We start from the raw sequence: 57,671 nt of genomic DNA, 5'->3' as shown, positions 1-57,671 counted from the left end.
TTCATACCTAGTTTTGCCATTTGCTCTTCGCCAATGGTAGTCACGGTTAAGTTGTCATGCACTTCGCCGATTTGACGAGCTTGAGATGCTAAATATGCTGGGTTACAGATATTTGGTGGCATGTTCGCAACATCACGACATAAGTCCATACCGGCAGCAACAGCCATACCGTGTTCAATTGCACGTTCGCCAATGGTTAATTCACGACGAGTTGGTACATTGAATACCATTTTACGTAACGGACGACGCGTCTCGCCTTTACGGGTTTTTAAAGTATCGAAGCTATATAAACTGTTATAAGTTGTTTCAACAGCTTGGCGTACTTTCCAATAAGTGTCGCGACCTTTAACGTGTAGTTCAGTTAAAAAGCACACTGCTTCCATTGAACCTGTTTCGTTTAAAGTGTTAATCGTTTTGGTGATGATTTGTTTGTATTGGCGTTCATCAAGTTCACGCTCTTTGCCACAACCGACTAACAAAACGCGCTCACTGAGTACGTTAGGTACATGATGCAACAAAAGCATCTGTCCTGGTTTGCCTTCTAAATCACCACGTCGAAGTAGGTTACTGATGTAACCTTCACTGATTTTATCCAATTGCTCCGCGATACCAGACAAACGACGAGGTTCGTATACACCGACAACGATACAAGCTGAACGTTGTTTCTCGGGGCTGCCGCTCTTTACGCTAAACTCCATGAGCACTCCTAGATTATTAAAGACAAATTTTTATATTTATTAGATAATGTTTTAATTAGGCCTGTTTGGCCATATTTACAAACCTTTAAGGAAATAAATCCTTGGTAATTTCCTGCTATGCAGCTAAATGAATTACACTTAAGGAAGCTCACGAGCTGGTCAGAAAACTATCAATAACTGCTAAAAGCAGACATTTTATAGTGAACTTACTCTGATACCAGCAAAAAGACAAGTTTAGACAGTGGATCCTACCTGTGATTGTATTTAGATACTTGATCGTTGAAGTTTTAAAAGCCCAATTTGCGATACTTTTGGTGCTGTTAACTATTTTTATTAGCCAGCAATTTGTGCGTGTATTAGGGGATGCCTCAAATGGTGAATTTCCTGCAACGTTAGTACTGACATTGTTAGGCCTGAATTTACCGCAACTGACGGTGTTAGTACTGCCGCTGAGTTTTTTCTTAGCGATATTGCTGGCGCACGGGCGAATGTATGCCGAAAACGAAATGGTGGTTCTCCATGGCGTTGGGATCAGTGAATGGTATGTGACTCGGGTGACTTTGCTTATTGCTGTGGCAAACCTAGTGTTTACCGGTATTTTGTCACTCTATGTTGGCCCGTGGGCCGAAGAGAAACAAAACCAAGTACTTGAGCAAGCCCAGTCTGAAGCAGGCTTAGCTGCGATTGTCCAAGGGCGCTTTCAAGCAAGCCCTAATGGCCGCGCCGTATTATTTGTCGAAAAAATTTCTAAATCCAATGAGTTACAAAATGTATTTGTAGCGCAACTCCCCGATCCGGAAGATGAAGAAGGCCTAACCAATGTGGTGGTCTCCGAGCAAGGTCGTGTTGTTGAGGACCGCTTTGGTAGCCAACAATTGCAACTGGATAATGGCGTCCGATATCAAGGTAGTGCTCATCATCTTGATTACCAAATGATTGAATTTGGTGGTTACCGGATGGAAATTAAAGAGCAAGAAGTGGATGAAAGGCGACGTAAACTGTCCGCATTACCAGTCAATGAGCTTTTAACAACCCCTGGGCCTGAAGCTGTGGCTGAATTCCAGTGGCGATTAGCACTGCCTCTTGCGATCCCTTTAATGACATTGATTGCAGTACCACTTGCTCGAGTTAATGTGAGACAAGGTAAATTTGCCAAGATGTTCCCTGCTATTTTATTGTATCTGGGTTATTTCGGCTTAATGGTTGCTGGACGTAAAGCCCTAGAGGACGAAGTGATTCCATTAGCCTTGGGTATGTGGTGGATCCATGGCTCGGCGCTGGTGATGGGCTTGTTCTTGCTCGGTAAAGAGCGTCCAAACGGTGCGAAAATATTGCAGGTATTTAAACGTAAGCATAAGCAGGAGGCAGTATGAAAATATTAGATCTCTATATTGCACGCGTTATCATCAGTACATCAGCTTTGTGTCTACTTATCTTGACAGGTTTGTCGGGCATTATTAAATGGGTTGACCAATTGCGTGTTGTTGGCCGCGGTGCATATACCATGCTGGATGCGGTCATTTATGTCATCTTTCTTATCCCACGTGATATTGAAATGTTCTTTCCTATTGCAGTGCTGTTAGGTGCGTTAATCGGCATGGGCATGTTAGCGTCCAATTCAGAACTTGTGGTGATGCAAGCATCAGGCATGTCGCGTTTACAAATTACTATTTCAGCGATGAAAACCGCTATTCCGCTGATGATCATCGTGATGGCATTGGGCGAGTGGGGCGCACCCGTTGCAGAGCGGAGCGCTAAAGAGTTGCAAGCCACTAAAGTCTCTGGCGGTAGTTTAATTAAATCTCACCGAGGGGTGTGGGCTCGGGACGGTGACTTATTCGTTAATATTGGTGAAGTAGAAACCATCAATACCCTCAATAACATCACCTTTTACGAGTTTGGTGACGATTTAAAGCTGAAAACCATGACCCAAGCAATGCGGGCGCATTTTGCTAATGGTGTTTGGCGTTTAATGGATGTAAAAAACACTCATATTACTGAAGACCAAATCACCTTAGAGTACCAGGAAGAGCGGGTTTGGAATTCAACGTTAACGCCTGATAAGTTAAGTGTGGTGTCGGTGAAACCTGAAGCATTAAGTATTCAAGGTTTGATTGGTTATTTAGAATATTTAAAAGTGAACCAGCAAGATCCCAGTCGTTACGAACTCGCACTTTGGCGTAAGGTTATGCAGCCGATTACCGTAGCTGTGATGATATTAGTTGCATTGTCATTCGTATTCGGCCCATTAAGAACGGTAACAATGGGCGCCCGAGTATTATTGGGTGTGGTTGCTGGATTTAGCTTTTATATCTGTAGCGAAATATTCGGCCCGTTGAGTATTGTGTACGGACTACCTGCTTATATTAGTGCCAGTATGCCTGCAGTATTGTTTAGCGCGGGGGCGTTATACTTCATTAGGAAGTAATTATCTGATTTTACTTTAAATATTAAAACCAGCCTGAGCATATTTATGAGTCAATGGCTAGTTTTTTTGTGTCTACTATTTATTTTTCTTATTGTTCATACCTAATACTCAGACATATTATTGATAGCTATTAGCCATTGAATGCTAATGACTCATTTAACGTTTGTGAGAGACTGCATAAAGGGAATTGAGGCTGTTAGCTCAGACTTCTAGTTATATATAGCTAGAAGCCTGAGCTAAGGTTATAGCTAAAGTGAGTGTGTAATTTTAACAGGCCATTTTGGGGTAAACACAGTTTCTACCGCCTTCTTTAGCTTGATATAGATGCTCATCAGCGCGGGTAATTGCTGAATCTACAGTGTGGTCTTTATCAGCGCTGCCAATGCCAATACTGACCGTGATAGGAATGGTGGTATTTTCGTACTCAATTGGATGGTTTTTAATGGTTAGGCGAACTTTTTCAGCAACTGCATAAGCATCATTAAGAGGAGTGAGAGGTAACAAGATTAAAAACTCTTCTCCGCCCCAGCGTGAAATCATGTCCTGTTTTCGTAACGTGCCTTCAAATAGCTTTGCTAATTTAACCAATACTTCATCACCATATTTGTGGCCGTATTGGTCATTCACATGTTTAAAATAGTCTACATCAATCAATAATATGCTCATCGTGTTGTTGTTTCTAACTACTCGAGCGTATTCATAACTGAGCTGTTCCATCATCGCACGACGATTGGGAATATTGGTTAAATGATCTCGGCGTGCCTGTTGTTCAAACTTTTCGCTGAGCTGCTTTACATGTAAAAAAGATTGGTGACGGGAGTACTCATAATATCCTGCCAAAAACGTCAGTGTCATCAGGGAATACAGCACACGCGTTTTGAATTCATAGGAATAACTGGCTTGCAGCAATTGATCGTCAGGGTAAAACATTATCACGCAGTAACAGAGTATAAAGCCTAAGGTATTTCTTAATCCGCCTTTTAATCCCCCAAAAAACATCATTACAGGCGGGACTAGGAATACCCATAACGGCCCAGTGTTATTCGAACCACCGCTATAGACTAGATATAACATTAAGGTGATTAAGCTTAACTGAATTAGGGTGCTAGACGTTTCAAAACGATATTGTTTTAGGAACAGCCAATGATTTTGTAACGAGAGGAAAAATAAAATACTCGACAGTAATAGCGTGATTGCCAGAGAGATATTGTTTTCTAGGTAAGCATTGATGCCCAATATGAAGGTAATAGAAAAGCCAACGGTGCCGAACCAATTGATAATTAGAATTTTATGACGTTTTTCAGGATCATCATAAAGCTCTGTACCACGGTTCAGATAACTTAAAAGTAATTGTTTCATCGCAATGAGGCTATTCAAAGTCTTATGTTCATCCCTTTACGCCCAAAATGTTCCTTTTATAAGCTTAAATGAAATCGCGCAATACTACTCATTGATACGCTGTATCTATTAATCTCATTATCTTCTTAAGATACTCCAGTAAATCGATTACGCCAAGTAACATTCGTATGCTAATCAATAGTCTGTTTAATGGACTAAGTAATGAAACATGTTATTGGTTATCGATAAGGCTCAAACTGGGACAGATATAACAGTAAAGGTAGAGTTTTAGGTAATAAAAAAGCCAACTGAATGAGCAATTGGCTTTATGGATATGATTAATTGCTTCATTTTTAATGAAGCGAACAATACTGACTTTAACCTTGATTAAGCACCGCGCCAGTTACGCATTTGATTCGCTTCAAGGGATAATACTACGACTTCCGAGCGAGTCATTTTATCCTGCAGGGCTAATTTGTCAGGGTTGATAAGAATAAATAAGTTACCAATACCTGCAAAAGACCAAACAACACGAGCAATAGCAGTAATGAAACTTAAGTTTTGCCCATTAGGATGCTGCACTTTTAAGCGCCATGCTCTCATTCCCAGAGTTTGACCACCGCGACTCCAAAATATGGCATAAAATCCAGCAACACATATGACTAACCAAAGCTGATAGAAACCTTGATAAAGTGGGGTTTTATTAAGCAAGTCAGAAACGTGTTCATGGCCATTCATGCCAATCACACCTGTGCTGGTTAATCCAAAAAAGAGTCCAAATCCAATCACACCAGCAACCATATATACGGCTACGGCAAGTAAAGCATCATAAATCATTGCGCCGCAACGCTTTATAAAACTAGCTCTGGGAAAGTTAGCGTGTTCTGAATTAATCATGTAAACCCTTTGAATTAGCTGGCAGGTGTGTCTTCGTCTTCTTCTCGGACAAATTTGATACTGGTAAACCCGAATCGAGCAAACTCAGTCTTACGGAATTCCTTTTCAGCTTTCGCGCCTTTTTTTGACGTCATTGCCACTTGCTGTTCCATTGCTAAAAAGCCAGTTAAATCGATGCCTTCAGCTTCGGCTGCTGCTTCATATAAATCGTGATGAACGTCATAGCTAAATGGGATAACTTTGGTTTTACCTTTAAAGGTATAAATGACTTGGCGGGCCATGGAAACTCCTAAAATCGCAAACAGTAGTATGAGTGGAAATAAACTCATACGGCTAAAAATACCTGCAACATTTCAGATGCTGACATATGGGCATTTTTTTGGCTATTATAACGAAAGCTTTAGGTGCAAGATAGCTCAGAACTTGCGTGACAATAATAATCATCATTAAAAAGGAAAATGAATGTCTAGATTGATAACGTTAGCCGCCTTGTTACTTTGTTGTTTGGGGTTAAATAGCTTTTCAACTTCTGCTTATGCAGGTATGGAAGCATTTAAAGATGGCACCGCGATAAAAGGTTACGGTCAAATTGCTGCAATCGATTCACAGCTTGTTATCCCAAAGGATATGCAATTCAAAGTCGCGTTTGATATGAGTAAAGCCGCTAAACCTAATGAGGTTAATCGCAATTTAAACACCTTAGCCAGATTTATCAATATGCATGAAGCTGTGGGGGTTAAAGCTGAGAATATACAGTTAGCTATGGTCGTACACGGTGCTTCAGTTGCCGATTTAGCAAATGATAGTTTTTATCAAAGTCAGCATTCAAGTAATAAAGAACTGACTAACGCCAACAAAGCATTAGTGAATCAATTGGTGAAATATGGTGTAAAAATTTATATTTGTGGTCAAAGCGCTGCGTATTATGGTTTAGACAAGGATGCATTACTGCCAGGTGTGGATATGGCTTTATCGGCAATGACAGCTCATGCAATATTAGCGCAACAAGGTTATAGCTTAAATCCGTTTTAAGTCTGAAAATGCTGACTGTCGATAAGGAGCAGTTTGCTTTGTTAGGGCTCTGCTTACTTTCATTTGGGCTCTGCTTACTGAGTTAGAAATACTGCTTGCTTGAGTTAGCCTTTTTTAATTTAATCCTCGCTAGGATTGAGCGCTTCTTTTATCTCATCACTGCCAAAGCCTTTGCGCATTAAGTAAGCATAGGCTTTTGATTTACCTTTATAGTCTGATAAATCATAGCGTTTTCTAGCCAACTGCTCGCGGCAGCTCTTATAAAAGTCTATATCTTCGCTAAGGCTTAGTTGGTAAATAATATTCTCAAACTCGCTGACATCAATCAGTCTTTGTTTGAGCTCTTGTAGGATAAGAGTTTCGCCTTTGCCTTTATTATATAACTTGATAATTTCAGTGGTTAAATCGACTTTGTCAGCTTTTACCGCTAATTTGCTACGCAGGGTGGCTTGCTGAGGATGCTCTGATAGGGCGTGATCTATTTCCGCTCTAGAGAAGCCTTTAGTGGTCATCTGTGAGTAAACTTTCTCTTTGGTCGTGCCATGAAAATGTTCAAATTTATTCAGCAGTCTTGATGTTGCCATAGCAAAGCTATCGACCTGCAGAGCATCCATGACTTGCTCAAGGGCTAATTCAATTTCAGCAGCTAAAATACCACGTAGTTGCAGCTTACGTTTAATCGCGCCTTTGCCAATATCATCGCTAAAAGCCAACTCGCAATAACGCACAGCAAAATGATGATTGTCTTTCAAGTAACCATTTTCAATTAATGTGGTCAGTACCGTCTCAATCCATTGCTGATTGTCAGTTTTCCGCTCAAGCTTAGTGCGGATTTCACTAATCGTGAAATCCTGCTGGCTAAGATGCCAATAAGCACTATTGAAAACATTATCAATTGTTTTAGCTTGCCGAAGCGGTTGGCGTTGCATAGCGCTTTACTTAATTAACAAGCACAGTTGCTTAAGTTGATTGTTTGGTGCAATCAAATAAGTCTTATGATGTTTGATTAAGCTAGTTTTCTTATTACCTTGGCTGACTAATAAGCCTTTCGCTAAAGCTCTTTCAGCAAAATGATTTTCATCACCACGGACATAAATCGGTAATGACTTAACCAGCTTGTCGTCTTCAAAGTGGCTTTCCAGTTGAAGCTCACATACCACTAAGCTGGATTGGCCATTGCCTGCTAATTTGAGTTTGGTGCCACTATCATCAGAGAAAGCACTGTCAGAAATAACAAACCAATCATCACTTTCAAGTTCAGTAAGTAGCTGCCCAATAGCTTGCTGCTGAGTTAACTCTGGTTTTTCAACTGCGCGGTATTGTTTGGCAATACGCTCAAATAATTGCGGCAACATGGCGCCAGCACCTTGGCTACGTGCCATTCTTATCCAAGCTGATAGATCATCGGCAACCAATTTAGAAAAGCGTTTTACGCGAAAAGATTCAACTAACCATGCACATAAAAAGTGGCTTTCTTGAGCGGGAGTTCGCTTCGCTTTTTGTTTTTCAGCAGACTCTTGTAAAGCTTGGATACCAGCTTCAGCGACATCTAAAATGGCTTGATTGTATGTTTGGGTTTGCACTATTTTTACACCGTTTAATTAATAATTTCATCACAGAAGCTTCATCTGTAATGTGGCGTTGCGACTAGACAACTTGCATAAGCTGTATTGTAGCAGAGGTACTTAAATTGCTGCTACAAACTTGGCTTGGAAGTCTTACTCAAGGCTAACATTGTATAAAAGGTGGGCTGATTTACTGAATCGTCGTTTATTCTCATTCTATTTATTAGTTTTGTTTATCCGTTTTATAAATCAGTTCTGTTCGTCACTTTTGTTCGTCACTTTTACTCAGGTGTAATAAATCCCATTTGTTGCCATATAGGTCTTGGAACACCACAACAGTGCCATATTCTTCGACGCGCGGAGTTTCATTGAAGGTGACGCCTTTTGACTTCATAAGCTCATAGTCACGCCAAAAATCATTCGTTTGTAAAAATAAAAAGACTCGACCGCCGCTTTGATTGCCAACAGCTTGCAGCTGCTGATCATTACTGGCTTGAGCTAACAGTAGATTAGTACCATTTGAGTTAGGCGGACTAATCAATACCCAGCGTTTGCCACCACCGAGATCAGTATCTTCCACTAAAGTGAATTGCAGTTTTTGAGTATAAAAAGCAATTGCATCATCGTAATTTTCAACCACGAGCGCAATATTAGCGATTTGCTGCTGTACTGTTTGCGTCATATGCCTTTCACCATTTTTCATTCAGTTAATCATTATTATGCTACTTGATATTCAAGCGACTTGAATCGGGAACCAATTGTAGCAAAAAATTTAATTACATCGATTAAATCTACAGCAGATAAACTATCGCCTGAGCTGCTAGGGTAATCCAAGAGAGGGAGCTGTATAACGCTTTGCGATCCAGTTTGGGCGAAACGCTACGACGTTGATGTGTACCTGATTCGATATTTTATTAGAAAGAATAACTTAACTTGTTTTACAGTAGTCTGGAAAAACAAAAAGGCGATAGTGATAACTATCGCCTTTAAGTAAAAAAATTACTGGTTCTGTAACAATTCAGCCGCAGCTAAAATTAACTCTGGTGCAGGACGCACTTTGTAGTTTGGATTAATGTATTGAAAATGCACTAAGCCTGCTTTATCCGCTACGTAAACAGCAGGAACTGGCAATACTAAACGTTTATCACCTTCTGGTGTTGTCCAAAGCGTGTTATCAACGCTTAACTTTGCTTGATACATCGAAGTGACTTTTTCACTGGTGTAAAATGCGATGCCAAATGCTTGTGAAGCAGCCATTTTTTCATCTGACAACAACAAGTAATCTAATTCATTGTCGTTAATTGATGCTTTTAATTTAGCGGGTGAATCAGGTGAGATACCGACTAATTGGAATCCCATTTCAATCAGTTTAGGCTCAATGGCTTTTAATTGACCCATTTGAATATTACAAAAAGGACACCAACCACCACGGTAAAAGAAGAATATGGTGGGCTTTTTAGCGGTTAGCTCTTCTAAGTTAACCTTATTGCCATCAACATCATGCAAGTCAACACTAGGAATTTGCTGACCATTCATCAATGGCATTACGTGGTATTCATCACTGGCAATGGGTTTAGCCATTGAAGGTAAACTAAATAAGGCCACTGCGGCGACTAACATCAAATTTTTTAACATGCTGAAATCCATATTCAATTAAAAGGGTCTATGTTGCGTGCTCTTCGAGGCATTTATTGCGCTCTAGTGCTCAATGTTGTTACTGATCCTTATCAATGTGCCTTATCAATCTGCTTTATCAAACTAATTTGACAAGCCAGTTTATCAAGCCAGCTTATCAAATAAGTAAGGCAATCGATGAATTTTCACAGTAACGACTAATACTAGACCTGAGCATATCATTTTTTATTTCACTCGATTGAATAAAAGTGAATTTAGATTTACTTATTCTGTTTAACGTCTTTACTAGTTAGTTTGTTCGAGGCAATAAAAAAGGCGCTATCAGCGCCTTTAATCATACTCAACTTAGGTTATTACTTTAGCAATTACTTCAGTTTTTTGTATTTAACTGTACTGCTTGATTTACCTACAGTCACGCGGCGACCTTGCATGTTACGCTCTGCCACAACTTGCTCGCCAGCATTGTCAGAACGTTGTTGTTTCTTAGCGAAACTACGACGCTTTTGAATTTGCTTAAGCAGCATTTCACGGCTGCCGACTTCATAGCCTGCAACTGTAATACGGCGAATTGGTTGACCGATTAACTTTTCGATATCCGCTAAGGTACGTTCTTCTTCACGACTTACAAATGAAATTGCAGTACCTGATTTACCTGCACGGCCTGTACGACCAATACGGTGAACATAATCTTCTGCAAGAAATGGTAAGTCATAGTTTACGACGTAACCTAGATTTTGAATATCTAAACCACGTGCTGCGACTTCAGTTGCAACCAGTACGCGCACTTTGCCTTCAACAAACTCACGTAAAGCGCGGCGGCGGCTACCTTGAGCTTTTTCACCATGTACAACCGCTGATGGAATACCATCAAGGTTTAATTCTTTTACTAGCACATCTGCTGCATCACGAGTTGCGGTAAACACCAATACTTGTTGCCAATTTTTAGTGCCAATTAACTCTGATAAAAGTTCACGTTTGCGACGCTGCTCAACGGGGTATACCACTTGGCTGACGGTTGCTGCTGTGGTGTTTTGCTTGTCAGCGGTAATCACCTTTGGTTTCTCTAGCATTTCATTAGCCAATTTTTTAACTGACGTAGAAAAGGTTGCTGAGAATAATAAGTTTTGACGTTGCTTATTAACCGCTTGAAGAATTTTTTGAATATCAGTGCTAAAACCCATGTCTAACATACGGTCAGCTTCATCGAGTACTAAAAATTCAACGTTTGATAAGCTTAAGTTACAAGCAAGAAGGTGCTCTAATAAACGACCTGGTGTGGCAACAATAATGTCAGCACCACGTTTAAGCTTTTGCGCTTGGGTTGCGACTTTAACACCACCGTAAATGGTCAACACTTCGATGTTAATATTTTTACTGTAGTCGTTAATGTTTTCAGCGACTTGAGCTGCAAGTTCGCGGGTCGGTGTTAAAATCAATGCACGTGTATTTGAATGCTGTAATTCACGTGGATTTTCAAACATTTTTTGAAGCATTGGTAATGCAAATGCTGCCGTTTTACCTGTACCAGTCTGAGCACTCGCTAGGACATCTTCACCACGGCGAATAGCTGGAATAGCTTGCTGTTGAACAGGTGTCATAGTTTTATAACCACAATCAGCGATCGCACTTAATATTTCTGGGGCGAAGCTAAAAGATTCAAATTTCATCGGTGTATATTCCTATGGTAATCACGTTATTCAACAGTTTAAATGTTTGCCGATTGTAGATAGAAGTATAACGGCTATAACAAGCGGCGGCGGAGTATAACAAAAAAAATTGATTATTTCTTTCCTAAATTATCTATTAAGCTGAAGTTGGCATTTTCGGTAAACCTATTACTTGCATCGCATAGAATTCTTACTGCTTAGTAAATATCAGCAATGTGCTAGCTGTAGGCGTTAAGGCTAAAACTAGTATCAACAAAAATGCCAAGCTCAGATTGAGCTTGGCATTATCAGTTTAAGCAAAATTACTACAGTTAGCTTTTGGTTTGATTATGTTAAAGCACTTTTTATAAGTGCTTTTATAAACGCTTTCTTAAACGCTTTCTTAAACGCTAATTGTAAGCAGTAAATTAAATTGCTTGAGTCACTTCAGTTAACCACGTTAAGTCATCACCTTGCATCATAGGTGAAATTTTAGCGAAGACTAATTCATGGTATTGATTAAACCAGTTTACTTCCGCTTCGCTCAGTAATGATTTATCAACCAGTCTTTTATCCATTGGAATAAGGGTTAATGCATCAAACTCCATCATTTCTCTTTCAGGATTTGCAAGTTTCGATGGCACGATAGCCACTAGATTTTCAATACGGATACCAAATTCATCTGCGCGGTAATAACCTGGCTCATTTGACAGCACCATACCTGGAACCAATGCCACATTATTCACATTTTTACCAATACGTTGCGGGCCTTCGTGAACACTTAGGAAGTGACCAACACCATGACCTGTACCGTGGTCGTAATCACAGCCATGCTGCCATAAGTACTGACGTGCGAAGCCATCGAGCTGTTGACCTGATGTGCCTTTCGGGAATTTAGCTTGATCAAGGGCGATATGTCCTTTTAATACTAAAGTGAACATTTTTTGCTGTTCGGCGGTGACATCGCCAATAGCGATAGTACGAGTAACATCCGTTGTGCCATCGATATATTGCGCGCCAGAATCTACTAAATAAATGCTGTTCATGGTCATCTGACTTGGTGTGCCGTCAAGGTGGTTGTAGTGGCACATTGCGCCGTTACCGCCAGTAGCAGAAATAGTATCAAAACTCGGTTCACGATATAGCGGATCAGTTAAGCGGAATGATTCAAGTTTATCAGCAAGTTCAGCTTCATCATGCATGATATTAGCTGCGACTTTTCGGTCAAGCCAAGCAAGGAAACGACTGACTGCAACGCCGTCTCTCAGGTGACTTTCACGCATGCCATTAAGCTCGGCAGCATTTTTTTGTGCTTTTGGGAGTGCCACAGGATCAGAACCTGCGATGAGTACTGCACCAGCATTTTTAGCGGTGAGTTGGCTCCAAGCGTTTGCCGTATTAGGGTCAGCCAGTAACTTCACACCATTCAATTGTGATAATGCATCAGCCAGTAAAGATTCATCTTTAAACTCAACGCCACTACCTACATGCTCGCTAAAACCTGCTGGCAGTTTATTGCTATCTGCAAATAAGGTCATATCGCCATTGGTAGAAAGTAATGCACAACCTAAAGTCACAGGCAGTCTTGGAACGTCGCTGCCACGAATATTCAATAACCAGCAAAATGAATCTAATGCTGAAATTAGCGCCATGTCAGCGCCTTGTTTTGCGACCAGTTCACCAATTTGCTGACGTTTTTCAATGCTGTTTCGGCCTGCGCCTTCGTGGCTGAACAAGCTAATGAGCTCGCTTGACAGTGCTGGGCGATCTTGCCAATGAACATCAATCGGGTTTTCATCAACGCTTACTAGACTTAAATTTGCTTTAACCAGTTTTTGCTCAGCTTGTTGGTACCAAGCTAATGTGTGTAAACGGCTATCAATGCCTACGCGCGCTCCTGCGCCTAGTTGTTCAATCAACCATTCTACTTGAGGCGTGTCGTACAAGCTTTCATAACTAAATAACTCAGCACTTACTTGCTGCTTCACTTGAACGGTGTAACGACCATCAATGAAAATAGCGGCGCTGTCTTTTAATACAATAGCCATACCTGCAGAGCCTGTAAAATCAGTCGCCCATAATAGGCGCTCGTTGCGCTCAGGGACATATTCCCCAAGGTATTCATCAGCTCTAGGAATAATGAATGCATCTAGATTGTGTTTGGTAAGTTCCTGACGAATAGCGTCAAGCCGCTGATTGATTTTCTCTGACATGATAGCTCCATTGGAGGTTGCTGATTGACTCAGTCTTATTGAGGAATGGCGATTATCGCAATTGCGTTAGGTTATTTGCAAGTAAAGAAGTTACCAGCGTAATAGTTGCATCATTGATAAGCGGTTAAATATAATTTGTAACTTTATATTGTATACATTTTAAATTAGCAGTTTACACTATGGCAAATATCTCATCATCAGTTAACTTTTTATGGAGTCATTTATGACTATTGGTGTCGGCACCCAAACACAAGAACAAGCATTCTCTAGCTTATCTGATATGACTACTGATGTAGCCCATATAGAATTAGCTGAATTCGAACAACGTATTGCCAAAGCGCAAAGCTTAATGCAGCAACAAGGCATTGAAGCCATTTATATCAATGCCGGCACAAACCTATATTACTTTACTGGTACCAAATGGTACGCCAGTGAGCGAGTGGTGGGTGCGATTATTCCTGCTGTAGGTAATGTTGAATATATTGCGCCTGCCTTTGAGCTAGATACCCTTGAAGGCTATATGGCGATTAAAGGCAAAGTGAATACTTGGCAAGAGGATGAAAGCCCTTATGCCTTATTTGCACAAATGCTCGACAATATGGGGATTCATAGCGGTAAAGTGGGTATTGATGAATCAACAGCATTCTTCATTTTCGATGGAATGCGCCTTGCCAACGACAAGCTGAACTATATCAATGCAAAAAGTATTACAGCTGGCTGCAGAATGATTAAGTCAGCAGCTGAACTCGGCTTACTGCAACGCGCAAAAGATATGACACTTGCTGTGCATGTGGCCACTGCAAGTATTTTACATGAAGGGATAACCACAGCTGAGGTTGAAGCTTTTATCCATGAAGCGCATAAACGTGTTGGCGCTCCAGCGGGTTCTTATTTTTGCATCGTGTTATTTGGTGAAGATACAGCGTATCCACATGGGGTTAAATCACCTAAAACTCTTGAGCAAAATGATACGGTATTGATTGATACAGGTTGTCAGCTTGGCGGTTATAACTCTGACATAACCCGTACTTATGTGTTCGGTGAAGCCAATGAGCGACAACGTAGTTTGTGGGATCTTGAACAGCAAGCCCAGCTTGCGGCATTCGCAGCAGCCCAAATTGGTGAAACTTGTGCCAATGTTGATAGAGCTGCCAGAGCGGTGATTGTCGATGCTGGTTTTGGTCCAGGGTATGATGTGCCAGGATTGCCACACCGTACAGGTCATGGGGTTGGTTTAGATATTCATGAATGGCCATATTTAGTGTTAAATGATCAAACGCCACTAGAAGCTGGTATGTGTTTTAGTAATGAACCAATGCTGTGTGTACCAGGAGAGTTTGGTGTACGTCATGAAGACCATTTTTATATGACGGATGCTGGCCCTGTTTGGTTTACTACACCGGCTAAGTCTATTGACGACCCGTTTGATTTAGCTAAGTAAGTTTAAGCGCTAAAACCAGACTGAGAGCCAGAGTGAGAACCAGAGTAAGAACTAGAGCAAGAACTCGTTGTTAATAAGTACAACCAACGCTAATGCAGAATAAAAAATGCCCTATTGGTGATTAAACCAATAGGGCATTTTTATGATTCAGATGAGTTAACTGTCTTATTCTTAGCTTCGTCTTAGTTAATCGCTAATAACTCAACTTCAAAAATCAGTACCGAACCACCTTCAATTTTACCTGCAGCGCGGTTGCCGTAAGCTAATGTGCTCGGAACAAAGAACTTAAATTTATCACCAACATTCATCAACTGAACACCTTCTGTCCAGCCTGGAATTACACGGTTAAGTGGAAAATCAATACTTTCACCACGGTCAACCGAGCTATCGAAAATCGTCCCATCAATTAATGTGCCGTGATAATGCACTGTAACCGTATCAGTCGCTTTTGGGTGTTCTGTGCCATCGCCTTTGTGCATAACTAAATACTGTAGGCCAGAAAGTGTTGTTACTACGCCTTCTTTTGCTTGGTTCTCAAGTAAGAAAGCATTGCCTTTCGTTATATTTTCTTGGGCAGCTTTTTTATTATTTGATTGAGTGAAAAAGTAAAAGATGAGTCCTGCGATGACGCATACAGCCAAAACGACTTTCATAGTATTAATCCCGATGTATTTTTTAGTAAGTTTTTTAGCTGAAACGGTATCGTTTCAACCTCGAGTAACTTTTACGTTAATAAGCCTGTTATTTAATAGGTAAGTAACAAGGAAGTTATGCGCAAGTCAGTCGATAAAAATTCTGATTGAGAACCTGATATGCATGGTACTGATAGAAATAAGCGGGGTAAAGCGAAAGCGTCATTTGTTGTACCTAGGCTTTATTGACTCACTGGTTTAGGAGCAAGATGTGACATTATTGAGCAAAAAAAGTGATATAAGCCATTAAAGAAGCAAAAGAAAAGTTAACTAATATCATTAAGCGATAAATCCACTTAAACGGCGTTTTCTGGGTTTTATGTCTGAACACCTCTTGCGCAATAATACCGGCGGGCCAGCCACCTATAAGTGCAAAACCATGCAGTGTTTGCTCTTGAATGCGCCACTTCTGTTTACTTGCCGCGCGTTTATCTCGCCATGTGATAAAGCCACTGATCAGATTGACTGCCAACAAGTAATAGCCAAGGTTCATCGATATCATAAAGCCGATGACTAACATGGTAGCTAAACTTATCAGGCCGAAAATCTTCATCATTGACTCGCTTTTTTATTTTAAAAATTCAGCATAAATTTCTAATTCAATCTTATCGCCAACAATCGGTATATAACTACTCATGCCAAAATCAGAGCGTTTTATTTGGCCTACAGCACTAAAACCGACAGTGTACTTGCCTGTCATCCAGTTATCTGCGCCGCCATGAAAAGTCGCCGTGAAGGTCACGGGTTTCGTCACGCCGCGTAAGGTTAAATCACCACTGAAATTAAAGCTGGTGTCATTAATGGGGGTAACGGTATGACTTACAAATGCAGCTTGAGGGAATTGGGCACTGTGAAACCAAGTATCTTCTTGCAAGGTGTCGCTTAAGTCAGGGTTATTGATGTCAATCGAGCTTATATCAACTACGGCGCTGAGCGTCGCAGCTGCCATATCGTTAGGATCAAAATTAAGTTTAGCGTCAAACTGATTAAAGCGGCCAACATAAGTTGATAAGCCCAAATGCTGAATTTTAAAAATTAGCGCGGCATGGTTTTCATCCAGTTGATATTCACCTGGTTGCAGCTCAAGCAGATCTGACTCAACATTGGGCGCTACCCAGCTGACACAGCTACTTAATAATAACAGCGCTATACCCGCAAATAATGCTTTGAGATATTGACTCATAGGCCTTCCTGGTTTGCCGTTCACGTGTTGGACTTTGTCATAACAAGTTTGCGCCACAGGGCTTCTAACGGGCCTTGGTTAAAAAATCGTAGATAGACTGGCGCTAACACTAACTGTAACAGGGTTATGATGATTGCGATAAGGAAATAGTCTACTCGATTCAAGCTCATGTATAAGTCACTTGCATAATGGCTTATAGCGTAACGAAAAATGCTGACACCAATCAGAGATTGAAAAATATAGCAGCTAAATGCAAGTTTACCGACAGCTTGAAATGGCGCTAAAACCCGTTGACTGTTTTGGCAAATTTTGACTATAAGATGCACATAAACTAACGCCATTGCTATTGCGCTCACCATCATCATGCTTGTCGATAATTCAACTAAAACGGGGTTGGATGAAAAGCTTAGAATTGAGTCAATGGTTGAAAATAATATCGCCACAATAATACATTGAAGCAGTGCTTTTCTATCCAAGCCATGTTCGAATACGCCTTGCTTATACAGGACCATGCCCCACATCATTAACCCGCCTGCATACCACATGATAGTGAGCGGGATGAGCATTAGCATAAAGCCCACTTGCATTAATTGTAGCAAAACGACATTAATATAAGCTGCAGACCAAACTAAAAGCTGCTGCTGATGCAGTTCTGAGCCTCTAAAATAATGTTCTTCTTCAATGGCAAGAGAGAATAAAGCCACAAGTACTAGTGCAGCAAAAATAAATTGATTGGCACGCTTTTTAATGGTTTCAATATCTGCGTTAACGTAATTAAGTGCTAGAAAAGCACTAATGCCATAAGTCAGTAGAATATCACCACCCCAAATGAAAATGCCGTGAATCAGACCGAAAACAATGAGCCATTTAAGGCGTTTTTTAATGAACGGATAAGCGGGTAAGTTATTGGCTTCGAAGCGTTGATACTGAATCAGTAATCCTGCGCCAAATAAAATAGACAACAGGCTTAAAAAGCGCCCTTCTAGAAAGAAGTTACTGAACACTTCTAAAATTCTATCTGATGCTATTTGTGGTAAATGCGCTGCGTAACCATAAAAACTGTCATTCATAAAAAAGATATTCATGAATAAAATGCCCAATATGGCTATGCCTCTAAGTGCATCCATATTGCTATTACGGTTGCCGTGGCTTTCGTTAATGGTATTTGGGCGTTTGTTTGAGCTGGCGTTGGCACTTGATGAGTTCGAACGACTTATTACAGTATTTGCTGCGGTACTTGCTGAATTGGGTGAGGTACCAATATGAGCTGCAGAATCCTTTTTGCTATTCATATCTTTATTTTTGTTGTGTTTTCTAATGATAAAAGTGCTGAAAGCGTAACAGCCTGTGATCGAAAAAGATACAGGGTTAAGCTTTCAACCTTATGATATCAATTACTTTTGCGGCTTTTCAGAAATCCATAATTTAATCGTGCCTTTAACCACAACATTTCCATCAGTATCGTAGGCGTTAACGGGGACGAGTAAATCTCCGACTTGCCATTGTTCTGGGGTGACTTCAGCAACGCACACAATGTCACTACCCGCTTTGGCGGTATAATCGACAGACATGCCTTTTGGGATCCAACGAAGGTGTTTAGGCACTGATGCTTCTGCCATCACTCCCATTGCCATTTCTAAACCGTTACAAATGGCGATGACATGAACGGTTTTAATATGATTATGAACCGCATTACGTTTTTTAATTAATACTGAGCATCGGTTAACAGTAAGATCGGTAACCAGTGGTTTTACCGTGGCAAAATATGGCGCCATTCTTGATACCATAATAGAGAAAATTTTATGTCCAAAAGGGTACTTAGTTACCTTGTTATATAAAGCTAATACATGGTTGGGTTTTGAGCTGCTCATATCAATCCTTGTCTTATTAGAATTATTTTTACATCTGGTCTGATGAGTTGGTTTGCAGTGAGTTTAACATCCTTGTAACCACTTGCACATAACCTATGTAAATTGAAAAAGATTAATTAGTCTCTTGCGCCGTTGCAGGTATAATTCGGTTTGGTATTTTCACTTTGTTATTGGCTAAATGGCAAAGTGCTAAATCTCAGTCTTTATCTCAGTCTTAATTTGGGGCTTTATCACGACCTTTATCGCAAATAGGGTTAGATAAATTTAGATTTCAGGTGTTTTACTAAGGATTAGCTTTGCAGCAACTATTAAATTATTTCAAAGGAATGGCGATGGGCGCCGCAGATGTGGTTCCTGGTGTCTCGGGTGGCACGATTGCATTTATTACTGGGATTTTAGAGCCATTATTAGACGGGATTAAAAAGATTAACCCTTCATTATTAGGCGTGATAAAACAGCAAGGCATTAAAGCTGCATTCATGCACATTAATGGCCCTTTTTTAGTGGCTGTTTTTGGCGGTATTCTCACCAGTATATTCAGCCTCGCTAAGCTGATTTCATGGTTATTGACCAACCATCCTGTACCAGTTTGGTCATTTTTCTTTGGTTTAATTCTGTTTTCAGTGGTGCACATGCTAAGGCAAGTGAGCAGCATCAACCTGTTGCGCTGCGTGTTGTTTGTATTCGGTGTAGCCTTTGCTTGGTTTATTACTGTATTAAATCCCATTGAATTAGATGCCGGATATTTGAACTTTTTCTTTGCCGGATGTATTGCGATTTGCGCGATGATTTTACCGGGTATTTCAGGTAGCTTCATTTTGTTGTTATTAGGGCTATATCCTGCAGTATTGGCCGCAGCAAAGGGGTTTGATGTTCTATTATTGGCATGTTTTGCAATGGGATGCGTCGTTGGGCTATTAAGCTTTAGTCATGTGTTATCTGCCATGTTACGTAAATTCCATGATGAGACATTACTATTTCTAACAGGGTTAATGCTCGGCACCTTAGGAAAAATTTGGCCCTGGAAAGAAGTATTAACCTGGCGCGAAAATTCAAAAGGCGAACAAGTACCGCTTACCGAGCAAAACTTATCACCGATGCAGTTTGAGCAACTAACAGGTGAGTCATCACAGCTTGCCGCAGCCGTTATTTGTCTGCTGGTGGGTATTGGACTCGTCTGGGGCTTAGAGATATTTGGACAACGCCACGCAGAAAAGGCCGATAGCTAATCTATTCATAGGCTTTCTAGCGTCGTTTATACTCTTACTCATGTGATGCTTGTTTTTTAAACATCACATGAGTTATAGGTTGGAACAGTAAACCTCCGATTTCATCTCTATCAAGATAAAAATTTACTTTTTATTATAATTTAATGGGTTAAAGGCTAATATCAATACAGGCAAGTGATCTAAACGCCATTACACAACGTAATGGTCTTTAAGCCACAAGGAGTCGTATCGTGAATAGAGAAACCTTTAATCCTGAAAAAATACAAATTGGTATCAGCAGCTGCTTATTAGGTCAAAAAGTGCGGTTTGATGGCGGCCATAAAAACTCAAATTACTGCAATATCGACCTCGCTCCATTTTTCGACTACATCAGTGTTTGCCCAGAGATGGCAATAGGTATGGGCGCGCCTCGCAAAACTATCCGTCAAGAGCTCGACGGCGATAAAATTTATTTAAAAAGTGCTGATGGCAGTATTGATGTAACAGATAAACTTGAAGAGTACAGTCAAAAACGTGTTGGTGAACTCGACTTTATTGGTGGTTACATTCTTTGCGCTAAATCGCCAACCTGTGGCATGGAAAGAGTCATTGAGTATAAGTACGGCACCAATAACGGTACCAAAAGCGGCGTGGGTGTATTTGCAAAAAAATTGATGGATACCTACCCAGAGTTACCTGTGGAAGAAGAGGGGCGCTTGCATGATCCAGTGATTAAAGAAAACTTTATCACTCGAGTATATGCGTATCATGAGTGGCATACCTTGCAAGCTGAAGGCTGGACCAAGCATAAACTAATGCAGTTTCACGCCCGTTATAAATACCTTCTAATGGCTCATAGCCCTCAATGGTATCGTGATTTAGGGCCGATTTTAGCGAACATTGATGATCTTGATGCTGCTGCGCAAAGCTATTTTGTAGGTTTTATGACGGCGTTAAAGATTAAAGCAACTCGTAAAAACCACACCAGTACCTTGCAGCATATTCAGGGCTATTTTAAGAAGCATCTTTCTAAAGAGCAAAAACAAGAATTAACTGAATCAATCATGAAATACCGTGAAGGACTGTTACCTTTACTAGTACCTATTACATTGATTAATCACTATCTGCGTGAGTATCCAACACCATACATTGAAGGTCAGGTTTATTTAAACCCTCACCCTGAAGCATTAAGACTACGATACGCTTATTAAACTTAAACATTAAAATACAGGCCAATAATTTTTGGCCTGTATTTGTTCAGTTAATTCTTCACTTCATTCTTGTTTTAATCTGAGTTAAGGCCCTGACATGAAATCACTTATTTGGTTTAGACAAGATTTACGTCTTGCCGACAACCTTGCTGTTTGTGAAGCATTTGCTTTGGCGAAAACAGAATTGGCCAATTTTGATAAGTCGACTTGTCCGCAGGTTGAAGCCTTATATATTGTTAGCCCTAAACAATGGCAAAGCCATGATGTTGCCCCGATTCAAATCGATTTTATTGAGCGTCATCTAAATATCCTTGCACAAGGTCTGGCGGCGTTAGGGGTAAAACTCACGGTAGTGACCTTGCCTTGGTTTGATGATGTGATGGATTGGCTGCCCAACTTTTTAACTGATAATCAGATAGATCAAGTATTTGCGACTCAAGAGCCTGAGTTTAATGAACGAAAGCGCGATCAACAATTACTCGATATTGGTCTGCCAATCACTTTTGTTACTCAAGACTGCATTATCAATGCGGGCGAGGTGAAAAACCTTTCGGGACAGATGTATAAGGTCTTTACGCCATTTTCCAAAAAATGGCGTCAAATCGCGTCGAGTAAAATGATTGCTCCTTTACCTGTCCCTGCGCCAATAGGACCTGCATTAGCTGAGCCAGATCCGATAGTGTTTGAGACTGACCATGTTGCTAAAAAAGTCTCAAGCAATTTATGGCGAGCAGGAGAGGGAGAAGCCAAACGAATATTGGATTATTTTTGTCAGCAGCACATTCAGGATTATCAACTCGAAAGAGATTTTCCGGCATTAGATAACACCAGTAAATTATCACCCTATTTAGCAATTGGTGTTATCAGTGCAAAGCAATGCTTAGCGACAGCTTTGAGCTATTACCCTGAAGCGCTAGTGGATGATACAAGCCCTGCTAAAACATGGATAAATGAACTGGCTTGGCGGGAATTTTATCGTCATCTTTTAGTCGCTTTCCCGAGGCTTTCAAAAGGCAAAAGCTTTAATGAAAAAGGCGATGATGTTCAATGGGTAAATGATGATGCGCAGTTCACAGCATGGTGTGAGGGGCGTACAGGTTTCCCAATCATTGATGCAGCGATGAGACAGCTTAATCAAACGGGTTGGATGCATAATCGTTTAAGAATGGTCGTGGCCAGTTTCCTCACTAAACATTTGCTTATTGATTGGCGCTGGGGTGAGCGATATTTTAGGCAAAAACTCATTGATGGTGATCTAGCTGCAAATAATGGTGGCTGGCAATGGTCCGCTGGAACGGGATGTGATGCTCAGCCTTATTTTCGTGTGTTTAATCCAATGAACCAAAGCAGTAAATTTGACCCCGATGCCAGTTTTATAAAACAGTATGTCCCTGAATTAGCGCTGCAGTCACTTAAACTGATCCATCAGCCTTTGTTTATTGAACAGTCTGAGATTCGTTTTAATGAGGACGATTTGTTTGGAAATGTTGCGCCACAAGATAAGGTTACCAATCAGGCTTACCCATCACCAATTGTTGAGCATAGCGCAGCGCGAAAACGGGCTATAGAGGTGTTAAGTGCGCTAAAGCGCTAATACTGAATATCCCATGTAAGCAATTTGTTATTTGAATAAGCCACTTAATCGTGGCTTTTTTATTGAGCAATTTAGCTCACTTTCTTTGCGACAGATCACAGATTCTACTAGGTTTGTAAGGTGATACATTTTTATCATTGCTGTAAAAGAAATAACGACATACAATAAACATATATTTCAAATGCATCTTTAGTGCATTATTAAAAAGGTTTGATTATTATGCTAAATATTGACGATCCGGCAGAAACTGAAAAAACCGCTGCAATATGGCGATTAGCATTCAGACCTTTTTTCTTGGGCGGCGCTGCATTGGCAATGTTATATATTCCCCTATGGCTAATGGGTTGGTACACACCGCAGTACAGTTTATTTAATAGCAACTTTTGGTCGAATGTCTTGCCACTTTGGTGGCATCCACATGAGTTGTTATTTGGTTTTGCCATGGCGATTGTGTGTGGTTTTTTACTGACAGCGGTACAAACATGGACTAACCAATCTAGCCTTAAAGGTCCCACTTTAGCGATTACTTTTAGCAGTTGGTTATTGGCAAGGTTATTATTATTACTGCCATTTGATATCCCATTATTCTTACCTGCCATATTCGATAGTCTGTTTTTAGGTATTGCAGCTTTCACTATGTGGCGCTGCGTTTATCGAGTGAAGCAGTGGCAAAATATTGGTTTCTCGATCATGCTTACTGTTGCTTTGATAGTGAATCTTGTGAGTTATTACGCATTACAAGAGCGTAATTTCATTTTAGCTAATCAAATCTGGCAAGGAATGTTATTTTGGCTAGCACTACTGATCACTATTGTCGGTGGAAGAGTGATTCCATTCTTTACTGCAATGAGAGTAAAGCAACCCAAAGCAGAGCCCATTTTTGCATTGGAAAAAAGCTTACTAGTGTTAATGATTGCCCTTGTTGTTCAGGCCATTTTTAAGGTTTTACCGATGGCCGTTGAACAAGTGCTATTGCTCAGTGCTGGTGTATTACACTTGATTAGAATCAGTCGCTGGCTCCCCCACAAAACATTGAAAGAGCCAATGCTGTGGTCATTGCATTTATCTTACTTATCTTTACCTATTGCCTTGTTGGGTTTAGGTTGGTTTATTAACAATGAATTTGCTTATCGCAGCTTATTACATTTGTTTGCCATCGGCTGTTTAGCATCATTGTGTTTATCAATGATTTCAAGAGTGTCACTGGGTCATACAAGCAGAAATATATATCAAGGTCCTAACATGATATTAGCTTTTGTATGTTTACCTATTGCTGCGTTATTGCGTGCAGTGATGCCCCTGATATTTCCTGCGCAAACCCAAACTTGGTTGTGGTTAGCGGGTGGATTTTGGTTTCTCGCTTTTGGATTGTTTGTTTGGCATTACAGTCCAATTTTATCTCGCCCACGTATTGATGGGCGTCCAGGCTAAGTAACTGCTTCATGTTATTACGCCATTTATTGATTATTTTTAAAGGAAGAATTGTGAATATGCAATTAGCATTGTTTGCTAAAAAACATCTAGCGGGTAAAGCGTTAAGCAAGAGTTTGTGTCAAGTCTTAGTGTCGCTTGTAGGGATGACAACGTGTGCTGCAGCGATCGCTAAAGCTGATGTCAATGAAGCTAAATTCCCTGATCAGTTTAAGACTTGGGCTGAAACTGAAGAGCAAATTGAACGCGAAGATATGCTCGCTAGTTATCCTGCCAATATTATTTTATGGGCAGGCTCTTCTTTTGCTAAAGAGTACCATAGTCCTCGTGGTCACCAATTTGCAGTAGCCGATGTCACGCAAACATTGCGTACTGGTGTACCGCCAAAAGAAGGTGAAATGGGCACATCAGCTAGCTGCTGGACTTGTAAAACCCCTGATGCACCTCGTTTGATTAAAGAAATGGGGTTTGAAGGTTATTCTGCTTCAAACTTTACTGATTTAGGCACTGAGATAAACAGTGTTGTTTACTGTACTGATTGTCATGTGGATGGTAGTGCAGAATTGGCTTTACCACGTCCGCATGCGCAAAACGCCATGCAGAAGACAGGTATTCCGTTTGAGAAGCAAGATGTCTCAATGCAAGGGGCGCAAGTATGTGGTCAGTGTCATGTGACGTATTACTTCCAACCTGAAAAAAGCAATGTGGTTAACATGCCGTGGATTTTCGGCAGTGATACCGACAATATTTTGAAATACTACGATACACGTCGTTTTTACGAGTGGATCCACCCGATTTCTAAAACCCCAATACTGAAAGCACGTCATCCAGAATTTGAGCATTGGAGTCGCAGTAAGCATGCTGAAGCCAATGTCACCTGTATTACTTGTCATATGCCGGTAGAAGAAAATGCCAAAGGCGAAGAGTTTACTAACCATAAAGTAGATAAAGCCCTACCGCATTTTGATAAAACCTGTATTGGTTGTCATGAAAGCAAAGAAGCTATTACGGCAAAATTAGATGCTGATAAGCATGAAATTGAAACCATGGCCCGTGAAGTAGAAGGGTTATTAGTGAAAGCACATTATGAAGCCAAAGCGGCTTGGGATGCTGGTGCTAACTGGGAACAAATGAACAGTGCAATTATGGCTATTCGTCATGGTCAATGGCATTGGGATTTCGCTATGGCATCACACGGTTTATATGCTCATAACCCTGATGAAGGTCGTATGTTACTGAGCCGTGCAACATCGCAAGCTAAAATGGCAAGAGCAGTATTAGCACAAGTGCTTGAAAGCTTGAAAGTCACTAAGGTGGAATACCCTGATATTAGCTCTAAAGAATCAGCCCACGCTGCAGTGGGAATTAATGAAGCTAAGTTGAGTGAAGCGAAACAGAAGTTCATTAAAGAAGAAGTTGAGAAAAACTGGAACCCAATTGCGGTGAGAGGTTACGAGTAACTATACTTATAAATACACAATAACTTACTCGCTCATATCATTTTGACAGTGTAGCTAGTAGCGAAGTTCATAATCGCTAGCGAAGTATGCAGTGAAGTAAGCCATTCAGCGAGTGGTTAAGTAAGAGCTAAAGTAAAAACTAAAGTAAAAGCTAAAGTAAATAAAAAGGCGCTTAGAGAATTCTAAGCGCCTTTTTTGATCTGCTTAAACAAAACCGACGTATGAACAATTAACAAAATTATTTTTTTTATTGTTTAAATTCTGTAAGACAAATCTTTCGACTAAGATTAATATCAATAGATAACTACTCGTTTTTGTTGTTAAAAATAGCCTGAAGGATAATTGGCGCATCATGCTTAGCAACAGCATGATTAGCAGCACATGATGTTTAATGAGATGGTTCAAGGAGAGTTAAATGCACAGTAGCACTAATAACGTTAGTGAATTACTTCAGCCGACGATGGCGACTTCAGCAGCCGGACTTGCTAGCGCTAAGCAGGTGAGTAAGGTGACTGAGACAACTGAACCTGAACAGCCGCAGATTATTGATGACTTTGTTAACATGTACCAAAGACTCAATAAAGACACATTGCACCTCTTAAAGCAGGTATACAGTGACGATATTGTATTTCAAGATCCATTGCATACCGTTAAGGGAATGAGTGCGCTCACAGATTATTTTGCCAATCTATATGCCAATGTCGATTCAATTAATTTCGATATTCAACAGATCTGCGCCACGAGCGAACAAGCTTCAGTGTTTTGGAAGATGACCTACAGCCACAGCAAACTTAATCGCGCTAATCCAATCCAAGTTGATGGCATGAGTCACCTTGTCTTTTCAGACAAAATCACATCTCATCGAGACTATTTCGACCTTGGTCAAATGTTGTATGAGCAAATTCCTGTATTGGGCAAAGTGATAAGCATGGTTAAAGCTAAGGCATCATCATGAGCGTCTCAATGAAGCAAGCAAATAGTCAACACGCAGTGCTGATAACTGGTGCAAGCTCAGGCATTGGTTTAGCGCTTGCGATGCAGTATGTAGCTGAAGGCTACCAAGTGTTTGCTTGTGGTCGTAACGCCCAAAGGCTAAATACCATCAAAGGCGCCACGCCGCTGGTATTTGATATCAATGATAAACACCAAATTGAAAAAGCGGCAGAACAGCTTACGCATCATTTACAGCAAGGTAGCCTGACCCTCAAGATGGTCATTTTAAATGCGGGGAGTTGTGAATACATTAATAACCCTGTTCAGTTTGATGGCGCTTTATTCGAGCGTGTCATTCAAACCAATGTTATTTCAATGGGCTATTGTTTAGAGCATTTTTTACCTTTAATCGCAGTCAATGGCCGAGTCGGCTTGATGAGTTCAAGTGCGACCTATTTACCTTTTCCTAAAGCTGAGGCTTACGGCGCATCAAAAGCGGCTGTGAACTACCTTGCAAGTAGCTTACGTTTGGATTTAAAAGCACATGGTATTGGCGTAAGTGTAATTTGTCCTGGCTTTGTAAAAACGCCACTGACGGATAAAAACGACTTTGCGATGCCAATGCAAATATCGGCCGATAAAGCCGCCACTGCAATTATGCATGGCATGCAAACGGGTAAGGGCGAAATTCATTTTCCTAAGCGTTTTACCTATTTACTTAAGTTAATGAGTTGTCTGCCATCAGCAGTGATTAACAATATGCTGACGCCAAAAGCAGACAAAGCATAAAAGATGACAACTTGAGAAGACCTCATAATGGTGATTATTGGTAACCATTATTAGGCGAGTTAATAAAATAAAAAGAATAAGCCTGAAGGATTAATATGAAAAAAATTGCCGTAGTTGGATCGGGTATTTCAGGGTTAACCTGTGCACATTTACTAAGTGAGTTGCATGAGGTTACCGTTTTTGAAGCGAATGATTATATTGGTGGTCACACAGCTACAATTGATGTGGAAGTGGCTGGAAAGCCTTACGCTATCGATAGTGGTTTTATTGTGTTCAATGACAGAACCTATCCACGATTTCAAAAATTGATGGCGCGATTACAGGTTAAGTCTCTGCCAACGGAGATGAGCTTTAGCGTGCAAAACACTCAAACAGGGCTTGAATACAATGGCCACACTTTGTGGAGTATGTTTGCCCAGCGACGTAATTTATTAAAGCCTGATTTTTATCGTTTCCTTGCTGAAATCGTTAAATTTAATAATCAATGTAAAGCCATATATGAAGCAGAAGACTATCAAATAAACAGCTTAGGTGAGTTTTTAGACACTCATGGCTTTTCAGACTTTTTCAGTGAGCATTATATCCTGCCGATGGGGGCCGCGATTTGGTCAGCCAGCATCAATGACATGCGTGCTTTTTCATTACGCTTCTTTATTCGCTTTTTCCAACACCACGGTTTACTTAATATCAGCGACCGTCCGCAATGGTATGTGCTTGAAGGTGGTTCTCGCAGTTATATCCCAGCAATGATAGCCCCCTTTAAAGAACGATTATTTTTGAACTCACCAGTTACATCTATTGAGCGTAAAGAAGATGGCGTGAATATCAAAATCAATGATGAAGTGCATTATTTTGATGAAGTCATATTGGCCTGTCATAGCGACCAAGCTTTAGCGATGTTAACCGATGCCACTGAAGATGAGAAAGAAGTTCTCGGAGCAATGGCTTATCAAAATAATGAGGTGGTATTGCATACGGATATTAATTTATTGCCGAAAAGAAAAGCTGCTTGGGCAAGTTGGAATTACCGTTTAGAAGGTAAAGACGCTGAAGATATTGCTAATAAGCCTGCTAGCGTGACTTACAATATGAATATCCTGCAACGCTTACCTAAAGATGCACCGACATTTTGTGTCACTTTAAATCAGACTGATTTAATTGATAGCAGTAAAATTTTGCGTAAATTTAACTATGCTCACCCTGTGTTTAACGAAGCCAGTATGAATGCCCAAAAAGAGCGAACAAAAATTTGCGGTGTGCGCCATACGCATTTTGCCGGAGCTTACTGGTATAACGGTTTTCATGAAGATGGTGTACGCAGTGGTTTAGATGTTTGTAATAATTTCGGCATCAGCCTATGAGTTCAAGCATAGCTGAAGACCGGTTTAATAGTGGCGTGTATCAAGGTGAAGTAAGTCACAGGCGTTTTACTCCTAGAAACCATAGTTTTGCCTATGAAATGGCATTATTAGCCATCGATTTAGATGAGGTTGATAATTTAGCCAAAGTGAGTCGACTGTTTGGTACAACGAAGTGGTCTTTGCTTAAGTTTAATCCCAATGACTACTTAAACTCCCTTGCATCGCAATTTAGTGATACAGAGATACCTGACAGTGTCTCTTTAAAGCAAAGCAGTAATACCACACCAGATAAAGCACTAAAGCAACGAGTGTTGTGGACCATCGAACAATTGGGGGCAACTAAATCGTGTGAGTCAGTGATTTTTGCCGGTCAAGTGCGTCATTTTGGCTTTTACTTCAGTCCAGTTAATTTCTATTTTTGCTATCAAGATAAGCAGCCGATTTATATGTTGGCTGAAGTCAGTAACACACCGTGGGATCAACGCCATTGTTACCTGGTGAATCTTGAGCAAACAGAAACCACAGATAAAGTTTTTCATGTGTCGCCATTTATGGATTTGGACATGCATTATCAATGGCAGGTCGTTGCACCAAGCAAGCGACTTAATGTGACCATTCAAAATCGAGATGATGCCAATAATAAGTTATTTGATGCCAGCCTTCAGCTGAGAAGGAAGTCATTTAATGCCAGTAATATTCGCAACATGTTGATAGGGTTTCCTGTAATGACACTGAAAATCATGTGGGGCATTTATTGGCAAGCGATGAAGCTATTTGTAAAAAGAATCCCATTTATTGCTCATCCCCACACTGATTAAACTTAAATTAAACCAAAAGACAGTTTGTTACGTACTGAAAGACATCATTATAAAAATTGAAATGCTAAATGTAAGAATCGGAGAGATATATGGACAATACAGCGATTAATGCGAACGTAGAGCAAGCAAGTATTTCAGACAGCTTTGCAAAGAAAATTTTATTACGTGCGTTAAAACACCTCTCTGGTGGCTATTTGACCATTGTTAATTCAGGCAAGGACGATACGGCTGAGCAAAGTTTAACATTCGGTGATTTTGAGTCTGACTTACACGCGACCATTCAAGTGACTCACCCAAGTTTTTATAAGCAAATTATTTGGGGTGGATCTATCGGTGCGGGTGAAGCTTATATCCAAGGTCATTGGTCTAGTCCTGACTTAACCAAAGTCGTGCAGCTATTCGCGCGCAACTTAGCATTACTCGATAATATTGAACGCTACTTTTCATGGTTTAGTGTCGGGATGAACCGATTAACTCACGTCTTTAATCGTAATTCTACCGCAGGTTCTAAACGAAATATTCTCGCTCATTATGATCTAGGTAACTCAATGTACGAGCAATTTCTTGATAAAGAAATGCTTTATTCAAGTGCATTATATCCTCACAAAGACGCGAGTTTAGAAGAAGCTCAACTGCATAAACTGCACACAATTTGCGAACGTTTAGATTTAAAAGCTGGGCAAACGTTGCTTGAAGTCGGCACCGGTTGGGGCGCATTGGCAATCTATGCCGCAAAGCACTTTGATGTAAACGTTACTACGACCACGATTTCAGATGCGCAGTATGATTATGCTGTCGACAGAGTGAACAAAGAAGGTCTGCAAGATAAAGTCACTTTACTCAAAAGTGATTATCGATTGCTTGAAGGTGAATATGACCGCGTAGTGTCTATCGAAATGATTGAGGCTGTAGGGCATGAGTATTTACCTGGATTCTTTAAGAAATTAGAAACCTTACTAAAGCCATCAGGAAGAATGTTAATTCAGGCGATTACCATTGCCGATCAGCGTTATGACAGTTATCGCAAAGGCGTTGATTTTATTCAGCGCTATATTTTCCCTGGGGGCTGTTTACCATCTGTTAGCGAAATGAATAAACACGTAGCGAAGCAAACTGACATGGTGGTGTGGTCTGTTGATGATATGGGCAAAGATTATGCGCAAACCCTGTATCACTGGCATGAACGTTTTGATAAGGCGCAAGACACCATAAAGCAACTTGGTTACGGTGATGACTTTATCCGTATGTGGAAGTTTTATTTAAGCTATTGCGAAGGTGGCTTTTTAGAACGTACAACGAGTACGGTACATTTGGTTGCAGTGCGACCACAATACCGCACCACTTTAGCTGGCGGCGTATAAATAATGCCACATTCTGCCCATACAAATATTATCAATGCACTGGCATTTCAAGTGATTTGGTGGGCAGGTGTACTCGCAGCTAACCAACTTATTATTATCCCAATTATTTTGATTATTTGGCACTTTGTCGCCAGTCAGCAAAAGAGTTTTGATTTTAAAGTATTAATGGTATGTGCCTCGGTGGGGATCTTGTTGGATACCGTGCTTGTTGGTATAGGATTGTTTGAGTTTCAGGTATTTCCATTGTGGTTGGGTTTACTATGGGGTTATTTTGCTCTGTCACTTAATTACAGTTTAGCCTTGTTTAATCATTTTCCTATTTCGATACAAGCCCTTCTAGGGGGCATTTTTGGCAGCTTAAGTTACATCGGTGGAGCCAATTTAAATGCCGTAGAGCTACCCTATGGCACAGTGACTTCTGGTTTAGCACTTATGTTGATTTGGTCATTGATTTTCCCTTTATTTCTGTGGCTGTCAAAGGTGATTGGCTTAAAACATGCTCGTACCGATTTTGAAAAATTGGTATGAAATGTTTCATCTTTTTCTTTAATCGTTCAATGAAAAATATTACCCGAAAGGAGTTAACACAATGAAAGTCTACACCTTATTACTTTGTATTGTATTGACGCCATTATCAGTGTCATCAGCTCAGCTTGAGAGTGATTTGATTGAGAAAGAACAAGTCAATGTTAACTTATTGCAGGCGTATGATAATAAGCATACTGAGCTGCAGATGGTCGGTGAAGCAGACATGGACTTACTCTGGTTCTCAATCTATAGCGCGAGGTTAATGTCGGTAGATGGTGACTATCAGCATAGTCAGCTACCGCTAAAGCTTGAGATTCAATACCATCGTGATATTGAAGCTGAAGATCTTATCGAAGCAACAGTGGATCAGTGGCAACACATTGGCATTGCCAATCAAGATATTCCAAGATTACAGCAGCAAATAGAGCAAGCGTGGCCAGACGTTAAAGAGGGCGATAAGTTAAGCTTTATGATGCATAGCGATGACTTAGGCCAATTTTATTATAATGACAAACCCTTACCGATAATCGAAGAACCTGGATTTTCAAAAGCGTTTTTAGGTATTTGGCTATCAGAGCAAACCAGCAGACCTGAATTACGTGAGCAATTGATTGGAGCAAACAAATAATGGGTCTTCTAAGCAAAATAAAATCATACTTTTTAGTGGTAATCGCAGGATTGGTGTTGATGTCTTGCTCTTCAGCATCGATTGAGGATTATGATAAAACGACCCCCGTATTAAACCTTAAAACATTCTTCGATGGCCAGTTGACCGCATCAGGCATTGTTCAAGATTATTCTGGCACAGTGACGCGAAAATTTACCGTCACCATGGAAGCCAGTTGGCAAGGTGATGAAGGGGTGATTAATGAATGGTTTATTTACGATGATGGCGAAAAACAAACCCGCATTTGGAAAATAACCGATTTAGGTAATGGTAAGTATCAAGGCACTGCTAACGATATCTTGGGCATAGCTGAAGGTGAAGCGAGGGGCAGTGCGCTTCGCTGGGCTTATGATATGAACTTAGTGGTTGATGATTCAGAATATGAAGTTCATTTTGATGATTGGATGTTTTTAGTGGATGAAAATACCATTATTAATAAAAGCGACATTATTAAATTCGGTATCACAGTGGCTGAAGTCACTTTAGTCATTCAAAAGGTTAACTAATTAGCAGTGTGTACGAGTTTCATTTCCTGTGACTATTATGATTTAACTATTATGAGTTAACTACAATAATCTAACTACTATAAATTAACTCTGATTGTTTAACGTTCATCGTGTGCAACTTCACAATGCAAAAATGGCGCTGATATTGAGATATCAGCGCCATTTTATTGCGCTTAATTAACCTTTGAGCTTTGAATTATCAGGTTGCTTCTTATCGTAGTATTCAAATGGAAACACATTCCTAATTCGTTGTGAAATCTTGTCATCGATATTGGCCGAAATGTGCAGTCTGACACCATTAAGTTTTTCGGCTCTGACAGTACAAGTGAGCTTTTCATGTTTAGCGATAGATTTACATTCACGTGAGAAACGCTCAGGAATTTTTCCTGAATGCTTATTGAGTTTTCCGTCTTTAAAGTGCATTTCGAAAACTTTTAAACCTCGAGCTCCAGAAAAGATAAGCTTGTAGGCAATGACGAAAAATACCAGCACAAACAATACTTTTAATCCCGTTTCGAGCATGGTTAATTCCTTATGTATGACAACTTCTTTACTATTTAAGATACTCTGCTACCCGAGGATTGCAATTTTTTTTGCAGCTTTATAACCAAGCTCACATTTGTGATTAACCAATAAAAAAGTCAATTATTTTAAATGATTAACTTATAGTAAGTTATTCTCGTTATCTGAGGGCAAATTCGCTAACATCAATATCAATGTGTGCGTCTTTATGCCAAAGCACCACCTAATTTACGCCAATCTCTTTGCCATTTTTTGCTAATTGTTATGAGGCCATCATGCTGCAACTTCGCGATTCAAATCTATTTCGTCAACAAGCCTACATTAACGGTCAATGGTGTGATGCAGTATCTGGCGAGTCTACTGTGATTACTAACCCAGCAACCAATGAATCAATTGGGACTGTACCTGAAATGGCAGCTAAAGAAACGCAGTTAGCGATTACATCAGCCCAAGTTGCTTTGTCTCAATGGCAAGCTAAAACAGCGAAAGAAAGACAGCAGGTGTTATTAGTTTGGTATCAATTGATTATTGAAAACACTAATGACTTAGCCTTAATCATGACATTAGAGCAGGGAAAACCCTTAACAGAGTCTGCAGCAGAGGTTGGCTACGCAGCGTCATTTATTCAGTGGTTTGCTGAAGAGGCTAAACGAGTTTACGGAGAAACGATTCCCGGCCATCAAGGTGATAAACGCATTGTTGTGACGAAACAGCCTATTGGGGTAACGGCCGCTATAACACCATGGAATTTTCCATTAGCGATGATCACCCGTAAAGCTGCGCCAGCACTTGCGGCTGGTTGCTCCATGATTGTAAAACCTGCCCCTGACACCCCTTATAGCGCGTTAGCACTGGCAGAGTTAGCTGATAGAGCTGGCATTCCCGCAGGTATTCTTAATGTGGTCACTGGTGATGCGAAAGCAATTGGTAAAGTGCTATGCAGCAGTAAAACCGTGAGAAAACTTTCGTTTACTGGATCTACAGCCGTTGGGGTTAAATTAATGGCTCAATGTGCACCAACCATTAAAAAGTTGTCTTTAGAGCTCGGTGGCAATGCGCCGTTTATTGTCTTTAATGATGCAGATATTGATGCAGCAGTCGAAGGAGCACTGCAAGCAAAGTTTAGAAATGCAGGCCAAACTTGTGTATGTGCAAATAGAATTTATGTGCAATCAGGCGTGATAGACCTCTTTACTGAAAAATTTGTCGCAGCTGTAGCGCAATTAAAAGTTGGTAACGGTATCGATAAATCTTCAGATATTGGTCCGTTAATTAACAGTAATGCCATAAGTAAAGTTGAATCGCATATTCAAGATGCCCTAGCACTCGGTGGAGAACTTTTATTGGGAGGGAGTAATCATCCCTTAGGCGGTTATTATTTTGAACCTACCGTAATTAAAGGCGCAACAAAGGCAATGAAAGTCGCCACTGAAGAAACCTTTGGCCCGTTAGCGCCTATATTTGAATTCGAATCAGTCGAGCAAGTGATCAACATGGCTAATGACACTGACTTTGGTCTCGCTGCATATTTCTATGCTCGTGATATCAGTTTAGTGTATCAAGTCTCTGAAGCCTTAGAGTTTGGTATGGTTGGGGTCAATACGGGTTTGATTTCAACTGAAGTTGCGCCTTTTGGAGGGGTTAAGTCATCAGGACTTGGCCGAGAGGGTTCAAGGCATGGACTAGATGAGTATCTAGAAATGAAATACGTGTGTTTAGCGGTTTAAATTGATAAATGATGAAAAGCTATTTATGCCAAGGTTAATGTGTTGCATAATTGAGCATTAATCCAATAATACATTGAGCCTTATGCTTTTTTCCTTTTTAGACCTTGTTGCATTAGCTTGTTTTTTTTCCTGCTGGGTGGGCTACACTTTTTTTGCGCGTAAAAAAGCTAAAACGACTAACTGTATCGCGCGCTGTTTACATCAACATCGTATCCATTGGATGGCTGAAGTGATGAAGAAGGAAATCCGAGTTGGTGAAGCTTCTTTACTTGCCAATTTAGAGCGAAATATTGCGTTTTTCGCGTCAACCACCTTACTGGTGCTAGCGGGTGTATTAACTTTATTCGCTCAAGTTGAACGTCTTGAAGAAGTCATTAGTTCCATTCCATTTTCAGCTGAACCTAACCATGCTTTAGTGCAAGTGAAGCTAGCCATGTTGGCATCTATTTTTGTATTAGCCTTTTTCCAATTTACTTGGTCTATGCGTCAATATGGCTTTTTGAATGTCATGATTGGCGCTGCGCCAATTGATCTCACTGGAAAAAATAAAAACTTATTGGCGTATTCCCGTCAAATGGCCACAGTAGGCGATCAAGCTGCTCACTCATATAATTATGGCCTGAGGTCATATTACTTCTCTATGGCCGCTTTATGTTGGTTCTGGAACCCTATTTTATTGATATTGGCAAGTTTGCTGGTGGTATACACTTTATATCGTCGAGAATTCAAGTCTCGTGCCGTAAGAGCCTTTACTGCAGCACAAACACATTTGGAAATTGCTAAATCGGCGAGAGATAAAGACGCTCAACAGCCTTAGATTATTGGCTTGCATATAGAGCCTGAGTGAATTCGAGACATGAAAAAGCCGCTTAAATTTCTTCATACGACTTATCAAGTATTTGGTGGACTTTCCCAGCCTCGAACTGCATGAATTGTTGATGATTATGTTATCAATGGGCGTAAGGGGAGAGTCATTTAAATTTTGACATGTAAAGCGGCTTAAACTTCTTCATACGACTTATCAAGTATTTGGTGGGCTTTCCCAGGCTCGAACGGCATAAATTGTTGATAATTATGTTATTTATTGGCGTAAGGGGAGAGTCATTTAAATTTTTGACATGTAAAGCGGCTTAAACTTCTTCATACGACTTATCAAGTATTTGTTGGATTTTCCCAGCCTCGAACTGCATGAATTGTTGACGATTATGTTATCAATGGGCGTAAGGGGAGAGTATTTTAAATTTTTGACATGAAAAAGCCGCTTAAATCTCTTCATACGACTTATCAAATATTTGGTGGACTTTCCCAGCCTCGAACTGCATGAATTGTTGATGATTATGTTATCAATGGGCGTAAGGGGAGAGTCATTTAAATTTTTGACATGAAAAAGCCGCTTAAACTTCTTCATACGACTTATCAAGTATTTGTTGGATTTTCCCAGCCTCGAACTGCATGAATTGTTGACGATTATGTTATCAATGGACGTAAGGGGAGAGTCATTTAAATTTTTGACATGAAAAAGCCGCTTAAATTTCTTTAAGCGGCTTATCAAAATTGGTGGCCCCTCCCAGACTCGAACTGGGGACCTGACGATTATGAGTCGTATGCTCTAACCAACTGAGCTAAGGGGCCGACTTAAGACAGTCGTCACTATCAAAAGCGGAGGGAAGTATACGAAGTTTATCGGTACTTGTCACCACTCAATTCGCTAGAAATTCACTTCTACGTATCGTTTGGTTATCTGTTAAGCAATTTGCAGGCAGGTTCAGGTTAATACCCCTGATTTATAACAATAAAAAAGCCCGCTAGTTGCGGGCTTTTCATCAATCTTTAGACTTATTCGTCTAAGAAAGACTTTAAGATTTCAGAGCGAGAAGGGTGACGTAATTTACGTAACGCTTTTGCTTCAATCTGACGAATACGTTCACGTGTTACGTCAAACTGCTTACCGACCTCTTCAAGTGTATGGTCAGTGTTCATATCGATACCGAAACGCATACGCAATACTTTAGCTTCACGAGCAGTTAGACCTGCTAATACTTCGTGAGTGGCATTCTTTAAACTTTCGCTTGTTGCTGAGTCTAAAGGAAGCTCTAAGGTATTATCTTCAATGAAGTCACCTAAGTGTGAATCTTCATCGTCACCAATTGGCGTTTCCATTGAGATAGGCTCTTTAGCGATTTTCAGCACTTTAAGAATCTTATCTTCAGGCATTAACATGCGTTCTGATAATTCTTCAGGTGTTGGTTCGCGACCCATTTCTTGTAACATTTGACGTGAAATACGATTTAGTTTGTTAATCGTTTCAATCATATGTACTGGAATACGAATTGTACGCGCTTGGTCAGCAATAGAACGTGTAATTGCCTGACGGATCCACCATGTTGCATAAGTCGAGAACTTATAACCACGACGGTATTCAAACTTATCTACAGCTTTCATCAAACCGATGTTACCTTCTTGAATCAAATCCAAGAATTGTAGACCACGGTTGGTGTACTTTTTAGCAATTGAAATTACTAGACGTAAGTTTGCTTCAACCATTTCTTTCTTCGCACGACGAGCTCTTGCTTCACCGATTGACATACGACGGTTGATGTCTTTAATTGCACGAATGATTAGACCTGTTTCTTTTTCGATTGCAGCCAATTTAGTGCTACAACGAATCACGTCTTCTTCAACCATTCTCAAACCTTCAGCGTAAGGCTTGTTACTGTCTTTTTCTGCATGGAACCAAGCTAAATCAGTTTCGTTGCCAGTGAAGAACTTAACAAAGTTTTTCTTCGGCATTTTAGCTTGATCAACACATAACTTTAGAATTAAACGCTCTTGAACACGTACGCGATCCATCATGGTGCGCATGCTTTTTACTAAGCGATCAAACTGTTTAGGAATTAAACGGAATTCTTTAAAGAGTTCGCCGATGACAAATAAAGCACCAATGGCTTCAGGGTGGTCACGACCTTTCTTTTCAATTACCGCTAAGCCTTTTTCATAAGACTCACGTAATTGAGTGAACTTTTCTTTAGCTTCTTCAGGACATGGACCTTTTGGGCCTTCCTCTTCTTCTTCGTTGTCACCGTCATCATCTTCGTCTTCAAGTTCTTCTTCTGATAACTCAGAACCTACGTGAGTAGCAGTAGGCGCTACGTCATCGTCATCTGGGTTAACGAAACCTGCAATGATGTCAGTTAAGCGAAGTTCATCCGCTTCATACTTATCAAATTGTTCAAGAATCATCGCAATAGCTTGCGGGTATTCTGAAACAGAACTTTGAACCGTATTAATGCCTTCTTCAATACGTTTTGCGATGACGATTTCGCCTTCGCGGGTCAATAGCTCAACAGTACCCATTTCACGCATGTACATACGTACTGGGTCTGTAGTACGACCTAATTCACTCTCTACCGTAGCAAGTGCAGCTGCTGCTTCTTCTGCTGCATCTTCATCGGTGTTGTCCTCAGACATCATAATGTCATCGGCATCTGGCGCTTGTTCGTAAACGCGGATGCCCATGTCATTTATCATCTGGACAATATCTTCAATCTGATCTGAATCGACCATGTCAGCTGGCAAGTGGTCATTGACTTCAGCGTAGGTTAAGTAACCTTGCTCTTTACCTTTAGCAAGCAACAATTTAAGTTGCGACTGCGGAGTATGCTCCATAGATATCATCCAAGTTGGGGAAACTGAAATAACGACTGGACACCTGCCGAAGCATAAGTGTCAAGCAAATCGTCAATTATAGCTGTATGAACTAAAGTACGCTAGTCCATGACATTGCTTAACTGAACATTTTTAAAATAAAAAATGCAATTATGCGATGCCTTTCATTATCGAAATAAGCTTCGTTAGCTGAATTTTTTCAGCTTTCGTTAGAGTTTGTTTAAGACTCAATTCCTGATAACGCTGTTCAATATATTGATTGTTCAACCAAATCAGGGTTTGTTTAAACTCTTGAACTAAGTTCTCATCCGCCACTTGGTGGTCCCATTGGGCCAATTTAATCAAGGCACTCTTTTGCTCGTGCTCTCGATATATCTCAAGTAGTTGTGCGCTGTTAAACTGTTGTTCGCGAGTTAAATTTAACAAATCAATTAGCAAGTCAATGCCAGCAATTTGTAAGTGGGCTAAAGCAGGTTGGGCAGCTAAGCCGTAACCTAAATCAGGTCGTTGCACTAACAAAGCAATGGCTAATCGCAATGGTGTACCGCGCCCTTGTAAGCCCTTTTTATTCATAGGCTGTTGCTGTTTTACGGCAAAACCTAATTTTTTCTTTAGATCGTCTGCGCTGTTCATACCAATTTTATGCGCAAGATTCTCTAATAATAAATTCTGTAAAACGGTATCTTGTACTCGTTCAATCAGTGCCATAGCTTCTTTAGCCAGTGCACTTTTATCTGTGCCGTATTGGCTGGTTAATGTCTCAAATAAGAATGCGGGTAAATCAAGCGCATCGAGCATTAACTTTTCAAAGCCTTCTTTACCGACTTGGCGAACCATCGTATCTGGATCTTCACCTTGTGGTAAAAACATAAATCTAACGACATCACCAGGCTTAAGTAATGGCAGAGCGGTTTCTAAAGCGCGCCAAGCGGCTTTCTTACCCGCTTTATCGCCGTCATAACAACAAATCACTTCTTTTGCACTACGCACTAACAACTGAAATTGTTCAGCTGTTGTTGCTGTGCCAAGTGATGCAACGGCATAATCAACGTCAAATTGGGCTAATGCAACGACATCCATATAACCTTCAACAATCAAAACTTGCTGCGGGTCTCTATGTCTTTGCTTGAGTTCATATAAGCCGTAAAGCTCATTACCCTTATGAAATATGGGCGTTTCTGGCGAATTCAAGTACTTCGGTGTGCCATCGCCTAAAACTCGACCACCAAAGCCAACTACACGACCTCGACGGTCACGAATGGGAAACATTAATCGATCGCGAAAGCGGTCGTAACGTTTTCCGTTATCGTTGGCAATCAACATGCCTGCAGTCAGTAATTTGTCTTGTGCTGACTGATTTTGGCGATAGCGACTTAATAGTCCATCCCAACCGTCAGGCGCAAAACCAATCCCAAAGTGCTCAACCACAGTGGATGAAAGCCCTCTGAAATCTAAATAATCTAATACTTTTTGTTTGTCTGAGTGCTGACGTAACTGACTTTGATAAAAGAGATTCGCTTCTTCCATCAATTGGTATAAGTCGCGGCTCAAACCTTGATCTTTTTTAGGACCAGTACCTTGTTCTCTGGGTACATCTAATCCTAATTTACCTGCGAGTTCTTCGATGGCATCAACAAATTCCAGCCTATCGTATTCCATAATGAAATCGATGGCGTTGCCATGAGCACCACAACCAAAGCAGTGATAAAACTGTTTATCTCGACTGACAGTAAAAGAAGGTGATTTTTCGCTATGAAAAGGACAACATGCAGAGTGATTTTTCCCTGCTTTTTTCAAAGGTACACGATGATCAATTAGATCAACAATGTCGGTGCGAGCTATAAGCTCATTGATAAAGTCACGAGGTATCGCCATTTATGCTATAGGTCTCGCATTACCAAGTAGATAAAACAAACAAGCCGCGCAAGATGCACGGCTTATTCAACACTAAAATGTTATTAGTTTAATTTAGCACGAATTTGGCCGCCAATGGCACCCATATCTGCACGTCCTTGAACCTTAGATTTTAATGCTCCCATTACTTTGCCCATATCCGCCATGGTTGATGCGCCTACCTGTGAGATAGCTTCATCAATGATTGCGGCAACTTCTTCTTCTGTTAAAGGAGAAGGCAAGAAAGTTTCAATAACTTGAATCTCTGCTGCTTCAGTTGCTGCTAACTCCGGGCGACCTGCTGACTCATATTGAGTAATAGAATCGCGACGTTGTTTCACCATTTTGGTTAAAACGGCTATTGTCTGTTCATCAGTCAGAGTTTCGCGGGTATCCACTTCAATCTGTTTAACGGCAGACAATGCCATACGAATAGTCCCCAAACGTGCCTTATCTTTGGCACGCATGGCTTCTTTCATCTGGTCTTTTAGCTGTTCAACTAGGCTCATAATGAGATTAGTATAAACGTACGCGACGTGCGTTTTCGCGAGAAAGCTTCTTAGCTAGACGCTTAACAGCGGCAGCTTTTGCGCGCTTACGTGCAGAAGTTGGCTTCTCGTAGAATTCACGAGCGCGAACATCAGCTAAGATACCTGCTTTTTCACAAGAGCGCTTGAAACGACGAAGAGCTACGTCGAATGGTTCGTTTTCACGTACTTTAATTATTGGCATACGCCATCACCCCTTAGGTGTAGTTAATTTGGCACTACCAGTAAAGGTAGATTAACCAAGGCTATTTAATAAAATGGTGCGGAATTCTACACCGAGATATGTGCTTTTGTAAACCCCCTTTGTTACTGAGTTTGCGTAATTCGCTTGTCATATTTTTGCAGATAGTTGAGCTTTACTGGAATAACGCTGCATCAACAGGTAGAATTGCCGCCCTTACAATTTTAGGAATATGAGCTGCTATGCGGGTTTTAGGTATTGAAACGTCTTGTGATGAAACAGGTATTGCTGTCTTTGATGATGAGCAAGGATTGTTGTCACATGCTTTATATAGTCAAGTAAAGTTACATGCTGATTATGGCGGCGTAGTACCAGAACTAGCCTCACGTGATCATGTTCGCAAAATTGTGCCACTGATTAAACAAGCGTTAAAAGAAGCTAATTCTTCAGTGGATGACATTGATGGCATTGCTTTCACAAAAGGCCCAGGCTTAATCGGTGCTTTACTGGTTGGTGCATGTGTTGGTCGTTCTTTAGCTTATTCATGGGATAAACCTGCAATTGGGGTTCATCATATGGAAGGCCATCTACTCGCGCCTATGCTTGAAGATGATGCACCAGAATTTCCATTTTTGGCTTTATTGGTTTCTGGCGGTCACTCAATGTTAGTTAAAGTTGATGGTATCGGGCAATACGAAGTGTTAGGTGAGTCGGTTGATGATGCAGCCGGAGAAGCGTTTGATAAAACAGCCAAATTGATGGGCCTAGATTACCCTGGTGGTCCAAGACTTGCCAAGCTTGCTTCGAAAGGTGTGGAGGCAGGTTACAAATTCCCAAGACCCATGACAGATAAACCTGGGCTGAACTTTAGCTTTTCTGGTTTAAAAACATTTACTGCCAATACTATTGCAGCTGAACCTGATGATGAACAAACTCGGGCTAACATTGCTCGCGCTTTTGAAGAAGCTGTGGTTGATACGCTCGCGATTAAGTGTAAACGTGCATTAAAGCTGACGGGTTATAACCGTCTTGTCGTTGCAGGTGGAGTGAGCGCTAATAGCCGCTTAAGAGAAAACCTTGCTGAAATGATGCAACAGCTCAATGGTGAGGTGTTCTACCCACGTGGTGAGTTCTGTACAGACAATGGCGCAATGATTGCTTATGCTGGCTTACAGCGTTTAAAAGCTGGCCAGACAGAAGATTTAGAAGTTAAAGGGCAGCCGCGCTGGCCACTCGATACGTTAGAAGCCGTGTAAAAGAATAAGCATTCTAATAATAAAAAACTTATCATTTTTAAGTTAGCACTTGTTTTAAGTGAAAGCTTGATTAGCTTTGCTCGTTGTTCGCTTTCTTTTTTCGCGACAACTTGCTTTCTTCGCCAATTCTTAAGCGCTTAATGTTGTCTTTGTGTCTGATGACAATTAACAGTGACAGCATCGCAACAGGGATGATAAATCGATCATCTAGCCACCATGTATACACAGGTGCGAGCATTGCGGTGAGAATCGCAGCAAGGGATGAATAACGTGTCAGTAATACAAACACAATCCAAGTTGCGATGAGTGATAATGCTAAATCACCACCAATAGGGGCCATTGCACCAAATGCCGTTGCAACGCCTTTACCACCCTGGAAATTAAAGAAGATAGGGAAGATATGCCCAAGACAAGCTGCGATAGCAATTAAGCCCAGCGATACAGCATCTTGCCCTAATAAATAACTGAAATAACTCGGCGCAGCGCCTTTTAGCATGTCAAAAAATAACACTAATGCAGCTGAACTGGCGCCTCCAATTCTCAGCACATTGGTTGCACCTGGATTTCCTGAGCCTTCTGTACGCGGATCTGGCAACCCTCGTAATTTGCATACAAGAATAGCGCTTGAAATTGAACCGGCTAAGTAGGCGGTTATAATCATCAAAATAGTGATTGTAACAGCGCTCAAATTGGTTTCCTTACTCGTCTTAGGGTATTATCGCCCATTAATTAATTTCACTTGAGATTAATTGTAATTACAGGGTTAATAAGCACTTTTGAATCGTGAGATGTTCCTTAGTGCAGCCGCTATCCTACTGCTTAAATTGCTCAGGAAAAAGGCTAAAACTATAATAACCGCTATTTGATGTCATTTTCAGCCTTTTAAGTTGAAATATTTTAGATAAGACGTGTAAAGCATGGAGTTCACATGGACAAAGTTTTAATTCGCGAGCTAAAAGTCGAAACGGTAATTGGTATTTATGAATGGGAAAAGCAAATTCATCAAACCTTGCTCATCGACTTAGATATGGCATGGGATAATAAGCTTGCAGCTGCGTCTGATGATTACCAATATGCGCTTTGTTATGAAACCGTTTCGAATCGATTGACTGCATTGATTACAGAAAAGCCGATAGAACTCATAGAGACCGTAGCTGAAATGACAGCCCAATGTTTGATGTCTGAATTTAATGTTTTATGGGTTAAAGTCGCAGTTATGAAACCCGGTGCAGTACCAACGGCTAAATCAGTTGGCGTTGTTATTGAACGCGGTCATATCTAAATCACATTTTATTTACAGCTTTCATGCTGAAATTAATTAATTTTTCATAATTGCTCTGTATATTACCGGATGAGTTAATGGCACGTATTTATATCAGTTTGGGAACGAACATTGATCCTGTAGAGCATATGCAGTCGGGGTTAGTGGATTTACATGAACATTTTGGTGATTTAACCTTATCGAGAATGTTTGAAAGTGAAGCGGTTGGTTTTCAAGGTACAAATTTCTTAAATATGGTTGCAGCAGCAGATACTGATATGAGTATTGCTGATGTTGTTGCCACATTTAAGGGAATTGAGAAACAAAATGGACGTATTAGAGGCGAAAAAAAGTTTAGCCCTCGAAGTTTGGATATAGATTTACTGCTTTACGATGATGAAGTCTGTCATCAGCCGATTGAGTTACCTCGTGGTGAGATCCTTTATAATGCGTTTGTATTATGGCCCTTAGCTGAGATAGCTCCTATGCTGACGCATCCTATCACTCAACAGTCGTATCAATACCTTTGGGAACACTATGATAAATCGAGCCAACATATTTGGCCGATTGAGTTTGAATTTCCCGTGCTTGTTTCTCGTTAAGCTTGGGTGTTTTTAGTGTTAGTGAGTGATGCATTCACAATTCATCAATTAGTCAGTTTTATCAAAATTTTATTTTAAAGGAACATCATGGAAACGCTTCAGATTATCTTTTTAGCGCTTATTCAAGGGCTAACAGAGTTTTTACCCATTTCAAGCTCTGCGCATTTAATTTTACCTTCGCAAATTTTAGGTTGGGAAGATCAAGGTTTATTTTTTGATGTTGCCGTACACATTGGTTCATTGCTTGCTGTGGTGATCTACTTTAGAACCGAAATATGGGCGATGTTAACGGCTTGGATTGCGAGTATTTTTAAAGGCGTTCATACCCAAGATAGTAAATTAGCTTGGTGGATTATTTTAGCAACCTTACCAGCGGTATTCTTTGGCTTTATGGCGAAAGACTTAATTGAAACCTATTTACGTGGTCCTGGTGTTATTGCTATTACAACCGTTATCTTCGGCTTAATGTTGTGGGTGGGTGATAAAATGGCCCGCAATGAATTAACTGAGTATCAAACCGGCTGGCGTAAAGCATTGTTGATTGGTTTTGCACAGGCAATGGCAATCATTCCGGGTACGTCTCGTTCTGGTATTACTATAACAGCCGCATTAATGCTTGGGCTAAATCGAGAAGCCGCAGCACGTTTTTCATTTTTAATGTCGATTCCTGTGATCCTAGGCGCAGCAATATTAATGAGCAAAGATGCTATCGCAGGTGACTTAGTCATGGACTACACTGAGTTGTTATTAGGTGTCGCTGTGTCATTTGTTGCGGCTTATACCTGTATTTTCTTCTTTTTGAAAATCATTAGTAAAATCGGTATGACACCATTTGTATTGTATCGCTTAATGTTAGGCGCTGTATTATGTGGGTTTATTTTCCTGTAAAATAATCCAGTTCGTCTAAATAAGAAAACGGGTATTGTTACCCGTTTTTTATTCTCTTAATTTCAGCAAATTGACCCATTTATTTTCTCAAAGGAAACTTGCCCGTTATGAACTCAATTTTGATATGTCCAACATGCGCTGCTAAGTTGAATTTCCACGAGTCATCATCGGGTTATTATTGTGATAACAAACATCATATTGATAAGAACTCGCAAGGTTATTGGTCGTTTGTGACTTCAACTAAATTTAAAGGCTCAAGCGATACACGCCAGCAGTTACGCTCAAAACGCTTTTTAATGACATCAGGTATTTTTTCGCCTTTAGTCGGGCAATTGTCAGCGGCATTTAACTTAGCTGTAAAAGACAAAACCCATGTTAACCATCTCAATTACCAATGTGCTGATGGCTTTTTCTTACGCGCCCTTGTTCAAGGTACGGATAACTCATCTGTAACCCATTGGGGCGTATCTGAAGCTGAAAATGCACTGTTTGCTGCCAGTAAAGACAGTACACCTGCTAACTTATTGCTTAGTCCTTTCAAGAAGTTGCCATTTGCAAATGAGTCACTGGATGTGATCACCCTGTTTGATGCACAACTAAAAGGCAAAGAGTGCTTAAGAACACTTAAAAAAGATGGGGTGTTATTGTTATTAGTACCAGCTCCAAGGCATTTATGGCAGCTAAAGCAAAAAGTGTATGACAATTTATCTGAAAAGCCGCAACAGCTAAACCTACCTAAAGATGTCGAGTTAGTTTCATCGATGCCAATCACGTTTGCTGCTGATGTAACTGGCGAACAAGCGATAACATTATTAGACATGAATAACCTTAGCTGGCGAATTAATGATGAGCTAAAGCATGATATAAAGCAGAAAGCCATTGAAGCGTTGGAATTTAATTATTTATTGCTGACTGCAAAAGTAAAATAACTGTCTGGTTAGCGCTGAACTATTTCACCGTTTAATACCCGCACTTTGTATTACGTGCCTATGAATATTAGTCCGAGGTTATTTATTCCTAGGCTGTTTTTATCAGGGTATTTTTCAGGGGTATTATAATCAGGGTTATTTCAAGGTTATTCATTTGGTAGCGATTAACCTGACGGCTTTTAAAGTCATGACATTTAATGTGGAACATAGGGATAACGCTATTTCACTTGTTTAGAATGATGCATTCTAGAGTGAAGGTAAAAGTGTGATGATTTTTACAAAGTCAGACTATTAGCAAAGCATTAGATAAGCTTTTGTTCTCAGGCAATGAAATTAAGTGAGCATAAGCGATAGGTCGAAAAGACTTTATGGTGAGTGCGAAAGGGTAGGGATTAATTTATTAAACGCCAGAAACAATTAAGGCTTGAAATGGTAATTGACGAAACGTCTTATTACTATTATCAAGCCCTAATAATCAACCTATATAAATAAGCTAATTTTCATGTATTCTTACTTTTTGTAAGAAGAAGCCATGTTGTCGATACGGTCGTTAGCACGAGATGCTTCAGCTTGAGCGTCCATAGCTGCAGCTTTAGTATCTTTAACATCAGCAGCAAGTTTGCTTTGATCTGATTTTAGTGAACTAACTTCAGCAGATAGTTGATCTACTTTGTTACCTAGGTTAGCAACACTTTCTTCTAGAGCAGTAGTGTTTGCACAGCCACCTAAAAGAGCAGTCATAGCAACACCAGCAATCATTAGTACTTTCTTGTTCATGGAAAATCCCTTCATTATAGGTTGTAATAAATTGCTGAAGCATATTGCCCAGCAGCGCTTTAATTATGTCACAGCTTTTAGAATTTGCTATACCAAAAACTAATAAATATGACAAAAATCAACGTAAATCTAATAGATTGGAGCATATTCTTCGATTATTTCACCAATATTTCATCAAAGAGGTGTTTATTTATTAGCCTGATATTTTTTCAGTTTCCTAATCATAAGGTATTAGTTTGTACAAATAATGACAAGGTTGATTTTTAGTACTCAAGTATTAATGGATTATAATTGTTTCAATGATTGCTTATATTGGTTTATTGCTTCAACTCTACGGTTTGATAACTGCAGTTTTATTTCTGCACCTCTAAACCCTTCAGATATTATTTGTTGCACATCTATATCTTTGGCAAGTTGATAGCAGTGGGTTAAATATTCACTTTGTGGATATTCAGCTGCTTCAAATCCTGTTCTGCCACGGATGTCTGCGTGACAGCAAATAAGCAAGTCATCTAAACGTTGAGGTTTTCGCCATACATCTGCTTTATCGAAAATCTTTATAATCGTTTCAGCTCTTAATTCTTGGGCATTATGAATGTTTTGATGTTGGTCGCTACACAATAAAGACAAGTCTTTGTAATCGTTTGGTACTTTTATCCGCTGACATAGCTTTTTAATCACGGGTAAACCTTTTTGACCATGACCATGATGTTTTGGCCACTGCTCTTTTGGCGTGATAGCTTTACCTAAGTCGTGCACCAAAGCAGCAAAGCGGATGGTTTTTTTACCTGTTAATTGTGCCGCAGACTGCAGTACCATCATAGTGTGGACGCCGGTATCGATTTCAGGGTGCCACTTTTCAGGTTGTGGCACACCAAATAGCGCATCAATTTCAGGAAACAGCACTTTTAAAGCGCCACATTTACGTAACTGTAGGAAAAACACCTCTGGGTGCTCTGTACTTAGGGCTTTATCAAGCTCTTGCCAGACTCTTTCTGGCGTCAGGTAATCTAGCTCACCTGACTCACTTATGTGTCTCATCAGTTCAATGGTTTCATCTGCGATTTCAAATCCGAGATGGGCAAATCTAGCCGCAAAACGAGCGACTCGCAATACTCTTAAAGGATCTTCAATAAAGGCATCAGACACATGACGCAGGATACGATTCTCAAGGTCTTGTTGGCCTTTGTACGGGTCGAAGATTTGGCCGTTATCATCTTTAGCCATTGCATTGATAGTTAAGTCCCGTCTAAGTAGGTCTTGCTCTAACGTCACATCTTTATTTGCTTCACAGCTAAATCCACCATAGCCTTGACCGCTTTTTCTTTCTGTACGAGCAAGGGCATACTCTTGTTGTGTCTTAGGGTGTAAAAATACCGGAAAATCCCTACCAACTTGGCTGAAGCCTAAATCAAACATCTCTTCTACAGATCCACCCACCACAACATAATCTTTATCTTTTATGGGCAAGGATAAAAGCTGATCTCGAACTGCGCCGCCCACTAAATAGATTTCCATAAACGTCTTTACCCTGATTAAATTAACTCATCACAGTTTATCATTCGGCATTAATCTAGAATGCCTTGTGTAAACACAGTTTAAATTGTGCATTATTAATGTAAATCTTAGCACGACTAACATTTCTGCTGCTAAATTTTGACAAGCACTACAGCAAGCTATAACTTGAGCCGTCAGTTTTAAATAAGGATTTTTGGCCAGATGTATAAAGCATTTTATGGATTGAATGATAATCCATTTTCAATCGCGCCCAACCCGCATTATTTATTTCTCAGTGATCGTCACCGAGAAGCATTAGCTCACTTAACTTATGGTTTAGGAGAAACGGGCGGCTTTGTATTATTAACTGGTGAAGTCGGTACAGGTAAAACTACAGTATCGCGTTGTTTATTAAAACAATTGCCAGATAATACTGATACTGCATTTATTCTCAATCCTTCTTTAACTGAACAAGAGTTATTAGCAACGCTTTGTGATGAGCTAAAGATTCAATATGGTGAAGACCCATCGATTAAGCAGCTAACTGATTTAATTAGCCAGTACTTGTTGAATAATCATCAAAATGACCGTAATACCGTGCTTATTATTGATGAAGCCCAACATCTTCGTCCTGAGGTGTTAGAGCAACTTAGATTATTGACCAACTTAGAAACTGATACTAAAAAATTGCTCCAAGTGATTTTAATTGGTCAACCTGAATTGCAGCAGTTGCTCAAACGTCAAGAATTAAGGCAACTAGCACAACGTATTACAGCTCGTTACCATTTGTTGCCGCTAACAGTTGAAGAAATTCAATTGTATGTTCAGCATCGTCTACAAGTTGCTGGCCGGTTCGAGCCGTTATTCACTAAGAAGGCCTGTAAAGCGCTACATAAATTCAGTGGTGGTATTCCAAGATTGACCAACCTTTTATGTGAACGAGCATTAATGGCGGGTTATGGCCAATCTAAAGTGCCGATTGATCACCACATGATTAAGCAAGCAGCAGCAGAAGTCTTAGGTGATATTCCTGTTGAAAGCAGCAATAAATGGCCAATGGCGATAGCGGCTTCGTTAGTTGTGGCTTTCGGTGTATCATTTTATTTATTCCTGCCTGAATCACAAACTGAACCCCAAACTACACCAAGTGCAACAACAAACTCAGCAGTTCAACAAGAACAGAAAAAAACACAGGCTCCATCAAATGGTAGTCAAAGTATTGTTCGCTCAGCAATGGCACAAAGTCGCAGTATTGATAATGCCTTTGCAGGCCTGTTTGCACTTTGGGATAAGCAACCTATTATTGGTTTAACAGCTTGTCAGGCGGCGAAACAGCAAGGTTTACAGTGCCATCAACAGCAAGGTAATTGGAATAGCATTGCACGTTTAAATTACCCTGCGGTTGTTTACCTTGAAGATCAGCAAGCCAATCAGTTTTACGGTGTGGTTGTTGCTCGAGAAGGTGAACAAATCTTACTCCAGTTGAGTGAGCAGCAATTATGGGTGAATAAAGATTGGTTTAATCGCCACTTTAGCGGCACGTTTGAATTACTTTGGAAAGCATCTGGTGATATTCCAAGAGAGATTAGCCGTACTTCTAACTTGTCTCAAATTCAATGGTTAGAAACAAGCTTAGCTATTATTAGTCAACGAGCACCTAGACTGGTTAATTCTTTTGATAATAATTTAGAGCAGGAACTAATGGCCTTTCAGCGTCAACATGGTCTTAAATCAGATGGCATTGCCGGTAATCAAACCTTAGTACAAATTAATTTATACCTTAATCAACAAGGCCCTAGATTAAGTCGTCAAGCAGGTCGTAGCTAATGTCTATATTGCTAGATGCGGTGACAAAAGAAAAACAACAGCAAATGGGTGAGCTCCCTGATGCTGTGTTAACACCTAGAGCGAATTATCAGCATGTGAATGGTCAACGCCCTTGGCTTAAGTATGTGCTGTTAGCTGTGGTTATTGCGCTAGGTATCGCTTCAGCTTGGGGCTTGTCTAAACTTATTGTGCCAACGAGCAATATAGGTCAAGCGAAAGAGACGCAAAATAATACAGGCAACGAGCAGACTCAAACTAGTCAAAGCCAATCAATGACTCCTGCTCGTCGTTCTTCAGAGACGCAAAGTGAAGTTCGTATCGCCAATAAAGTTGCACTGCCTATCGCTAAATCCTTATCGCAAGTGAATGGGACAACACAATATGTATCCCGCAGCAGTCAGCCGGCGACGAATGAAACAACCTATGATTATCGACTGAGCAATCAAGGCGGTGAAATGACACCGAGTCAGTCAAGTGGGCAATCTAGTCAGCAATATCAAACAGAACCTAAACAGCAGTCTCAAGCAGACAATAGACAAGCAGCACCTGCGAAAAATCAATCCGTTAGCCGAAATGTTGACGCTGAAGCAAGTGGTGCTAATCAGCTAACAGCTGCTGAGTTACAGGCTTTATATGGCGATGATGCGATTATATTAGGCGCTAACTCTAACTATAAAAAAACGTCAGATCTTGATGCACTGCGGATGAAAGTGAGTGCGGCGGCAAGTGATGTCAATTATGAACAGCAAAGCCAAACGACTTCAAGCATTGATGCAAGTAACACAGCTGCAGATGATGGGAGTAATGCGAATAACTTAATGGCTGCCTTTGAAGCTGCGTTAAAAGAAGTAGAGTATGAAAGCTCTGCCAATGCACCTGTGACAGAAGAAAAGCTTGATCCTATTCCTACCACTAGCAAAGATGAAATCCCATCTTATGGTCAACTGCCTGCAAGTGTGCAATTGCAGGTCCCTGAATTTAATATTCAGGCACATGTGTACTCATCAGCTGCTGAAAACCGTTGGTTGAATGTTGATGGTGAAGAACTGCAAGAAGGGGATAGCATTCAGGGTAGTCTCAATATCATAGAAATAAGGCCACGAGATGTGGTGCTAGAAATTGATGGCGAAAAATTTAAAGTACCCGCGATATAAATCACTTAGTTTTTGATGACTATTTAGCAATATAAAAGGCGCCGATAGCGCCTTTTTTTATATGCAAATTATGCGCTTTAAGCGTTGCAGTCATTTGATTTTAAATGTGTTTAACCTAAAGGTTGAACCAGTTGATTTAGTATTAGCAGCAATCAAACGATCAATAAAAAAGGACTGGCCTGAGCCAGTCCTTTATCAAGTCTCTAAAGTGCTATCTTAGATAGCTAACTTGTAAGTACTTAAAGTGCTTTTAAAGCAGCAAATGCTTTATCTGCAGCAACAAGGGTTAACTCAAGTTCTTCTTCACCGTGAGCCATTGATAAGAAGCCTGCTTCATAAGCGCTTGGCGCTAAGTAAACACCTTCATCTAGCATTAAGTGGTAGAAGTGACGGAAGTGATCCATGTTGCACTGTGTTACTTGGTCAAAACTAGTGATTGGGTTAGTGTCTTCAGTGAAGAAGAAACCGAACATGCCGCCCACCTGGTTAATGCTCAACGGGATACCGTGCTTATCAGCTGCAGCCTTGAAACCTTCAGCAATGCGCTTAGTTTTAGCATTTAGCTCTTTGTAAAGGCCTGGTTGGCATAATGCGTCCATTTGCGCTAAACCTGCAGTCATTGCAATTGGGTTACCCGATAAAGTACCTGCTTGGTAAACTGGACCTGTTGGTGCGATGAATTGCATCACGTCTTTACGACCACCGAAAGCGCCCACTGGCATGCCGCCACCGATCACTTTACCTAAGGTTGTTAGGTCTGGTTTAACGTTGTAATGACCTTGCGCACCGCTTTTAGATACACGGAAACCTGTCATCACTTCATCAATGATCATTAACGCACCGAACTCATCACAGATAGTACGCAGGCCTTCAAGGAAACCTTCAACTGGTGGGATACAGTTCATGTTGCCTGCAACAGGCTCAAGAATGATACAAGAGATAGCTTCTGGATGCTCTGCGAAGATAGCACGTACTGAATCAAGGTCGTTATAAACCGCAGTCAGGGTGTGTTTTGCGAAATCTTCAGGGATACCAGGAGAGCTAGGTTGACCCAGTGTTAATGCACCTGAACCTGCTTTAACCAATAAACAGTCAGCATGGCCGTGGTAACAACCTTCAAACTTTAAGATTTTGTCACGGTTAGTAAAACCACGAGCCAAACGGATTGCGCTCATTGTCGCTTCAGTCCCTGAACTCACCATACGAACCTGTTCGATTGATGGCACCATTTCGATGACTTTTTCAGCCATTGTCACTTCAAGTTCAGTTGGCGCACCAAATGATAAACCGTTCTCAACCGCTTCTAATACTGCTTGACGAATTTGCGGATTGTTGTGACCTAAAATCATCGGGCCCCAAGAACCAACATAATCGATATATTTTTTGCCATCAGCATCGTAAATATAAGCACCATCGGCTTTTTCGATGAATAGTGGTGAACCACCAACACCGTTAAAGGCACGAACTGGTGAGTTAACGCCACCAGGGATGGTTTGTTTTGCTTGTTCAAAAAGCGCTTCTGAGCGGGTCATGTGAAATCCTTCTAAAAATCGTTAGCTGACTATCTATCAGCCTTTCGTGAATACCAATTAACAGGGCACTCATGCTGTTGTAGCTGGTTTTCAACACCAAGCGTTAACGCAAAAAGAGCCATTCGAATAAGTAAGCCATTATCTGCCTGTCTGAAAATCGCAAGGCTAGGATGACTATTTAAATCATTATCTAATTCATTTGCTGCCGCACGTGAATCTCGTGGCAATGGATGCATAATCACAGTATTAGATTTACAGTGTTTGGTATAAATACTGTGGTTTAACCTAAACTTGCCACGATATTTGTCCGCTTCATCTTGTGATGCGAATCGTTCTTCCTGAATGCGAGTCAGATAGAGTATATCAGCTTGATGTAAATTACCTTCTAACTGATCTGTTATTGTGATCTTATGACCAGCATTTTCAATGTCATTGATCACATAGTCAGGCATTGCTAAGTCAGATGGTGAAATTAGTGTAAATTGAATACCTTTATACATACACAATAAACGTGACAGCGAATGGACAGTGCGCCCATGTTTTAAGTCGCCTACCATCGCGATATGCATGCCGCTAATGTCTTGTCCGTGGTGACTTAACTCTTTTTGAATAGTAAATAAATCCAATAAAGCTTGTGTCGGGTGCTCGTTAGCACCATCACCACCATTAATGACTGGGACGCGGCTGCCTTCAGCAAATTCTTTTACCGAATAAGCCTCAGGGTGACGCATGGCAATCACATCCGAGTATGTCGATAACACGCGAGCGGTGTCGTATAAAGACTCGCCCTTTGATAGTGATGATGAACCCATGCCGACGGTTTCTCTGACATTGCCGCCGAGTAGGTTAAAAGCACAACCGAAGCTGACTCGAGTACGAGTACTGGGTTCAAAAAAGAGATTACCTAAAATGGCACCGTCAAGCACCTTGGTGCGTTTTTCGCGCAGCGCATAAGGCGTCATATCTTCGGCAACATTAAAAATGGTGTTAATAGCATCAAGATCCAGTTGATTAACTGAAAGGATGTGAGAACCGCTAAACTGTGTCATCAGCCTGATTTCCAATTATTAGGAGAGTAAATAAGGGCTATTTACCCTGTGGTTATGTAGGGTGGCTGAGGCGAGATTTTAACAGAGAGTGAACGAATATTAAATCTCGCTAATGATTATTTATCACTTTTTAGACATAACACTGATTAGCGAAATAAGAACAATAGTTCACTCCCTGAATATGGTGGAATTCAGTGGGGGTTCTTTGTTTAAATTAGACTTGTCCTGAACGGATCTCTTGCCATAAATTAGCCCAGCTAATAACACCGACAATATTATTGGTATTTCCGCGATATATATACACTTCACCACGCCGTTTGATGGCTAATAGTTCGTAGACTTCATTTAAAGTGGCAGTGTCAGAAAAGCCTTCCATTTTATGTCGGGAAAGTGTCGTAGAATCTTCAAATGATTGCATTTCGATACTGAGCATTTCTATTTGTGCCTCTGCATTACGAACGAGCACGGGCCTACCTTCTGCACGCTTCATTACTTCAAGGAGTAAAGCATCGTTATCATTTACGATAACAAAGCGTTTATCCATGATTGCTCGTACACCTTTCTTTTGTAGACCTTGATTTACAGGCGGTACTTTGTAGCCTAACCCCATAATGTCTAACTGTTTTAAAAATACCGAACTGGTATTAAAACCTTGGTAGGCGATGAGAAATGCAGGAATGGTGACAAACATAGCAGGTAAGATAATAGCGGCATCATTAGTGAGTTCAAGAAGCGCAACCAATGCGGCTAAAGGCGCACTTAGGCACACACCCATCATCGCAGTCATACCGATGACAGTATATAAACCCACATATGGCGCGATAGAGGGGAAAAACATCGCACTGACAAGGGCTAAAATTGCGCCAATCAATGCACCAATGCCATAAAGTGGACCGATTAGCCCACCAGGAATACCAAAACCAATGGCTGCAATAGTGGCGATGATTTTTGCAATTAATAGCGCGAAAAGAAACATTAAGCTTGGGTTGTCTATGATGGTTGCTTGAATCGCTAAATCACCGGCACCTAACGCTTGAGGCAAAAATAAACCGATTAAGGTGGTAACGCTTGCCGCTATCATGAGTCGATAAATCAAAGGCCAATGCTGGCCAATAGCGGTCATTTTTAATAATGAATGATTGAAGCCAGCAGCTGCACAGCCTAAGACAATGCCACCAATGGCCAGAATGGGATAATGATCCAATGGAATTCGGGTGACAGTGATTAAGTCATATTCGTGGATATTGCCAAACACTAATTGGCTAGAGAGTGCACCGCAAATGGCCGAAAGCATTATCGGGAAAAAGTAATGAATTTTGTACTCACGAACAATCACTTCAAATACAAACAGTACAGCGGCAAGTGGGGCATTAAAGACCGCTGCAATACCAGCAGCGATACCGCTTGCACACATAATACGCACACTATTATCAGGTAACTTAAATTTTTCAGCGAAATAGCTCGCGCTAACCGCTCCTAAGTGAATGGCCGGTCCTTCTTTACCAACTGAGAAATTTGCGATTAACGCGATCAGCGCCTGAAAAAACTGTCCAGGGGCTGATTGCAGTGGGATTTTTCCGTAATGGAGTTTGAAACGGTGCATGACGTAGGCGATACCCATACGGCGATATCGCTTAGAGCCGAGACCTGCCACCAGCCAAATAAGCAATGCACCTACAATAGGTAAATATGTACGCCAATCGGTAACGGTGCTAGAAAAGTCGGTGGCTTCAGGCACTGTGTAGACTTGCGCCCAACTGAGCAACAAACGAAATAAGATGATGACACTAGAGGCAATAATGGCAAATAGTAGGGCTAATCCACAAAGTTGCACACTTATCTTCGACTGAGAAAGCTTATCTCTCAATTCATTACGAAGATATTTGCGTGTTGCAGCTTTGGCGTGAATAATAGCGGCTTTATTTCTTTTGATTTGCACTGTATTGCCTAAGATCCTTTATGGGCGATTTGTTGTCATTGTATTTTATTAAAGGCTTGTTACCTAATGCTAAATTATCATCGCTTGCTTGACCGCTTGCAAGTTCAAGAACGCAAATTTCGTTCATCAGGTTTATATTTATCTGCGTTAATCATTATCAGTTTTATTGTTGGCGTTCTTAGTCATACTATTTTTATATCTGAAGTTGTTGAGCCGCAGCATGAAGCAGTAGAAATTACAGCGCTAAAAACCGAGCTTAGGCAGCAGTCTCATGTCGTTTCTCGTCTTGATATTGCCCTTTCGATTGAAAAGGAAGCTAATGCGAATATGAAACAAATGTTTTCTAAGCAAATACAGCAACAAAAAACACTTGAACAAGAATTAGCTTTTTATCGCAGCCTAGTCTCACCAGAGAAAGAAGTTGATGGTGTGGCAATACATGGGCTTGAACTTTCTAAAGGATTATTGCCAAACAGTTATCAAATGCGCTTAATTTTAACCCAATTACAAAAGCGTAAGAATAGCGTTAAAGGCGTTGCCGACATTGTTTTGGTGGGCGTGCAAGGCGAAAAGCAAGTTGAAATCTCGTTAAGTGATTTAGATATTGAGACATTTAAATTTGGCTTTCGTTATTTTCAAATGTTTGATGCGGAAATAAGTTTGCCACAAGATTTTGATTTGCAAAGAATTAAAGCTGTAGTTCAGGTGCAGGCCAATCGTGGTGTGAAAGGTGGAAGCATTGAACAAACATTCGAGATCGCAGAGTTACTAGAAAGCTAAAAAAGAACTAAGAGTAATACTTGAACAAATTAGTCAGGTAATAGATAATTCCGACCTGAAACTGAAGTAAGAGGTAGTAATGACTGAACAAACAGATGCAGCAATGCCAATTCAATTTACCGATGCTGCGGCAACTAAAGTGAAGGGACTGTTAGAAGAAGAGCAGAACCCAGAATTAAAACTGCGTGTGTATGTCACAGGTGGTGGTTGTTCAGGTTTCCAGTATGGTTTTACTTTCGATGAAAAAGTTAACGAAGGTGATTTCACGATTGAAAAGCAAGGGGTTCAACTGGTTGTTGATCCTATGAGCCTTCAATACCTTGTTGGTGGTGAAGTTGATTATACTTCAGGACTTGAAGGGTCTCGCTTCTTTGTTAAGAACCCAAATGCAACGACTACTTGTGGTTGTGGTGCAAGCTTCTCTGTCTAATTTAAGATTTCGTATATCGCGATTAAATGTAGATAGTGGAAGATAAAAAAAAGCCGTCTGATGACGGCTTTTTTGTTTTTTAATTTTATCAGCTGATGATATTAAAGTTCATTCTCGGCTTAAACCACTTGAATACCGCTTTGTTGAAGCTTATCCAGACTTGCAGTATAGCCAATAGAATTAGTACGCTAAAAATAATCCAATCTGGCAGCACCATTTGCATAAAGCCAAAGTCTACTGTTGTAGGCCCAGCGACAAGATTGTCAGGATCATACATGATAATGGGTAATACGCTGTACAAGGCAAGTTGTAAAATGCCGTAGGCACGAAGCATATAAAGCGCCGCTTTTTGTCTGCCTGCTACACCTAATACCATGAGTAAGGTTAATACACACAGTAAAACACCTTGCTGCGCCATTAAGCCGCTAACAGAAGTCATCACATATACCGCCATTAATGCGATAAGCCGTTTGGGAAAAACCGCTTTTTCAGTAGCGCTTTGGTTGATGACATCTGTGCTAGTGGCTTCTGGTTCAGTGGATTCTAGTTCAGTGACTTCTGATTCGGTAGCATTTTGTCCGGAGGCTTTTTTTTCGGTGCTACTGTCAGTGTTTGCTTCGACAATATTTATCTCTTCAGCATCTTGCTGTTGTAAATTTTTATCCGTCATAAGGCCTTAACTTATCGCTTGAGTGTAAGTGCAGTGT

Annotated in this window: 55 protein-coding genes and 1 tRNA gene (1 of these 56 running past the window's edge); 28 read left to right on the top strand and 28 right to left on the bottom strand. The window is 40.5% G+C overall.

What is annotated here, in order from left to right; genetic code table 11:
* A protein-coding gene (gene pepA, locus AB4153_RS13020) for a leucyl aminopeptidase (protein WP_102529777.1) crosses the window boundary here: on the bottom strand, positions 1–698 show its beginning. It extends 811 nt beyond the left edge of the window; 698 of the gene's 1,509 nt are visible here — the first part of the coding sequence; the start codon lies at positions 696–698; its stop codon lies off the left edge, out of view.
* Between the two features lie 254 nt (positions 699–952).
* Between pepA and lptF the strand changes: the two genes are divergently transcribed.
* Positions 953–2,071 (top strand): LPS export ABC transporter permease LptF, encoded by a 1,119-nt coding sequence (gene lptF / locus AB4153_RS13015; protein ID WP_102529776.1) that lies wholly within the window; start codon positions 953–955, stop codon positions 2,069–2,071.
* Positions 2,068–3,126, top strand: a complete 1,059-nt coding sequence (gene lptG, locus AB4153_RS13010; RefSeq protein ID WP_102529775.1) for an LPS export ABC transporter permease LptG — start codon at positions 2,068–2,070, stop codon at positions 3,124–3,126. Before lptF ends, lptG begins: the two co-directional genes overlap by 4 nt.
* 267 nt (positions 3,127–3,393) lie before the next feature.
* Here lptG and AB4153_RS13005 read toward each other — a convergent pair whose 3' ends face one another.
* The 3 genes from AB4153_RS13005 to AB4153_RS12995 form a co-directional block, all read right to left on the bottom strand.
* On the bottom strand, positions 3,394–4,485 hold the full coding sequence (locus AB4153_RS13005; RefSeq protein ID WP_371997713.1) for a GGDEF domain-containing protein: 1,092 nt from the start codon (positions 4,483–4,485) through the stop codon (positions 3,394–3,396).
* Positions 4,486–4,851: 366 nt separating this feature from the next.
* Positions 4,852–5,361 carry an RDD family protein gene (locus AB4153_RS13000; protein ID WP_371997712.1) on the bottom strand — a complete coding sequence of 170 codons (510 nt, stop codon included), beginning with the start codon at positions 5,359–5,361 and terminating at the stop codon, positions 4,852–4,854.
* Between the two features lie 14 nt (positions 5,362–5,375).
* On the bottom strand, positions 5,376–5,642 hold the full coding sequence (locus AB4153_RS12995; protein ID WP_102529772.1) for a DUF2960 domain-containing protein: 267 nt from the start codon (positions 5,640–5,642) through the stop codon (positions 5,376–5,378).
* Positions 5,643–5,823: 181 nt separating this feature from the next.
* Between AB4153_RS12995 and AB4153_RS12990 the strand changes: the two genes are divergently transcribed.
* Positions 5,824–6,393, top strand: a complete 570-nt coding sequence (locus tag AB4153_RS12990; RefSeq protein ID WP_371997710.1) for a DsrE family protein — start codon at positions 5,824–5,826, stop codon at positions 6,391–6,393.
* Positions 6,394–6,512: 119 nt separating this feature from the next.
* Here the strand turns inward: AB4153_RS12990 and AB4153_RS12985 are convergent, their stop codons facing one another.
* From AB4153_RS12985 to AB4153_RS12960, 6 genes are all read right to left on the bottom strand, one after another.
* Positions 6,513–7,322, bottom strand: coding sequence for a regulatory protein RecX (locus tag AB4153_RS12985; protein WP_303512381.1), 810 nt, complete (start codon positions 7,320–7,322; stop codon positions 6,513–6,515).
* A gap of 6 nt (positions 7,323–7,328) precedes the next feature.
* The gene (locus AB4153_RS12980) at positions 7,329–7,976 is read right to left on the bottom strand and encodes a DUF2913 family protein (protein WP_102529769.1); all 648 of its coding nucleotides are present in this window, start codon (positions 7,974–7,976) and stop codon (positions 7,329–7,331) included.
* A 244-nt stretch (positions 7,977–8,220) separates the two neighbouring features.
* Entirely contained in the window at positions 8,221–8,640 is a 420-nt protein-coding gene (locus AB4153_RS12975) for a VOC family protein (protein ID WP_371997708.1), read from the bottom strand.
* Positions 8,641–8,957: 317 nt separating this feature from the next.
* Positions 8,958–9,593, bottom strand: a complete 636-nt coding sequence (locus AB4153_RS12970) for a peroxiredoxin-like family protein (protein WP_102529768.1) — start codon at positions 9,591–9,593, stop codon at positions 8,958–8,960.
* 365 nt (positions 9,594–9,958) lie between these two features.
* Positions 9,959–11,260, bottom strand: coding sequence for a DEAD/DEAH box helicase (locus AB4153_RS12965; protein WP_102529767.1), 1,302 nt, complete (start codon positions 11,258–11,260; stop codon positions 9,959–9,961).
* A 407-nt stretch (positions 11,261–11,667) separates the two neighbouring features.
* The gene (locus AB4153_RS12960) at positions 11,668–13,452 is read right to left on the bottom strand and encodes an aminopeptidase P family protein (protein WP_371997706.1); all 1,785 of its coding nucleotides are present in this window, start codon (positions 13,450–13,452) and stop codon (positions 11,668–11,670) included.
* A 223-nt stretch (positions 13,453–13,675) separates the two neighbouring features.
* Here AB4153_RS12960 and AB4153_RS12955 point away from each other — a divergent pair, with 223 nt between their 5' ends.
* Positions 13,676–14,893 carry a M24 family metallopeptidase gene (locus AB4153_RS12955; RefSeq protein ID WP_371997704.1) on the top strand — a complete coding sequence of 406 codons (1,218 nt, stop codon included), beginning with the start codon at positions 13,676–13,678 and terminating at the stop codon, positions 14,891–14,893.
* A gap of 182 nt (positions 14,894–15,075) precedes the next feature.
* On the opposite strand, the gene AB4153_RS12950 is transcribed toward AB4153_RS12955, so the two are convergent.
* The 5 genes from AB4153_RS12950 to AB4153_RS12930 all read right to left on the bottom strand — a co-directional run bounded on the left by AB4153_RS12950 (position 15,076) and on the right by AB4153_RS12930 (position 18,639).
* Positions 15,076–15,546, bottom strand: a complete 471-nt coding sequence (locus AB4153_RS12950; RefSeq protein ID WP_102529764.1) for an FKBP-type peptidyl-prolyl cis-trans isomerase — start codon at positions 15,544–15,546, stop codon at positions 15,076–15,078.
* A 256-nt stretch (positions 15,547–15,802) separates the two neighbouring features.
* Positions 15,803–16,141 carry a DUF1294 domain-containing protein gene (locus AB4153_RS12945; protein ID WP_102529763.1) on the bottom strand — a complete coding sequence of 113 codons (339 nt, stop codon included), beginning with the start codon at positions 16,139–16,141 and terminating at the stop codon, positions 15,803–15,805.
* Positions 16,142–16,153: 12 nt separating this feature from the next.
* Positions 16,154–16,768: a YceI family protein gene (locus AB4153_RS12940; protein WP_371997702.1), complete on the bottom strand. Its 615-nt coding sequence runs from the start codon at positions 16,766–16,768 to the stop codon at positions 16,154–16,156.
* Between the two features lie 20 nt (positions 16,769–16,788).
* Positions 16,789–18,060: a DUF418 domain-containing protein gene (locus tag AB4153_RS12935; protein WP_371997700.1), complete on the bottom strand. Its 1,272-nt coding sequence runs from the start codon at positions 18,058–18,060 to the stop codon at positions 16,789–16,791.
* Positions 18,061–18,162: 102 nt separating this feature from the next.
* Entirely contained in the window at positions 18,163–18,639 is a 477-nt protein-coding gene (locus AB4153_RS12930; protein WP_102529761.1) for a hotdog fold domain-containing protein, read from the bottom strand.
* 296 nt (positions 18,640–18,935) lie between these two features.
* On the opposite strand from AB4153_RS12930, the gene AB4153_RS12925 reads away from it, so the two are divergent.
* The 13 genes from AB4153_RS12925 to AB4153_RS12865 all read left to right on the top strand — a co-directional run bounded on the left by AB4153_RS12925 (position 18,936) and on the right by AB4153_RS12865 (position 32,506).
* Positions 18,936–19,868, top strand: coding sequence for a DUF368 domain-containing protein (locus tag AB4153_RS12925; RefSeq protein WP_102529760.1), 933 nt, complete (start codon positions 18,936–18,938; stop codon positions 19,866–19,868).
* Between the two features lie 227 nt (positions 19,869–20,095).
* A complete protein-coding gene (locus AB4153_RS12920; protein ID WP_371997784.1) occupies positions 20,096–21,058 on the top strand; it encodes a YbgA family protein in 963 nt (320 codons plus the stop codon).
* A 97-nt stretch (positions 21,059–21,155) separates the two neighbouring features.
* Entirely contained in the window at positions 21,156–22,652 is a 1,497-nt protein-coding gene (locus tag AB4153_RS12915; protein WP_371997699.1) for a deoxyribodipyrimidine photo-lyase, read from the top strand.
* Between the two features lie 219 nt (positions 22,653–22,871).
* The gene (locus AB4153_RS12910; protein ID WP_371997698.1) at positions 22,872–24,083 is read left to right on the top strand and encodes an NnrS family protein; all 1,212 of its coding nucleotides are present in this window, start codon (positions 22,872–22,874) and stop codon (positions 24,081–24,083) included.
* A gap of 146 nt (positions 24,084–24,229) precedes the next feature.
* The gene (locus AB4153_RS12905) at positions 24,230–25,543 is read left to right on the top strand and encodes an ammonia-forming cytochrome c nitrite reductase subunit c552 (protein ID WP_371997782.1); all 1,314 of its coding nucleotides are present in this window, start codon (positions 24,230–24,232) and stop codon (positions 25,541–25,543) included.
* Positions 25,544–25,958: 415 nt separating this feature from the next.
* Positions 25,959–26,498 carry a nuclear transport factor 2 family protein gene (locus AB4153_RS12900; protein ID WP_371997697.1) on the top strand — a complete coding sequence of 180 codons (540 nt, stop codon included), beginning with the start codon at positions 25,959–25,961 and terminating at the stop codon, positions 26,496–26,498.
* Complete coding sequence (locus AB4153_RS12895) at positions 26,495–27,265, top strand: SDR family NAD(P)-dependent oxidoreductase (protein WP_371997696.1); 771 nt, start codon at positions 26,495–26,497, stop codon at positions 27,263–27,265. Before AB4153_RS12900 ends, AB4153_RS12895 begins: the two co-directional genes overlap by 4 nt.
* A 95-nt stretch (positions 27,266–27,360) precedes the next feature.
* Positions 27,361–28,626, top strand: a complete 1,266-nt coding sequence (locus AB4153_RS12890) for an NAD(P)/FAD-dependent oxidoreductase (RefSeq protein ID WP_248954490.1) — start codon at positions 27,361–27,363, stop codon at positions 28,624–28,626.
* Complete coding sequence (locus AB4153_RS12885) at positions 28,623–29,444, top strand: DUF1365 domain-containing protein (RefSeq protein WP_371997695.1); 822 nt, start codon at positions 28,623–28,625, stop codon at positions 29,442–29,444. Before AB4153_RS12890 ends, AB4153_RS12885 begins: the two co-directional genes overlap by 4 nt.
* Positions 29,445–29,533: 89 nt before the next feature.
* Complete coding sequence (locus AB4153_RS12880; RefSeq protein WP_102529754.1) at positions 29,534–30,805, top strand: cyclopropane-fatty-acyl-phospholipid synthase family protein; 1,272 nt, start codon at positions 29,534–29,536, stop codon at positions 30,803–30,805.
* A 3-nt stretch (positions 30,806–30,808) separates the two neighbouring features.
* On the top strand, positions 30,809–31,333 hold the full coding sequence (locus tag AB4153_RS12875; protein ID WP_371997693.1) for a DUF2878 domain-containing protein: 525 nt from the start codon (positions 30,809–30,811) through the stop codon (positions 31,331–31,333).
* Positions 31,334–31,394: 61 nt separating this feature from the next.
* Positions 31,395–31,961 carry a chalcone isomerase family protein gene (locus AB4153_RS12870; protein WP_371997691.1) on the top strand — a complete coding sequence of 189 codons (567 nt, stop codon included), beginning with the start codon at positions 31,395–31,397 and terminating at the stop codon, positions 31,959–31,961.
* On the top strand, positions 31,961–32,506 hold the full coding sequence (locus AB4153_RS12865) for a DUF3833 domain-containing protein (protein WP_229367830.1): 546 nt from the start codon (positions 31,961–31,963) through the stop codon (positions 32,504–32,506). Before AB4153_RS12870 ends, AB4153_RS12865 begins: the two co-directional genes overlap by 1 nt.
* Positions 32,507–32,683: 177 nt before the next feature.
* Here the strand turns inward: AB4153_RS12865 and AB4153_RS12860 are convergent, their stop codons facing one another.
* Positions 32,684–33,028, bottom strand: a complete 345-nt coding sequence (locus tag AB4153_RS12860) for a DUF3634 family protein (RefSeq protein ID WP_102529750.1) — start codon at positions 33,026–33,028, stop codon at positions 32,684–32,686.
* A 278-nt stretch (positions 33,029–33,306) separates the two neighbouring features.
* On the opposite strand from AB4153_RS12860, the gene AB4153_RS12855 reads away from it, so the two are divergent.
* Both AB4153_RS12855 and AB4153_RS12850 read left to right on the top strand, forming a co-directional pair.
* Positions 33,307–34,755, top strand: a complete 1,449-nt coding sequence (locus AB4153_RS12855) for an NAD-dependent succinate-semialdehyde dehydrogenase (protein ID WP_371997781.1) — start codon at positions 33,307–33,309, stop codon at positions 34,753–34,755.
* 82 nt (positions 34,756–34,837) lie between these two features.
* The gene (locus tag AB4153_RS12850) at positions 34,838–35,572 is read left to right on the top strand and encodes a DUF599 domain-containing protein (protein ID WP_248954494.1); all 735 of its coding nucleotides are present in this window, start codon (positions 34,838–34,840) and stop codon (positions 35,570–35,572) included.
* A 738-nt stretch (positions 35,573–36,310) separates the two neighbouring features.
* Here AB4153_RS12850 and AB4153_RS12845 read toward each other — a convergent pair.
* The 5 genes from AB4153_RS12845 to rpsU all read right to left on the bottom strand — a co-directional run bounded on the left by AB4153_RS12845 (position 36,311) and on the right by rpsU (position 41,046).
* A tRNA-Ile gene (locus tag AB4153_RS12845) sits at positions 36,311–36,387 on the bottom strand.
* A 204-nt stretch (positions 36,388–36,591) separates the two neighbouring features.
* Complete coding sequence (gene rpoD / locus AB4153_RS12840; protein ID WP_102529739.1) at positions 36,592–38,421, bottom strand: RNA polymerase sigma factor RpoD; 1,830 nt, start codon at positions 38,419–38,421, stop codon at positions 36,592–36,594.
* 150 nt (positions 38,422–38,571) lie between these two features.
* A complete protein-coding gene (gene dnaG, locus AB4153_RS12835) occupies positions 38,572–40,296 on the bottom strand; it encodes a DNA primase (protein ID WP_102529738.1) in 1,725 nt (574 codons plus the stop codon).
* Positions 40,297–40,379: 83 nt separating this feature from the next.
* Entirely contained in the window at positions 40,380–40,823 is a 444-nt protein-coding gene (locus AB4153_RS12830; RefSeq protein WP_102529737.1) for a GatB/YqeY domain-containing protein, read from the bottom strand.
* Between the two features lie 7 nt (positions 40,824–40,830).
* Complete coding sequence (gene rpsU, locus AB4153_RS12825; RefSeq protein WP_055024252.1) at positions 40,831–41,046, bottom strand: 30S ribosomal protein S21; 216 nt, start codon at positions 41,044–41,046, stop codon at positions 40,831–40,833.
* 239 nt (positions 41,047–41,285) lie between these two features.
* On the opposite strand from rpsU, the gene tsaD reads away from it, so the two are divergent.
* Positions 41,286–42,299, top strand: coding sequence for a tRNA (adenosine(37)-N6)-threonylcarbamoyltransferase complex transferase subunit TsaD (gene tsaD, locus AB4153_RS12820; protein WP_102529736.1), 1,014 nt, complete (start codon positions 41,286–41,288; stop codon positions 42,297–42,299).
* A gap of 70 nt (positions 42,300–42,369) precedes the next feature.
* On the opposite strand, the gene plsY is transcribed toward tsaD, so the two are convergent.
* Positions 42,370–42,987: a glycerol-3-phosphate 1-O-acyltransferase PlsY gene (gene plsY, locus AB4153_RS12815; RefSeq protein WP_102529735.1), complete on the bottom strand. Its 618-nt coding sequence runs from the start codon at positions 42,985–42,987 to the stop codon at positions 42,370–42,372.
* 240 nt (positions 42,988–43,227) lie between these two features.
* Between plsY and folB the strand changes: the two genes are divergently transcribed.
* The 4 genes from folB to AB4153_RS12795 all read left to right on the top strand — a co-directional run bounded on the left by folB (position 43,228) and on the right by AB4153_RS12795 (position 45,979).
* On the top strand, positions 43,228–43,581 hold the full coding sequence (gene folB, locus AB4153_RS12810; RefSeq protein ID WP_102529734.1) for a dihydroneopterin aldolase: 354 nt from the start codon (positions 43,228–43,230) through the stop codon (positions 43,579–43,581).
* 77 nt (positions 43,582–43,658) lie between these two features.
* Positions 43,659–44,162: a 2-amino-4-hydroxy-6-hydroxymethyldihydropteridine diphosphokinase gene (folK, locus tag AB4153_RS12805; RefSeq protein WP_102529733.1), complete on the top strand. Its 504-nt coding sequence runs from the start codon at positions 43,659–43,661 to the stop codon at positions 44,160–44,162.
* An 87-nt stretch (positions 44,163–44,249) separates the two neighbouring features.
* On the top strand, positions 44,250–45,050 hold the full coding sequence (locus tag AB4153_RS12800; RefSeq protein ID WP_102529732.1) for an undecaprenyl-diphosphate phosphatase: 801 nt from the start codon (positions 44,250–44,252) through the stop codon (positions 45,048–45,050).
* Between the two features lie 107 nt (positions 45,051–45,157).
* Positions 45,158–45,979: an SAM-dependent methyltransferase gene (locus AB4153_RS12795; RefSeq protein WP_371997689.1), complete on the top strand. Its 822-nt coding sequence runs from the start codon at positions 45,158–45,160 to the stop codon at positions 45,977–45,979.
* 510 nt (positions 45,980–46,489) lie between these two features.
* Here the strand turns inward: AB4153_RS12795 and AB4153_RS12790 are convergent.
* Positions 46,490–46,756: an Lpp/OprI family alanine-zipper lipoprotein gene (locus tag AB4153_RS12790; RefSeq protein WP_102529730.1), complete on the bottom strand. Its 267-nt coding sequence runs from the start codon at positions 46,754–46,756 to the stop codon at positions 46,490–46,492.
* 285 nt (positions 46,757–47,041) lie between these two features.
* Positions 47,042–48,274 (bottom strand): multifunctional CCA addition/repair protein, encoded by a 1,233-nt coding sequence (locus AB4153_RS12785; protein WP_371997687.1) that lies wholly within the window; start codon positions 48,272–48,274, stop codon positions 47,042–47,044.
* 201 nt (positions 48,275–48,475) lie between these two features.
* On the opposite strand from AB4153_RS12785, the gene AB4153_RS12780 reads away from it, so the two are divergent.
* Both AB4153_RS12780 and AB4153_RS12775 read left to right on the top strand, forming a co-directional pair.
* Positions 48,476–50,080, top strand: coding sequence for an AAA family ATPase (locus tag AB4153_RS12780; protein WP_371997685.1), 1,605 nt, complete (start codon positions 48,476–48,478; stop codon positions 50,078–50,080).
* The gene (locus AB4153_RS12775) at positions 50,080–51,234 is read left to right on the top strand and encodes a general secretion pathway protein GspB (RefSeq protein WP_371997684.1); all 1,155 of its coding nucleotides are present in this window, start codon (positions 50,080–50,082) and stop codon (positions 51,232–51,234) included. The genes AB4153_RS12780 and AB4153_RS12775 overlap by 1 nt, the downstream gene beginning before the upstream one ends.
* Before the next feature lie 239 nt (positions 51,235–51,473).
* Here the strand turns inward: AB4153_RS12775 and hemL are convergent, their stop codons facing one another.
* The 3 genes from hemL to AB4153_RS12760 all read right to left on the bottom strand — a co-directional run bounded on the left by hemL (position 51,474) and on the right by AB4153_RS12760 (position 55,754).
* A complete protein-coding gene (gene hemL, locus AB4153_RS12770; RefSeq protein WP_371997682.1) occupies positions 51,474–52,766 on the bottom strand; it encodes a glutamate-1-semialdehyde 2,1-aminomutase in 1,293 nt (430 codons plus the stop codon).
* A 29-nt stretch (positions 52,767–52,795) separates the two neighbouring features.
* Complete coding sequence (locus tag AB4153_RS12765; RefSeq protein WP_102529725.1) at positions 52,796–53,815, bottom strand: aspartate carbamoyltransferase; 1,020 nt, start codon at positions 53,813–53,815, stop codon at positions 52,796–52,798.
* 214 nt (positions 53,816–54,029) lie between these two features.
* Positions 54,030–55,754: a chloride channel protein gene (locus AB4153_RS12760; RefSeq protein WP_229367800.1), complete on the bottom strand. Its 1,725-nt coding sequence runs from the start codon at positions 55,752–55,754 to the stop codon at positions 54,030–54,032.
* Between the two features lie 66 nt (positions 55,755–55,820).
* On the opposite strand from AB4153_RS12760, the gene AB4153_RS12755 reads away from it, so the two are divergent.
* Positions 55,821–56,534 (top strand): DUF6776 family protein, encoded by a 714-nt coding sequence (locus AB4153_RS12755; RefSeq protein WP_102529723.1) that lies wholly within the window; start codon positions 55,821–55,823, stop codon positions 56,532–56,534.
* A 79-nt stretch (positions 56,535–56,613) separates the two neighbouring features.
* Positions 56,614–56,964, top strand: coding sequence for an iron-sulfur cluster insertion protein ErpA (erpA, locus tag AB4153_RS12750; protein WP_055024237.1), 351 nt, complete (start codon positions 56,614–56,616; stop codon positions 56,962–56,964).
* A gap of 88 nt (positions 56,965–57,052) precedes the next feature.
* Here the strand turns inward: erpA and AB4153_RS12745 are convergent, their stop codons facing one another.
* Positions 57,053–57,634, bottom strand: coding sequence for a hypothetical protein (locus AB4153_RS12745; protein WP_371997681.1), 582 nt, complete (start codon positions 57,632–57,634; stop codon positions 57,053–57,055).
* Between the last annotated feature and the right edge of the window lie 37 nt (positions 57,635–57,671).

The organism is Shewanella sp. 10N.286.52.E4 (genome assembly GCF_041468785.1).
In the GTDB taxonomy this organism is placed as follows: domain Bacteria; phylum Pseudomonadota; class Gammaproteobacteria; order Enterobacterales; family Shewanellaceae; genus Shewanella; species Shewanella electrodiphila.
This window is presented reverse-complemented; position numbering and strand designations above follow the sequence as displayed.

Bases quoted from the DNA above. Each gene is read 5' to 3' on its own strand.
- AB4153_RS12975 (WP_371997708.1), bottom strand. From the start codon at position 8,640: ATGACGCAAACAGTACAGCAGCAAATCGCTAATATTGCGCTCGTGGTT.
- AB4153_RS12850 (WP_248954494.1), top strand. From the start codon at position 34,838: ATGCTTTTTTCCTTTTTAGACCTTGTTGCATTAGCTTGTTTTTTTTCC.
- AB4153_RS12885 (WP_371997695.1), top strand. From the start codon at position 28,623: ATGAGTTCAAGCATAGCTGAAGACCGGTTTAATAGTGGCGTGTATCAA.
- AB4153_RS12780 (WP_371997685.1), top strand. From the start codon at position 48,476: ATGTATAAAGCATTTTATGGATTGAATGATAATCCATTTTCAATCGCG.
- folB (WP_102529734.1), top strand. From the start codon at position 43,228: ATGGACAAAGTTTTAATTCGCGAGCTAAAAGTCGAAACGGTAATTGGT.
- hemL (WP_371997682.1), bottom strand. From the start codon at position 52,766: ATGACCCGCTCAGAAGCGCTTTTTGAACAAGCAAAACAAACCATCCCT.
- AB4153_RS12790 (WP_102529730.1), bottom strand. From the start codon at position 46,756: ATGAACAAGAAAGTACTAATGATTGCTGGTGTTGCTATGACTGCTCTT.
- AB4153_RS12830 (WP_102529737.1), bottom strand. From the start codon at position 40,823: ATGAGCCTAGTTGAACAGCTAAAAGACCAGATGAAAGAAGCCATGCGT.
- AB4153_RS12940 (WP_371997702.1), bottom strand. From the start codon at position 16,768: ATGAGTCAATATCTCAAAGCATTATTTGCGGGTATAGCGCTGTTATTA.
- AB4153_RS12900 (WP_371997697.1), top strand. From the start codon at position 25,959: ATGCACAGTAGCACTAATAACGTTAGTGAATTACTTCAGCCGACGATG.
- AB4153_RS12880 (WP_102529754.1), top strand. From the start codon at position 29,534: ATGGACAATACAGCGATTAATGCGAACGTAGAGCAAGCAAGTATTTCA.
- AB4153_RS12990 (WP_371997710.1), top strand. From the start codon at position 5,824: ATGTCTAGATTGATAACGTTAGCCGCCTTGTTACTTTGTTGTTTGGGG.
- AB4153_RS12755 (WP_102529723.1), top strand. From the start codon at position 55,821: ATGCTAAATTATCATCGCTTGCTTGACCGCTTGCAAGTTCAAGAACGC.
- AB4153_RS12875 (WP_371997693.1), top strand. From the start codon at position 30,809: ATGCCACATTCTGCCCATACAAATATTATCAATGCACTGGCATTTCAA.
- AB4153_RS12910 (WP_371997698.1), top strand. From the start codon at position 22,872: ATGCTAAATATTGACGATCCGGCAGAAACTGAAAAAACCGCTGCAATA.
- dnaG (WP_102529738.1), bottom strand. From the start codon at position 40,296: ATGGCGATACCTCGTGACTTTATCAATGAGCTTATAGCTCGCACCGAC.
- erpA (WP_055024237.1), top strand. From the start codon at position 56,614: ATGACTGAACAAACAGATGCAGCAATGCCAATTCAATTTACCGATGCT.
- rpoD (WP_102529739.1), bottom strand. From the start codon at position 38,421: ATGGAGCATACTCCGCAGTCGCAACTTAAATTGTTGCTTGCTAAAGGT.
- AB4153_RS12795 (WP_371997689.1), top strand. From the start codon at position 45,158: ATGAACTCAATTTTGATATGTCCAACATGCGCTGCTAAGTTGAATTTC.
- AB4153_RS12935 (WP_371997700.1), bottom strand. From the start codon at position 18,060: ATGAATAGCAAAAAGGATTCTGCAGCTCATATTGGTACCTCACCCAAT.
- AB4153_RS12785 (WP_371997687.1), bottom strand. From the start codon at position 48,274: ATGGAAATCTATTTAGTGGGCGGCGCAGTTCGAGATCAGCTTTTATCC.
- AB4153_RS12905 (WP_371997782.1), top strand. From the start codon at position 24,230: ATGACAACGTGTGCTGCAGCGATCGCTAAAGCTGATGTCAATGAAGCT.
- AB4153_RS12765 (WP_102529725.1), bottom strand. From the start codon at position 53,815: ATGACACAGTTTAGCGGTTCTCACATCCTTTCAGTTAATCAACTGGAT.
- folK (WP_102529733.1), top strand. From the start codon at position 43,659: ATGGCACGTATTTATATCAGTTTGGGAACGAACATTGATCCTGTAGAG.
- AB4153_RS12890 (WP_248954490.1), top strand. From the start codon at position 27,361: ATGAAAAAAATTGCCGTAGTTGGATCGGGTATTTCAGGGTTAACCTGT.
- AB4153_RS12800 (WP_102529732.1), top strand. From the start codon at position 44,250: ATGGAAACGCTTCAGATTATCTTTTTAGCGCTTATTCAAGGGCTAACA.
- AB4153_RS12955 (WP_371997704.1), top strand. From the start codon at position 13,676: ATGACTATTGGTGTCGGCACCCAAACACAAGAACAAGCATTCTCTAGC.
- AB4153_RS12870 (WP_371997691.1), top strand. From the start codon at position 31,395: ATGAAAGTCTACACCTTATTACTTTGTATTGTATTGACGCCATTATCA.
- rpsU (WP_055024252.1), bottom strand. From the start codon at position 41,046: ATGCCAATAATTAAAGTACGTGAAAACGAACCATTCGACGTAGCTCTT.
- AB4153_RS12985 (WP_303512381.1), bottom strand. From the start codon at position 7,322: ATGCAACGCCAACCGCTTCGGCAAGCTAAAACAATTGATAATGTTTTC.
- AB4153_RS13005 (WP_371997713.1), bottom strand. From the start codon at position 4,485: ATGAAACAATTACTTTTAAGTTATCTGAACCGTGGTACAGAGCTTTAT.
- AB4153_RS12745 (WP_371997681.1), bottom strand. From the start codon at position 57,634: ATGACGGATAAAAATTTACAACAGCAAGATGCTGAAGAGATAAATATT.
- AB4153_RS12950 (WP_102529764.1), bottom strand. From the start codon at position 15,546: ATGAAAGTCGTTTTGGCTGTATGCGTCATCGCAGGACTCATCTTTTAC.
- AB4153_RS12965 (WP_102529767.1), bottom strand. From the start codon at position 11,260: ATGAAATTTGAATCTTTTAGCTTCGCCCCAGAAATATTAAGTGCGATC.
- AB4153_RS12775 (WP_371997684.1), top strand. From the start codon at position 50,080: ATGTCTATATTGCTAGATGCGGTGACAAAAGAAAAACAACAGCAAATG.
- AB4153_RS12960 (WP_371997706.1), bottom strand. From the start codon at position 13,452: ATGTCAGAGAAAATCAATCAGCGGCTTGACGCTATTCGTCAGGAACTT.
- AB4153_RS12865 (WP_229367830.1), top strand. From the start codon at position 31,961: ATGGGTCTTCTAAGCAAAATAAAATCATACTTTTTAGTGGTAATCGCA.
- AB4153_RS12895 (WP_371997696.1), top strand. From the start codon at position 26,495: ATGAGCGTCTCAATGAAGCAAGCAAATAGTCAACACGCAGTGCTGATA.
- AB4153_RS12915 (WP_371997699.1), top strand. From the start codon at position 21,156: ATGAAATCACTTATTTGGTTTAGACAAGATTTACGTCTTGCCGACAAC.
- AB4153_RS12945 (WP_102529763.1), bottom strand. From the start codon at position 16,141: ATGATGAAGATTTTCGGCCTGATAAGTTTAGCTACCATGTTAGTCATC.
- tsaD (WP_102529736.1), top strand. From the start codon at position 41,286: ATGCGGGTTTTAGGTATTGAAACGTCTTGTGATGAAACAGGTATTGCT.
- AB4153_RS12970 (WP_102529768.1), bottom strand. From the start codon at position 9,593: ATGTTAAAAAATTTGATGTTAGTCGCCGCAGTGGCCTTATTTAGTTTA.
- AB4153_RS12930 (WP_102529761.1), bottom strand. From the start codon at position 18,639: ATGAGCAGCTCAAAACCCAACCATGTATTAGCTTTATATAACAAGGTA.
- AB4153_RS13000 (WP_371997712.1), bottom strand. From the start codon at position 5,361: ATGATTAATTCAGAACACGCTAACTTTCCCAGAGCTAGTTTTATAAAG.
- AB4153_RS12860 (WP_102529750.1), bottom strand. From the start codon at position 33,028: ATGCTCGAAACGGGATTAAAAGTATTGTTTGTGCTGGTATTTTTCGTC.
- AB4153_RS12995 (WP_102529772.1), bottom strand. From the start codon at position 5,642: ATGGCCCGCCAAGTCATTTATACCTTTAAAGGTAAAACCAAAGTTATC.
- lptG (WP_102529775.1), top strand. From the start codon at position 2,068: ATGAAAATATTAGATCTCTATATTGCACGCGTTATCATCAGTACATCA.